General features: G+C 51.6%; 46 protein-coding genes. 11 read left to right on the forward strand and 35 right to left on the reverse strand.

Features of this window, described 5'->3' with window-relative positions:
- Nucleotides 1–40 precede the first annotated feature (40 nt).
- Nucleotides 41–607, reverse strand: a complete 567-nt coding sequence (dcd, locus tag IBX50_RS02440; RefSeq protein WP_292253028.1) for a dCTP deaminase — start codon at nucleotides 605–607, stop codon at nucleotides 41–43.
- Nucleotides 608–753: 146 nt separating this feature from the next.
- Here dcd and xthA point away from each other — a divergent pair, with 146 nt between their 5' ends.
- Nucleotides 754–1,569 (forward strand): exodeoxyribonuclease III, encoded by an 816-nt coding sequence (gene xthA / locus IBX50_RS02445; RefSeq protein ID WP_292253029.1) that lies wholly within the window; start codon nucleotides 754–756, stop codon nucleotides 1,567–1,569.
- A 152-nt stretch (nucleotides 1,570–1,721) separates the two neighbouring features.
- Here xthA and IBX50_RS02450 read toward each other — a convergent pair whose 3' ends face one another.
- The 13 genes from IBX50_RS02450 to IBX50_RS02510 form a co-directional block, all read right to left on the reverse strand.
- Complete coding sequence (locus IBX50_RS02450; RefSeq protein ID WP_292253030.1) at nucleotides 1,722–2,108, reverse strand: response regulator; 387 nt, start codon at nucleotides 2,106–2,108, stop codon at nucleotides 1,722–1,724.
- Nucleotides 2,109–2,143: 35 nt separating this feature from the next.
- Nucleotides 2,144–2,677 carry a histidine phosphatase family protein gene (locus tag IBX50_RS02455; protein ID WP_292253032.1) on the reverse strand — a complete coding sequence of 178 codons (534 nt, stop codon included), beginning with the start codon at nucleotides 2,675–2,677 and terminating at the stop codon, nucleotides 2,144–2,146.
- A complete protein-coding gene (locus IBX50_RS02460) occupies nucleotides 2,668–3,459 on the reverse strand; it encodes an adenosylcobinamide-GDP ribazoletransferase (RefSeq protein ID WP_292253034.1) in 792 nt (263 codons plus the stop codon). Before IBX50_RS02460 ends, IBX50_RS02455 begins: the two co-directional genes overlap by 10 nt.
- Nucleotides 3,456–4,511: a nicotinate-nucleotide--dimethylbenzimidazole phosphoribosyltransferase gene (gene cobT, locus IBX50_RS02465; RefSeq protein WP_292253035.1), complete on the reverse strand. Its 1,056-nt coding sequence runs from the start codon at nucleotides 4,509–4,511 to the stop codon at nucleotides 3,456–3,458. Before cobT ends, IBX50_RS02460 begins: the two co-directional genes overlap by 4 nt.
- Nucleotides 4,486–5,313 (reverse strand): ABC transporter ATP-binding protein, encoded by an 828-nt coding sequence (locus IBX50_RS02470; RefSeq protein ID WP_292253037.1) that lies wholly within the window; start codon nucleotides 5,311–5,313, stop codon nucleotides 4,486–4,488. The genes cobT and IBX50_RS02470 overlap by 26 nt, the downstream gene beginning before the upstream one ends.
- Nucleotides 5,310–6,287: an iron ABC transporter permease gene (locus tag IBX50_RS02475; RefSeq protein ID WP_292253038.1), complete on the reverse strand. Its 978-nt coding sequence runs from the start codon at nucleotides 6,285–6,287 to the stop codon at nucleotides 5,310–5,312. Before IBX50_RS02475 ends, IBX50_RS02470 begins: the two co-directional genes overlap by 4 nt.
- Before the next feature lie 12 nt (nucleotides 6,288–6,299).
- The gene (locus IBX50_RS02480; RefSeq protein WP_292253039.1) at nucleotides 6,300–7,859 is read right to left on the reverse strand and encodes an ATP-binding protein; all 1,560 of its coding nucleotides are present in this window, start codon (nucleotides 7,857–7,859) and stop codon (nucleotides 6,300–6,302) included.
- 75 nt (nucleotides 7,860–7,934) lie between these two features.
- Complete coding sequence (locus IBX50_RS02485; RefSeq protein WP_292253040.1) at nucleotides 7,935–8,834, reverse strand: hypothetical protein; 900 nt, start codon at nucleotides 8,832–8,834, stop codon at nucleotides 7,935–7,937.
- 68 nt (nucleotides 8,835–8,902) lie between these two features.
- On the reverse strand, nucleotides 8,903–9,244 hold the full coding sequence (locus IBX50_RS02490) for a hypothetical protein (protein WP_292253042.1): 342 nt from the start codon (nucleotides 9,242–9,244) through the stop codon (nucleotides 8,903–8,905).
- A 218-nt stretch (nucleotides 9,245–9,462) separates the two neighbouring features.
- Complete coding sequence (locus IBX50_RS02495) at nucleotides 9,463–10,431, reverse strand: hypothetical protein (RefSeq protein WP_292253044.1); 969 nt, start codon at nucleotides 10,429–10,431, stop codon at nucleotides 9,463–9,465.
- Nucleotides 10,409–11,083, reverse strand: a complete 675-nt coding sequence (locus tag IBX50_RS02500; RefSeq protein WP_292253045.1) for a bifunctional 4-hydroxy-2-oxoglutarate aldolase/2-dehydro-3-deoxy-phosphogluconate aldolase — start codon at nucleotides 11,081–11,083, stop codon at nucleotides 10,409–10,411. The genes IBX50_RS02495 and IBX50_RS02500 overlap by 23 nt, the downstream gene beginning before the upstream one ends.
- Before the next feature lie 31 nt (nucleotides 11,084–11,114).
- Nucleotides 11,115–11,891, reverse strand: a complete 777-nt coding sequence (locus tag IBX50_RS02505) for an alpha/beta fold hydrolase (protein WP_292253047.1) — start codon at nucleotides 11,889–11,891, stop codon at nucleotides 11,115–11,117.
- Between the two features lie 206 nt (nucleotides 11,892–12,097).
- On the reverse strand, nucleotides 12,098–13,987 hold the full coding sequence (locus IBX50_RS02510; protein ID WP_292253049.1) for a propionyl-CoA synthetase: 1,890 nt from the start codon (nucleotides 13,985–13,987) through the stop codon (nucleotides 12,098–12,100).
- A gap of 333 nt (nucleotides 13,988–14,320) precedes the next feature.
- On the opposite strand from IBX50_RS02510, the gene IBX50_RS02515 reads away from it, so the two are divergent.
- The 3 genes from IBX50_RS02515 to IBX50_RS02525 all read left to right on the forward strand — a co-directional run bounded on the left by IBX50_RS02515 (nucleotide 14,321) and on the right by IBX50_RS02525 (nucleotide 17,578).
- On the forward strand, nucleotides 14,321–14,653 hold the full coding sequence (locus IBX50_RS02515; protein ID WP_292253051.1) for a metalloregulator ArsR/SmtB family transcription factor: 333 nt from the start codon (nucleotides 14,321–14,323) through the stop codon (nucleotides 14,651–14,653).
- A gap of 164 nt (nucleotides 14,654–14,817) precedes the next feature.
- Complete coding sequence (locus IBX50_RS02520; protein ID WP_292253053.1) at nucleotides 14,818–15,132, forward strand: SCP2 sterol-binding domain-containing protein; 315 nt, start codon at nucleotides 14,818–14,820, stop codon at nucleotides 15,130–15,132.
- Nucleotides 15,133–15,334: 202 nt separating this feature from the next.
- The gene (locus tag IBX50_RS02525; protein ID WP_292253055.1) at nucleotides 15,335–17,578 is read left to right on the forward strand and encodes a PP2C family protein-serine/threonine phosphatase; all 2,244 of its coding nucleotides are present in this window, start codon (nucleotides 15,335–15,337) and stop codon (nucleotides 17,576–17,578) included.
- Between the two features lie 8 nt (nucleotides 17,579–17,586).
- Here IBX50_RS02525 and cheD (IBX50_RS02530) read toward each other — a convergent pair whose 3' ends face one another.
- The 12 genes from cheD (IBX50_RS02530) to IBX50_RS02585 form a co-directional block, all read right to left on the reverse strand.
- Nucleotides 17,587–18,198: a chemoreceptor glutamine deamidase CheD gene (gene cheD / locus IBX50_RS02530; protein ID WP_292253058.1), complete on the reverse strand. Its 612-nt coding sequence runs from the start codon at nucleotides 18,196–18,198 to the stop codon at nucleotides 17,587–17,589.
- A 4-nt stretch (nucleotides 18,199–18,202) separates the two neighbouring features.
- Nucleotides 18,203–19,876: a SpoIIE family protein phosphatase gene (locus IBX50_RS02535; protein WP_292253059.1), complete on the reverse strand. Its 1,674-nt coding sequence runs from the start codon at nucleotides 19,874–19,876 to the stop codon at nucleotides 18,203–18,205.
- On the reverse strand, nucleotides 19,873–20,157 hold the full coding sequence (locus IBX50_RS02540) for an STAS domain-containing protein (RefSeq protein ID WP_292253060.1): 285 nt from the start codon (nucleotides 20,155–20,157) through the stop codon (nucleotides 19,873–19,875). Before IBX50_RS02540 ends, IBX50_RS02535 begins: the two co-directional genes overlap by 4 nt.
- Before the next feature lie 25 nt (nucleotides 20,158–20,182).
- Complete coding sequence (locus IBX50_RS02545; RefSeq protein WP_292253061.1) at nucleotides 20,183–21,358, reverse strand: methyl-accepting chemotaxis protein; 1,176 nt, start codon at nucleotides 21,356–21,358, stop codon at nucleotides 20,183–20,185.
- Between the two features lie 14 nt (nucleotides 21,359–21,372).
- Nucleotides 21,373–22,458: a chemotaxis response regulator protein-glutamate methylesterase gene (locus IBX50_RS02550; RefSeq protein ID WP_292253062.1), complete on the reverse strand. Its 1,086-nt coding sequence runs from the start codon at nucleotides 22,456–22,458 to the stop codon at nucleotides 21,373–21,375.
- A complete protein-coding gene (gene cheD / locus IBX50_RS02555) occupies nucleotides 22,458–23,090 on the reverse strand; it encodes a chemoreceptor glutamine deamidase CheD (RefSeq protein ID WP_292253063.1) in 633 nt (210 codons plus the stop codon). Before cheD (IBX50_RS02555) ends, IBX50_RS02550 begins: the two co-directional genes overlap by 1 nt.
- 3 nt (nucleotides 23,091–23,093) lie before the next feature.
- A complete protein-coding gene (locus tag IBX50_RS02560) occupies nucleotides 23,094–23,942 on the reverse strand; it encodes a CheR family methyltransferase (RefSeq protein WP_292253065.1) in 849 nt (282 codons plus the stop codon).
- 3 nt (nucleotides 23,943–23,945) lie between these two features.
- Nucleotides 23,946–25,736 carry a methyl-accepting chemotaxis protein gene (locus tag IBX50_RS02565; protein ID WP_292253066.1) on the reverse strand — a complete coding sequence of 597 codons (1,791 nt, stop codon included), beginning with the start codon at nucleotides 25,734–25,736 and terminating at the stop codon, nucleotides 23,946–23,948.
- A gap of 15 nt (nucleotides 25,737–25,751) precedes the next feature.
- Entirely contained in the window at nucleotides 25,752–26,249 is a 498-nt protein-coding gene (locus tag IBX50_RS02570) for a chemotaxis protein CheW (protein ID WP_292253067.1), read from the reverse strand.
- Nucleotides 26,242–28,425, reverse strand: a complete 2,184-nt coding sequence (locus tag IBX50_RS02575; RefSeq protein ID WP_292253070.1) for a chemotaxis protein CheW — start codon at nucleotides 28,423–28,425, stop codon at nucleotides 26,242–26,244. Before IBX50_RS02575 ends, IBX50_RS02570 begins: the two co-directional genes overlap by 8 nt.
- Before the next feature lie 36 nt (nucleotides 28,426–28,461).
- Complete coding sequence (locus tag IBX50_RS02580) at nucleotides 28,462–28,827, reverse strand: response regulator (RefSeq protein ID WP_292253072.1); 366 nt, start codon at nucleotides 28,825–28,827, stop codon at nucleotides 28,462–28,464.
- A 127-nt stretch (nucleotides 28,828–28,954) separates the two neighbouring features.
- Nucleotides 28,955–30,679 (reverse strand): methyl-accepting chemotaxis protein, encoded by a 1,725-nt coding sequence (locus tag IBX50_RS02585; RefSeq protein ID WP_292253073.1) that lies wholly within the window; start codon nucleotides 30,677–30,679, stop codon nucleotides 28,955–28,957.
- Nucleotides 30,680–30,876: 197 nt separating this feature from the next.
- Between IBX50_RS02585 and rsxA the strand changes: the two genes are divergently transcribed.
- Genes rsxA through IBX50_RS02615 form a run of 6 tightly spaced genes read left to right on the forward strand, consistent with a single transcriptional unit; the run spans nucleotide 30,877 to nucleotide 36,257 of the window.
- On the forward strand, nucleotides 30,877–31,458 hold the full coding sequence (gene rsxA, locus IBX50_RS02590; protein WP_292253074.1) for an electron transport complex subunit RsxA: 582 nt from the start codon (nucleotides 30,877–30,879) through the stop codon (nucleotides 31,456–31,458).
- Nucleotides 31,452–32,063, forward strand: a complete 612-nt coding sequence (rsxB, locus tag IBX50_RS02595; protein WP_292253093.1) for an electron transport complex subunit RsxB — start codon at nucleotides 31,452–31,454, stop codon at nucleotides 32,061–32,063. Before rsxA ends, rsxB begins: the two co-directional genes overlap by 7 nt.
- Nucleotides 32,064–32,065: 2 nt before the next feature.
- Nucleotides 32,066–33,901 carry an electron transport complex subunit RsxC gene (gene rsxC, locus IBX50_RS02600; protein WP_292253075.1) on the forward strand — a complete coding sequence of 612 codons (1,836 nt, stop codon included), beginning with the start codon at nucleotides 32,066–32,068 and terminating at the stop codon, nucleotides 33,899–33,901.
- Nucleotides 33,892–34,911: an RnfABCDGE type electron transport complex subunit D gene (locus IBX50_RS02605; RefSeq protein ID WP_292253077.1), complete on the forward strand. Its 1,020-nt coding sequence runs from the start codon at nucleotides 33,892–33,894 to the stop codon at nucleotides 34,909–34,911. The genes rsxC and IBX50_RS02605 overlap by 10 nt, the downstream gene beginning before the upstream one ends.
- A complete protein-coding gene (rsxG, locus tag IBX50_RS02610; RefSeq protein ID WP_292253078.1) occupies nucleotides 34,904–35,557 on the forward strand; it encodes an electron transport complex subunit RsxG in 654 nt (217 codons plus the stop codon). Before IBX50_RS02605 ends, rsxG begins: the two co-directional genes overlap by 8 nt.
- Nucleotides 35,544–36,257 (forward strand): electron transport complex subunit E, encoded by a 714-nt coding sequence (locus IBX50_RS02615; RefSeq protein ID WP_292253079.1) that lies wholly within the window; start codon nucleotides 35,544–35,546, stop codon nucleotides 36,255–36,257. The genes rsxG and IBX50_RS02615 overlap by 14 nt, the downstream gene beginning before the upstream one ends.
- A gap of 244 nt (nucleotides 36,258–36,501) precedes the next feature.
- On the opposite strand, the gene IBX50_RS02620 is transcribed toward IBX50_RS02615, so the two are convergent.
- From IBX50_RS02620 to IBX50_RS02650, 7 genes are all read right to left on the reverse strand, one after another.
- Nucleotides 36,502–37,563 (reverse strand): carboxysome shell carbonic anhydrase domain-containg protein, encoded by a 1,062-nt coding sequence (locus IBX50_RS02620; RefSeq protein WP_292253081.1) that lies wholly within the window; start codon nucleotides 37,561–37,563, stop codon nucleotides 36,502–36,504.
- Between the two features lie 86 nt (nucleotides 37,564–37,649).
- Nucleotides 37,650–37,901 carry a hypothetical protein gene (locus IBX50_RS02625; RefSeq protein ID WP_292253082.1) on the reverse strand — a complete coding sequence of 84 codons (252 nt, stop codon included), beginning with the start codon at nucleotides 37,899–37,901 and terminating at the stop codon, nucleotides 37,650–37,652.
- A 48-nt stretch (nucleotides 37,902–37,949) separates the two neighbouring features.
- Nucleotides 37,950–39,350, reverse strand: a complete 1,401-nt coding sequence (rlmD, locus tag IBX50_RS02630) for a 23S rRNA (uracil(1939)-C(5))-methyltransferase RlmD (protein WP_292253084.1) — start codon at nucleotides 39,348–39,350, stop codon at nucleotides 37,950–37,952.
- A gap of 442 nt (nucleotides 39,351–39,792) precedes the next feature.
- On the reverse strand, nucleotides 39,793–40,068 hold the full coding sequence (locus IBX50_RS02635; RefSeq protein WP_292253086.1) for a type II toxin-antitoxin system RelE/ParE family toxin: 276 nt from the start codon (nucleotides 40,066–40,068) through the stop codon (nucleotides 39,793–39,795).
- Nucleotides 40,052–40,297, reverse strand: coding sequence for a hypothetical protein (locus IBX50_RS02640; protein WP_292253087.1), 246 nt, complete (start codon nucleotides 40,295–40,297; stop codon nucleotides 40,052–40,054). The genes IBX50_RS02635 and IBX50_RS02640 overlap by 17 nt, the downstream gene beginning before the upstream one ends.
- A gap of 225 nt (nucleotides 40,298–40,522) precedes the next feature.
- Complete coding sequence (locus IBX50_RS02645; RefSeq protein ID WP_292253088.1) at nucleotides 40,523–41,146, reverse strand: hypothetical protein; 624 nt, start codon at nucleotides 41,144–41,146, stop codon at nucleotides 40,523–40,525.
- A gap of 38 nt (nucleotides 41,147–41,184) precedes the next feature.
- On the reverse strand, nucleotides 41,185–41,790 hold the full coding sequence (locus IBX50_RS02650; RefSeq protein ID WP_292253089.1) for a YigZ family protein: 606 nt from the start codon (nucleotides 41,788–41,790) through the stop codon (nucleotides 41,185–41,187).
- Nucleotides 41,791–41,875: 85 nt separating this feature from the next.
- Between IBX50_RS02650 and IBX50_RS02655 the strand changes: the two genes are divergently transcribed.
- Entirely contained in the window at nucleotides 41,876–42,031 is a 156-nt protein-coding gene (locus tag IBX50_RS02655; protein WP_292253090.1) for a hypothetical protein, read from the forward strand.
- Nucleotides 42,032–42,234: 203 nt separating this feature from the next.
- Here IBX50_RS02655 and ggt read toward each other — a convergent pair whose 3' ends face one another.
- Nucleotides 42,235–44,064 carry a gamma-glutamyltransferase gene (gene ggt, locus IBX50_RS02660; protein WP_292253091.1) on the reverse strand — a complete coding sequence of 610 codons (1,830 nt, stop codon included), beginning with the start codon at nucleotides 44,062–44,064 and terminating at the stop codon, nucleotides 42,235–42,237.
- Between the two features lie 3 nt (nucleotides 44,065–44,067).
- Complete coding sequence (gene rraA, locus IBX50_RS02665; protein ID WP_292253092.1) at nucleotides 44,068–44,556, reverse strand: ribonuclease E activity regulator RraA; 489 nt, start codon at nucleotides 44,554–44,556, stop codon at nucleotides 44,068–44,070.
- Nucleotides 44,557–44,595: the final 39 nt, after the last annotated feature.

Here is a 44,595-nt window from a genome sequence, read left to right on the forward strand (position 1 = left end):
CCCGATTGGGCGAGGGTTTACGCGGATTTTGCTAAACTAATCAGGTACGTGGCAAGGTCACTCCCCGCTGCCCTTGGTATTTACCACCCCGATCCCTATAGGACACATCACACACTTCATCACCACCAAAAAACAGCATCTGCGCCACGCCTTCGTTGGCATAAATCACCGCAGGTAGGGGTGTGGTGTTGGAAAACTCCAGGGTGACGTGCCCTTCCCATTCAGGTTCCAGTGGCGTGACGTTCACAATGATGCCACAACGGGCGTAGGTGCTTTTGCCCAGACACACCACCAGCACATCACGCGGAATACGGAAATACTCTACAGTACGCGCCAGCGCAAAGGAGTTAGGCGGAATAATGCAGCGGTTGCCCTTCACTTCTACAAAACTTTTATCATCAAAGTTTTTTGGATCAACAATGCTGGAGTTGATGTTGGTGAAGATCTTGAATTCATCCGAACAACGTACATCGTAACCATAACTGGATGTACCGTAAGAAATGATCTTGTGGCCATCCGCTTCACGCACCTGACCGGCCTCAAAAGGCTCAATCATTGCTTTTTCCTGCGACAGGCGGCGTATCCAGTGATCCGATTTGATGCTCATGCAGCGTCCTCAGAATTCAGGTCAAAAATCAGGGTTCAGAACTCAGCTCACAAAACCGGCCTAGTTTAACAGATCAAAGGTGTTAAAATCTTCTGCTCCGATGGCCGCAGTGGCTTGTGATTCATTCAACAGAGACCTGTCCAACGATGAAAATCGTCAGTTTCAACATTAACAGCCTACGGGCCCGCCTGCACCAGCTCGAAGCACTGATCAACAAACACCAGCCCGATGTGATTGCACTGCAGGAAACCAAGGTTAACGACCCGGACTTTCCACTGGAGGCTGTGGAATCCCTGGGTTATCACGTCGATTTTCACGGCCAGAAAACCCACTACGGTGTTGCTACCCTATCCAAAGTAGCACCAACAAAGGTGCAGAAGGGTTTTCTCACCGATGATGAAACCACCCAGCGCCGTCTGATCCTGACTGAACACACCTGCTCTGATGGTCAGCCGTTAATTCTGATCAACGGTTATTTTCCGCAGGGTGAAAGCATCAAACACGAAATAAAATTCCCGGCCAAACGCCGCTTTTATGCCGACCTGCAACAACTGCTGGAAACCAGCTACAGCCCGGATCAGCGGGTACTGGTGGTGGGTGACTTCAACATCTCCACCACCGATCTAGATATCGGCATTGGTGAAGCCAACCGTGTACGCTGGTTAAAAACCGGCAAAACCAGCTTCCAGCCGGAAGAACGCGAGTGGATGCAGCGCCTGCTAGACTGGGGACTGATCGACAACTACCGCCAGCAAAACCCCGAAAGCACCGAGTTTTACAGCTGGTTTGATTACCGCAGCAAGGGCTTTGAAGACCAGCCCAAACGCGGGCTGCGCATTGACCTGCTGCTAGCCAGCAAGGCGCTGGCACCCTTGTGTGTGGATACCGGCATCGACTATGACATTCGTGGTATGGATAAACCTTCGGATCATGCCCCGGTGTGGAGCCGTTTCCAGTTCTAATGCTAAATCTGCCCCGGACTGGGTATCCTGCTGGCAACAGCTGGATGCCTGGCGGCATTAACGAGGCCAAGAACCAGGGGCGTAATCGCGTTATGACCAAAATGTAAGTTTCCTAGCCTTTCTACAGGCGGGGGGAGCCGCTATAAGGCTACTTAACCCTGCCGCTTGGCGAGTGCTTTGTTGATGGCAGTGACGATGTGTTGGCTTTTGAAGGGTTTGAGGATGTAGCCATCTGCACCGGTGCGTACTGCCTGTTGTACCGTGCTGGTGTCGCTGTTGGCGGTGACCATAATAACAATGATGTCTTTGCTGATGGTTTTGATGCTAGCCAAGGCATCGAGTCCGCTGACTTCTGGCATGGTGATATCCAGACACACCACGTCAGGCTTGTAGAGGTTGGTTTTGTCGATGGCTTCCTGGCCATTTTTTGCCTGTGCCACCACTTCATAACCCACATCAGTCAGCAGCTCCTTAAGCAGTTCGCGCATCATGGGTTCATCATCAACAATCAGGACGCGAAGTGGCTTGGTGTTTGACATGGTGTTGCCTCAGGAGACGGGTCTTGGTGCGAAGGTCAGAATGCTGTATTTTTACCATAACTGACGCTTAAAGACCAGTCGGACGGTGAGTTGGGAAGGGGCTTGCCTTCATGGATCATCCGTGCAGCGGTGATCCAGCCAGCATGACCCACCACCAGCCGAGGCTGCCCTGAATGAGTGTTTAGCCAGTTTTTGACCCGTGCAAACAGCTGTTGCAGGTTTTCTCCGCCACCGGGTGCAAAGTCGGCAAAGTGGTTACACCAGTGATCCATTTCTGCCCGGTCAATTTTATCCCAGGGCAGACCGTCCCAGTGTCCGAAGTTGAACTCGATTAACTCTGGATCAACATGCAGTGTCCAGCCTTGTTTTGCCAGAGTTTCACCGACCCGGCGTGAGCGTTGTAATGGACTGACATGAATGACACGCGGTAATTGCTGTGCTTTTGCAGTACGTTGAATGCGATCTGCCAATCTGCGAATACGGCGTGGATCAACCGGCAGATCGGTATGTCCAAGGCAGATACCCAGTGCATTGATGGGTTTGGGATGTCGCCAGATTGTCAGAGCCATAAAGCAGCCGCTCCCGTATAAAATGCCAGTTCAGTGAGCTGTTGGGTGGCCCCTAAGCCATCACCGGTAAAACCGCCGAGTTTTTGGTGCAGCAACCGAGCCATGTAGTAACAAGCCAGTAGCATCAGCCCAAACGGCAATAACCAGAAATACACTGGCCATTGCAGCAGCCAGAATCCCAACAAGAGAACGGGCAACAGCGTGAACAGGGCAAAAGTGGCCTGTTGACCACCAAGTTGCTGCGCCAGGGGTTTGGCTTTGGCGTGTTCAACTTCCCCGCCATAAACCATAAAATTCAGCAAAATGATGCTTAAAAAACGTGAAAATCCATGTGCCAGCAGTAGAGCAATCAACGCCCACAGCAGTGGCAGGCTAGCCAGTAATGCAATTTTTAACGCCAGAGCCAGCAGCAGTCCGAGGGTGCCATAGGTGCCCAAGCGGGAATCCTTCATGATTTCCAGCGAGCGTTCGCGGGTGAAACCACCACCCAGGCCATCACAGGTATCGGCCAGTCCATCTTCGTGGAATGCTCCGGTCAGGCGAATGCTGAAAGCGGTGCTGCCGATGGCGGCGACCCAAGGATTAAACAGCCAGAACAGCAGCGCAAAAACGCCGGCTGTCAGGCCGCCCACCACTAACCCGACTAGCGGAAAATAACGGGCACTCTGTTGCAGCCATTCTGGTTGATAGTGCGACAGGACTGGCACGGGCAGGCGGGTCAGAAACTGGGTTGCCACCAGCAACAAACGCAGTTCATGGCCGAGAAGCTGCAAGATTTTCATGCGTTTTGTCCGCTGACTCCGGCATCTGCAAAACTAGCCATTTCGTTCAGAAAAGCCAGCGCTGATTCCAGCAACGGGTAGGCCAGCGCAGCCCCAGTGCCTTCACCCAGACGCAGGTTTAAATCCAGCAACGGACGTGCACCCAGCAGTTTTAACAGCTGCTGATGCCCCGGCTCGACCGAGTTGTGGCTGAATACAGCAAAGTTTTTTACGCCCGGTTGCAGGTGTTCAGCAACCAGCAGGGCACTGCAGGCAATAAAACCATCCATCAGCAGGATGCGCCGTTCACTGGCGGCTTGCAGCAGTGCACCGGTCATCATGGCAATTTCCAGTCCGCCCAGTGTTGCCAGAATTTCCAGCGGGTTTTTGAGCTGGCGGTGTTTGTGCAGCACCTGGCTGAGCACCAGATGTTTATGCTCCAGCCCGGCATCATCCAAGCCGGTACCACGCCCGATACACTGATCCAACGGCAGTTTGCCGAGTTTGCTGAGCAGCAGGCTGGCTGCGGAGGTGTTGCCAATGCCCATTTCACCCACAATCAGCAGGTTACCCGGTGCTTCTCGCACCAGTGCCATGCCACAGATTACCGCTTGCAAGCATTCTTCGGCATTCATCGCGGCAGTGTGCAGGCTGTTGCGGGTGCCACGCATCACTTTTAACGCCAGCAGTTGTGGGTGAGGTTCAAGGTCTCCATCGACACCGGCATCCACCACTTTCAAATCCAGCCCATGCTGACGTGCAAACACATTAATAGCGGCACCACCAGAAAGAAAATTCAGCACCATCTGGCGGGTCACTTCTTTGGGAAAAGCTGAAATGCCTTCTGCTGTGAGGCCATGATCAGCGGCAAATACCCGAATCTGGGGTTTGATGATGTGTGGTGTAGTGGTGTTGAGGATCAAGCCGAGTTGCAGTGCCAGGGATTCCAGCTGACCCAGTGAACCAGCCGGTTTGGTTTTCTGGTCGATGCAGTCCTGCAGCTGTTGCTGCAGAGCTGGGTTGTGGCATTGCGGCAGGCTGGGCAATTCAAGTCGATGGCGAGCTGTAAACATGGTGTTGTCCGATTGTTGAGTGGGGAAAAAACAGGGTTTGACCGTCCACTTCTGTGGTGATCAGAGGTTGCTGGTAGAGTTTTTCCAGTGCTGGGCGCACCAGCATGGTGTTTTTTTCTCCCCAGCAGGCTTGGCCGTCTGGGTAAAGCAGAAAAATATGGCTGCAAAAACGGGCGGCCAGGTTTAGATCATGCAGCGCCATGATGGCACTTTTACCCTGCTGGACTTCGTTATGGATCAACTCCAGTACACTCATCTGATGATGCAGATCAAGATGGTTGGTGGGTTCATCCAGCAGCAGCAGTCTTGGGTTCTGGGTTAAAAGTGTAGCCAGTGCCAGACGCTGACGCTCACCACCGGACAGAGTCTGGATATTGCGGTTTTCCAGCTCCAGCAACCCCATGCGTTGTAATGCCTGGCGAGCCAGTTCAAGGTCAGCCGGACGTTCGTTCTGCCAGAGCTGCAGGTGCGGGTGTCGACCCATCAGGACGGTTTCTTGTACGGTGGCAGGAAACTCATCCTGCTGCTGCTGGAACAGCACCCCCAGTACTTTTGCCCGCTCTTGTGCGGTGTGGCTTTTTAAAGGCTGATTTTGCAGATAAATCTGCCCGCTGCGAGGCAGTTTTAATCCGGCCAGAGTTAATAACAAGGTGGTTTTGCCAGCCCCGTTGGGACCAAGAATCCCCCAGCATTCTCCACTTTGAATCGACCAGTCCAGTGGCCAGCCATCCTTACGACCGGGAATGTTGATTACCAGTTGTTCGGTGCTGAGCAATTGAGGGTTGAGCAGAGCAGCAGTCATGCGCTTTTATTCCGGTAGAGCAGCAGCAGAAAAACCGGCACACCCAGCAGAGCGGTGATCACACCCACGGGTAGTTGCTGGGGGGCGATGATGATCCGTGCCAGAGTATCTGCCAATACCAGCAGGCAACCACCAGCCAGCGCACTGGCAGGCAGCAGGATGCGTTGATCAAAACCGAAGATCATCCGCATCAGGTGCGGCACAATCAAGCCAACAAATCCGATACTGCCGGCCACCGTGACTGCAATGGCGGTGAGTAATGAGGCCAGTCCGTAAATCAGCCATTCCATGCGCTGTACCGAAACACCCAGTGCAGCGGCCTGCAAACTACCCCGAGCCAGCACATTCAGGGTGCGTCCCAGGGGCAACAGCAGCATCAGAATCAACACCAGTGCCAGCCAGGGTAATAATGGGCTGCGGGCGTGAGACATATCACCCATTAACCAGTAAAGCATTCCCGGTAACTCATGGGCGGGGCTGACGGCCAGTAAAAAACTGATCATGGCACCCCAGCCTGCTGCGATCACCACACCAGTTAAAAGCAGGCGAGTGGGTGTCCAGCTGCCGCTACCGTGCGCCAGACCAAACACCAGCAGGGTGGAAAACAGTGCGCCAACAAAAGCGGCGCTGGATACCCATAACAGGCTGAGTCCCGCCAGCATGGTGAGTAAAGCCGCCACTGCCGCACCACCGGACAAACCCAGCACATAAGGGTCTGCCAGCGGATTACGCAGCAATACCTGCATTAAGGCACCAGCCACGGCCAGCAGACCTCCAGTAGCAAAAGCCGCCAGCACACGCGGCAAGCGTAACTCTAGAATCAGCATCTGGTGCAGGGGTGAGCCTTGCCCTGACAGCACCCCCCAGATTTCTGTTGGAGCGACCTGCACACTGCCCAGCATCAAACCCAGCAGCAGGGATACCAGTGAGAAGACCAGCAGTAACAGCAGGTGAGGCAGTCTTTGGCTGATCATTGCTGCCACTTGTTATTCTGATTCGACATCAAACTGCACTATCTGCCGCTGTTCTTTGGAAAACTCCAACCCAATCAAATGAATAGGCTGGCCTGATGCGCGGTATTTATCTGCATAACCCTTGTCGATCAACTGCTGTAAGGCCTTGCCTTCTGGAACCTGCTCCACCACTTTAAATTCAAACAAAAATACTCGCCCAGCAAACTGCACCGTCATATCAATGCGGCCTTTGTTGGTAATGTCTTCCAGGCGAATATCCAACCCCAGCGCTGCAAAAAAGCTGTAAAACACGCTGGCATAGTAGCCTTCATAGTTAGCAATGGGGTTGCTGCGTTGCCAGTCGTAAGGAATGCTGGCAAACAGCGATTTAAGCAGCGGTTGCAAACCGGCCACATCACCTTTGGTCAACAGCCGGTACAGCTTGCCAGTAAACTGGTGCGGCAGTGATGGATTGCCCATCAGCATCTCTAACAAAACACCATTCAAGCTGGCTTGTACTTCCTTGTTGGGGTATTTCAGGGTGTATTCAGTCAGTGCACCCATACGAAAGCTTTCGCCAATGGTGAGGTAGCCGGTCTGAAACATCAGCGCTTCGGTGGGCATGTCGTCCACATCAAAGCGCGAGATCAGGGTTTCCATGGTGACCAGCTGAGACAGTTCTGGGGTGAAGGTTTGGCGTTTCTGTAACAGGTCGATCAGAAAGGTAGGAGTGCCGGTTTCAAACCAGAAGGCACGGAACTCGCGCTTCTGGAACAGCAGCAGCAAGTCAAAGGGATTATAAACCGACTCACCCAGCCAGTTATAGCCGTTGTACCACTCTCGCACCTGATTCCGATCCAGCCCTTCAAGTTCGGGTGCAAACACTTGATCTAAATCGGCATCGGTGTAACCGCAGATGGCGGAATAACGGGCATCCAGGGTGATGTCGTTCAGGTTGTTCAAACCAGAAAACAAGCTGACTTTGCTGAATTTGGATACGCCGGTGAGAAAGACAAAACGCAGCAGTGCATCTTGTCCTTTAATGACCGAGTAAAAGTTACGCAGCTCATCTCGGATCGCTCTGGCTTGATCGGAGTGGGTCAGATTGTCCAGTATAGGTTTATCGTACTCGTCAATCAGGATGACGACTTTTTGTCCAGTCTGCTGGTGGCATTGGCGGATTAATTCGATGAAACGTCCAACAATCGAGTCGGTTTTGTAGCTCAATCTGTTAGTTTTTGCCTCATCATCCAGAATCTCCAGAATACGATTTTGCAGTGCTGCAACAGAGTGAAGCACCCCCTCAGCAAAGCTGATGCGTATGACTGGATGTTTTTTTGACCAATCCCATTCTTCCTCTGCGGCCAATCCCTTAAAGAGTGGCTCGTTACCTTCAAAGAGCTCTTTTAAAGTATCCAGAAACAGGCTTTTACCAAAACGGCGCGGGCGGGAGAGAAAATAGTATTTGCCTTCCTGTGCCAGCTGGCAGGCAATGGCGGTTTTATCGACATAGTAATACCCTCCTTCGCGCATTTCACGGAAGGTCTGAATCCCGATGGGAAGTTTTTGTCGAAGTTTTTGCTGAGTTGCCATACTGTGCCTCGCAGAGTGATCCATGCCGCCTTTCATTTTGAGCCATCAGGCTCAACATCGCCAGCAATGGCCGTGTTAACTCTGAACTGCCTGTTGCAGCTCGGTCAGCTCGATCCCTTTCTCCTGCATGAGCTGAATTAGCTGCTGGATGTCTTCCTGGTGCTTTTGCTCCAAAGCGACTTTTGAATCCTCGATCAGTAATGCTAGATGATTCTTTGGCAGCGTTTTGAGTAGGCGAATACGCTTGGGGCCTTTTTCTTTCATTAAATCGGCCAGCACAAAAGGGGACGAAACCGAACCGACTGCCTCCTCGTCCAGGCTGGCTGCTTTTTTGTTTTCTACTGCTGCGTTGGCTTGCTCTATCACCGCTTGCTCTATCACCGCTTGTGCTGGAAGTCTTGGCTCAGGAGTTGCTTGCTCTGAATCCTGGTTGGGCCGCTGCTTGCTGATGTGCTGTTTAAGCTGTTCGTGATAATAGGCCGGCGTCGGCAACATAAAATCCAAGTGCTCCATCACCTGGTCCTTGCCTTTTTTTATTGCCGCCTTGGTAAAGTAGTCCGTGTCCTTTTTGTTTTTCATCGCTTTAGCGAACTCACTTTCAACAAAATCAGCGCGAAACTGTGCAATCTGGGCGGCATCGGGCGTTTCTTGCTCAAAAAACATGTTGTACTCCCTGTCTTTAATGCGATCAAAGTTCATTCGAATCGATTTAATAATCGTTTGTGCCATCCGCTGAATCTGCACCTCCTGGCCGGGTTCTTGCCCTGGCTGCAAGGTGCTCGGTGGACTTTCTATCACGTCAGTCGCAGTTCTGGTCTCCAACTCCTGCTGCTCAAGCCTGTGCAGCTCGGCTTTCACATCACCGATAAAATTCAACAGACTTTTATAATCGGAGGGTGTCGAACCAGTATGAAAAACTCGCTCAACGCCCTGTATCTTGACCTGTAAATGATTACTGCCCGTTTTTTCATACAAAAAAGGCCGATCACCCAGCAGCCGGGTTAAATCCTTAATCGCGTTTTTTTGATAGGTGCTGAACTTCTTTAAATGGTGTGGCATGGGATCGTCCTGATAGGTAAGGTGATGGAGGTTGGCGAGGCGCTGATGCGCGCTTTGATCGGTTCCATCTTTGGGATTTTGATCCAGTTTTCACCTGCACTTACGCTCGTACAGTGGTCAATAGACTGCTTGCCGTGCTTTCTTTTGAATTTTTGGTAACGAGCAGGCTGCTTGGGATCAAGGAAGTTGTTGAACGCCTTATCAAGATTGATGCAGGCTTGCTGCAATGCAATCGAGTCGAAATTCTCAAGCCAATGGTACTTGCGAGATTTCGATGAACTGTTATTCATACAAATCAATTTATCAGCATTCAGTGTGACCAGCAATACTAGACATCTGTCGATGCAGGGCAATTGGGCTTAATTCTGCTTGCAAAATACGTTGCTTTACTGTAGTAAAAAGGCACCTCAACTCTTCCGGTGCTCCCTCGTGTCTATCCCCCTATCAGAAAACACCACCAAAACCTCTATTTTTAAACACTTTTCCAGCATTAAAGACCCACGCGTCAATCGCCAGAAAAAACATCAATTTGAAGATAAGCAAATCAGTTTTTGTTAGTCAGCAGCAGGTTGCGGGGGGCTTCGGCCAGTGAACGGAAGGTGACCCGCACACCCTGCTCATCCACCCAGGCAGTGATCAGGCGTGCAGGCACCAGATCAAAATAGACATTGCGCACCTGCACCATGGACATGGATTCCAGTTGCAGTTCTTCATCCGGCATTTCTTCCAGACTGACATCTTGCGGCAACACCAGTGAGTGTTTAAAGCTCTCGGCTAGCACCCAGAAAGGAATCCCTGAATCTTTTGCTGCCAGCGCCAGCAGATGACTACCACTTTTGCTGATTAGTGAGCCATCCCGCAGCAGACTGTCTGCACCCACAATCACCTTGTCAGCTTGCACTACAAACTGTGCCATCTGAGCTTCGGTGATGAACTGGGTGGGTATACTGAGTTTGTTCAGCAATCTTGCCAATTTACGGCCTTCCATACCGGGTCTGGATTCGGTGATGATTGCCTGAATTTTAATACCAGTCTGAAAACAGGCATTAAACAAAGCCACCACATTGGAGCTGACACTGTGGGTCATGATGGTCATACCCGATGACAACTCTTGCAGACAGGCCTGGATGGCTTCTGACTGAGCTTGCTGCAGCTCTTCGATGATCTCTTCGGCATGGGCTGCAGCACACCCTCTGGCACGATCCAGCTGCTCCGGTAGTTCGGGCAGAGTGTTTTGCCAGTAGTTCAGCAGGTTAGCCACCACCACCCGGCTGGGTCGCGCCTGACTCAGCTGCTGCACCAGATCCTGCAGCTCCACCAGCAATCCGGCAGTATCTTCAACCACACAACATTCAGCGTAATCTATGATGTCTTCCAGGGCTTTATGTGCCAGCACGGAAGCTCCGCTGTTGAGGTCATCCTTGACGGCTCTGAGCCTTCTTGCTTTAAAATCAGCATTGTCTTTAGCGTAAATCAAACCGACATCCTCGTTATTTCCCTGTTGTATCCGCATCCCGCTGCTGACGTAACTCTCTGGCAGCTGTCAGCGATCGACTCGCCAGATGCTCCAGAATACTCCAGTCTTTACGCAGCACCAACTCTTTGGGCAACATCCAGCTGCCACCCAGCGCCACCACACCGGGCAAGGCAAACCACTGCGCCATACTGGATTCATCAATACCACCAGTTGGCACAAAGTCCAGCTCTGGCAAGGGTGCTCGTATGGCTCGCAGCCAGGAGGGTCCACCTAAAGCCATCGCAGGGAAGAGCTTGACCTGCCGATAACCCATCAGGCTGGCCTGCATGGCCTCACCCGGTGTTGCTACCCCCGGCAATAAACGTATCCCCATGGCTTTTGCCTGCTCACACAAAGCAGGGCACCAGCCGGGAGTCACTGCCAGGGTGATACCAATTTCTTGTAAGCGTTTTAACTGATCCGGGTGGCGCACACTCCCCGCTACCAAAGCCAGATCAGAAGACCTGAGGCGTTCGAGCACCGACCAGGCACCCTCTTCTCTCAAGGTGACTTCCAGCACACCATAACCAGCTTGCAGCAGAATATTGGCAAGTTGTTCTGCTGCATCGGGGACAACCGAAGCCCAGACCGGAATCAAGGGTTGTTCTGCCAGCAGTGATGCCCAGTCAAAAGGGGAGACATGAGACATGGCGAACTCCTTATACAGAGGGGTGATGGATTCAGTCCAGCTTCATGAACTGACTGACCTGCTGGTAAAAACCTTCTGCCTGCTCGGCATGTAACCAGTGTCCGGCATCCAGGCTTTGCAGTTGCAGTTGTGGGAAAGCCCGTTTGAATTCCGGCAGCATAAAGTCCTGAACGTAATCCGAACGACTGCCCTTAATAGCCAGTGTAGCACCTTCAAAAACCCGGTTTTCAGCCATGGCTGGTGGTGCATCAATAATGGCCTGATAGTCACGGGCAATTTCTTCAATGGCCACACGCAGGCACAAACCTGTTTCAGTTCGCACCAGATTGGTCAGCAGAAACAGGCGGGTCTGCACATCATCCACAAACTCGGCCAGTTGATGATCAGCCTCGCGGCGCTCATGCCAGGGCTCTTTGGCCTTCAGGGTTCTAAGCCCCTGAATAATCGCTGAGTGGGTATGCTCATAACCTACTGGAGCAATATCAGCAACAATGAGTTTTTCTACACGGGAGGGATAACGCAGGGCAAATTCCATCGCCAGTTTGCCACCCATGGAATGTCCAAGCAGACTGACCTTATCCAGGTCTTCGCTGTCCATCCAGTAGAGCAGGTCTTCAGCCTGAGCGGTGTAGTTCATGCCTTCACAGTGGAAACTGCGACCGTGATTACGCAGATCCAGGCTCCACACCGAAAAATCATCACTCCAGCGGCGTGCCAGTCCCCGCCAGTTATCCGCACTGCCAAACAAACCGTGCATCACCACCAGAGGCTGCCCCTGCCCATTGCGCTGATGTGCAAGAATACTCATGAAAGACTCCTCAAATCGGAAAAACTTTCAGGGATTATGCCAACAACCTAGGGGCAAAGGCTAATGAAAAAGCGGTTTTCACCACCAAAGCATCAGATTTGCTCGTGATTCCAGCGACCGCCCACTTTTAACAGGCGATGTTGTAAAAAGCCCCTGCAGCTGGACTGCAAGGGCCTTGTCCTACTGTACCGAGATAATATCTAACCTTAACTGACCAGACCCTGCCCTTTCATGGCCTGTTCAATCTCAACCAGGCTGGCTGGATCATCAATGGTGGATGGCACTTGATACTCTTTGCCATCCGCAATGCTGCGCAGGATTTTACGCAGGATTTTACCGGAGCGGGTTTTGGGCAGGCGATCCACGACCAGAGTCTGGCGGTAGCAGGCAATCGCACCAATTTCTTTGCGAACCATCGCAGCCAGTTCAGCTTCCAGTGTTGCCGCATCACCCGTCCAGCCATCTTTGGTGATGACCAGACCAACAGGCAACTGGCCTTTTAACTCATCTGCCACACCAATAACGGCACATTCGGCCACACTGGGGTGAGAGGCCACAATTTCTTCCATCTCACCAGTGGACAGACGGTGCCCGGCCACGTTGATCACGTCATCAGTACGACCCATGATGAACAGGTAACCCTCTTCATCAAACTTGCCACCATCACCGGTCAGGTAATAACCGGGATAAGCCGCCATGTAGGAGCTGTCATAACGCTTGTGGTCACCCCAGACAGTGGTCAGACATCCGGGTGGCATCGGCAACTTGATGCAAACACTGCCTTCTTCTTCCGCTGGTGCCTGGTTACCGTGGCTGTCCAGAATCTGCACATCAAAACCGGGGGTAGGGAAGGTAGCAGAGCCAGCCTTGGGTTGTGCTGGATCCAGACCCATCATATTGCCGGCAATGGCCCAGCCGGTTTCGGTTTGCCACCAATGGTCAATCACCGGTACCGGCAACATTTCGTTCAACCAGTGATAGGTGGGTGGATCTAAGCGCTCACCGGCCAGAAACAGGGTTTTCATGCTGCTGATATCGTAGTGTGCCAGCAGTTTTCCTTCTGGATCTTCTTTTTTGACGGCACGGAAAGCCGTCGGAGCTGTGAAGAACGCCTTGATTTTGTATTCATCAATTAAACGCCAGAAAGCACCGGCATCCGGGGTTTTCACCGGCTTGCCTTCATAAACAATGGTGGTACAACCGGCCAGCAGCGGGGCATAAACGATGTAAGAGTGACCCACAACCCAGCCTACATCGGAGGCGGCCATGAAGACTTCACCGGGATCCACGCCATAAACAGTTTTCATGCTGTATTTGAGTGCCACAGCATGACCACCGTTATCCCGCACTACACCCTTGGGTTTACCAGTGGTGCCGGAGGTATAAAGGATATACAGCGGGTCAGTGGCCTTAACCGGTACCGGATCAGCCGGTTCGGCATCTTTCATCAGGCTTTCCCACTCCACATCACGACCAGCAATCAGCTCACAGATCTGCTGTGGGCGCTGCAGGATCACACAATGGGACGGTTTGTGACTGGCCTGGCTGATGGCATCATCCAGCAGGCCTTTGTATGCAATCACCTTGCTGACTTCGATACCGCAAGAAGCCGATACAATCACCTTGGGTGTGGCATCATCAATACGCACCGCCAGTTCGTGCGGGGCAAAACCACCAAACACCACGGAATGTACAGCACCCAGACGGGCACAGGCATACATGGCAATCAGAGCTTCCGGCACCATGGGCATATAAATAACCACACGATCACCCTTCTCCACACCCAGCTTGCGCAGACCACCGGCAAATTTTGCCACCTGATCCCGCATCTGACGATAAGTCAGCTTTGATTTGGTGTTGGTCACGGGTGAGTCAAAAATCACCGCAGTCTGGTCAGCACGACCATTTTCAACGTGGTAGTCCAGTGCACAGTAACTGGTGTTTAACTCACCATCCACAAACCAACGCCAGGCGCCCTGCTCATCCTTACCCAGAATCTGGGTTGGTTTTTTATACCAGGGCAGTTGTTCCGCCTGCTCACGCCAGAAATCTTCCGGCTGGTTGATGGAACGCTCAAATTCAGCTTTATAGGTCATCGCAGCACGCCTCTGTGGGTCTTATTGTCCGGTCTTCACTTGATTTTTGTTACGAGTGTCGACACTTTTGCAAATTCTCAGTGCCAACTCTAAAGCAAGATGGGCATCTTGAAACTAATACAAAAGGCGCAAAGACTGCAAAACCTAATGCAGCAGCAGCTCCGCATAGCAACGCAATAAAGAATCAAAGCTACGGATTGCTGACAATTTACCCTGAATCAACACGCTGACCACTGCAATGAGGGGGAGAGCAAAAAAATCGGGAGGTGCCAACAAGCGCATAAAAAAAGGTAATATACGCAGAATGATAAAAAACTTGGATACTTCACTATCATGGCAACAGCACCCGAGCAAACCTCAACAGATCAGCTTTTGATTGAAGATCTACGCAAGAATGCCAAGCAGGCCACCAATCTGTTAAAAGCACTGGCCAATGAAAACCGCCTAATGATTCTCTGTTACCTGGATGGGCAGGAGTTATCGGTCAGTGAGCTGAACAGCCACCTGGATTTAAGTCAGTCTGCTCTCTCTCAGCATCTTTCCGTGTTACGGCGGGATAATCTGGTGAAAACCCGTCGCGAGTCACAAACCATCTTTTATTCGCTGAATGGTGAAGAAGCCAAAAACGTCATTCGCACCCTGCACAGCATGTACTGCGCGACCTGATCAGCGCCGGGTAAAACTGGTTTGCAACCTTGGCCATCAGGCCAGCAAACGCTTTTCCAGTGCCCGGCTGGTTTGACCGGCCAGTTTTTCAGCTAGGGGACTTGATTAAAACATACGTTTGAAATAAGCTTCAGTCATCCAATGCAAAACAAGAGGACAACGCCATGGCTGATATTAACGCAATTATCGAAGGCTTGAAGGACAGGTTCAATGCTGATGCCGCTGCAGGCATGGACGATGTTTTTCAGTTCAGCATCGAAGACAGTGACAACTACTATGTTGCCATCAAGGACGGTCAGTGTGAAATTGCCCAGGGTGATCACGATGATCCTTCCGTGACTCTGGTGATGAACAAAGAAACCTTAAAAGGTGTGCTGACCGGTGAAGAAGACGGCATGCAGGCTTTTATGTCCGGTAAGCTACGTGCAGAAGGTGACATGATGCTGGCCACCAAGCTAACCGCACTGTTCCCGGTTTAAGTTCGGGTTCAGCTACTGCACCACGATCTAGCATTCCAGTTGTTTTTGTTCCCTCTTCGGCAGCCCCTCTAGGCTGCCCTTTTTCTGTAAAAAATTAACACAGAGCAAGCTGACCTTCTGCATGGAATTGGACAAGTGCATTATTCCAAAGGATAATGACGGAGTACTTACACTTGTTAACGCATTGAAACAGGGGCTTCTGTTGATCCGCTACCTCACCCAAAAACTGCGTTCTCTGCGCAGCTTCATATTTCTGGCGGTGTTTTTCAGCTCCCTGATTGTTTTTATTGGTGTTTCCGGCATTTCATCCCTGCTGTATGAGAACCTGATGGCGGATCAGACTCAGCATCTTGCTGAACAACTGGCCGAACAACAACCCGAGCCAGCAATACAGCTGGATTTACCCAGCGTCACCAGTGAAGTACGGATTACCTACATCCTTACTTTTATCTTTTTTTCCTGTTTTTTTCTGCTGGCAGCAGTGGTTTTTTCCCACTTCGCCATCCGTCGCATTAACCAGTCGCTGGAGATGTTCAATAACCAGATCCGCCATATTCAGTCCAGCAGTGACTTAAAACGCTTTAATCCAGGTGAACTGAACTTTGTTTTTAACGAACTGAACCAGGCTTTTGCCAGTGTTAACAGCCTGGCCAGACAACTGGAAGCAGTACTGGTGGATAAAAGTGCGCTGGAGGTCAAGGCCGACCTTTTGAGCAAGCTGATCATCAATAACTCCGAGATGCACGACTGGAATGCCTATGTGAGGGAAGTGTTTGCTGATATCAGCCAGGTGCTGCCTTTTGATTATGTCACCGTGGTTTTTGCAGAAGAGCAGCAAGTGGAATTAAACACCTTCTGGCTGAAAGAGCCGGATCAGCAGACCGAAAAAAAGGCCATGGATTTGCTGGATAAACATCTGAAGCTGCATCAGTCCAAAGCCATGGAGAATCTACCACCCCGGCTGTGCCACTACCTGCTACCCGGCAGCTCGGTGACCGACATTCAACCGGATGATCAACACCTGGCGCAGTTACTGCTGCAAAAGCCCCAGGTCGGCGGCATTCTGGGGTTGTTCATTCATTCAACGGTGATGGATGACCCCAATCTACGACCGTGCATGGACAGCATCCTGATCGTATTACTGAACCTGCTGGGCGCCTCTCGTGCCATCAGCGGTTACACCCAGCAGCTGGTGCAGGCCATCAGCCAGTCGGATCAGGAAAACGCCATGGCCGCTGATATTCTTTATGGGCACATGCTGGTAAAAAATGCCGATCGGCTGCCCGGTATTAATCATCAGATACGCTCCTCCAACCGTTTTAGTGGTGACATTGTACTGATCAAGCGTTCACCCTCCGGCAGCATCTTTATACTGCTGGCTGATGCCACCGGGCATGGTCTGTCTGCCACCATCACTATCATGCCTGTGATCACAGTATTTGAAGCCATGGTACAAAAAGGGCATCAGCTGCCTTTTATTCTCAGTGAGATGAATAAACGCCTGTTAAAAGACCTGCCGGATGACCGTTTTGTTGCCGCCATCCTGATCGAAGTTGATCCGATCCGCGGCGAAATCAGTATCTGGAATGGCGCCATGCCACCGGCACTCTGGATCAATAATAAGGGTAAAGTCACCCATGAATCCCGCTCCAGAAACATGGCACTGGGTATTCTGGATGAAGCTCTGTTTGATGGCACACCGGAACGTCACCCACTACCGGAATCTGGTTACCTGCTAAGCTGCAGTGATGGCCTGCTGGAACAGACCGACAGCAAAGGACACCTGTTTGGTATGGAGCAAGTGCTGAGGTATTTATCTGAATTGACAGCACAAGAGTGTATACCGGAGCTGATTCGTCGTGTGGAGTCTCACGCCGGACAGCCTGATCCTGACGATGATGCATCACTGTGCCAGATAGACTTTACCCAGCTTGAACGCCACGCAAATCAGGAAACACCTCTGGAGCTCCTGCGTAAAGGGCTGACTTCACCCTTTGAGTGGCAAATGAAAATCTACGGAGAGCAGCTGACTCGACAAGCCCTACCTACCCTCTGCCATGAGTTTATGCAAACTCTGGGACTGGACATGCAGTTACGCCGCCGGGTATTTGCCATCACCCATGAACTCACACAAAAGATGCTGGATCTGAACCTGTTAAAACTGCCGGTTGATCCGCTGCAAATGCCAACCACCAATCATCGCCTGAGTGATTATTATCAGATGAAACGCCAGGCGCTGGAGCAGCTCAACAAGGATATGTACCTGCAATTAAGCCTGCGTGCCATCATGCAGGAACCTGCACCCTACCTGGTGATTGAAGTCAGTGATAATGCTACAGGTGTCAGTCGACTGACCGAACAGGATAACCTTCGCGCCCTGATCACCCTGTCTGATCAACTGGAGTGCCTGCAGCAAGGTCATCATATAAGAGTTCGACTGGGCTGAGTTGAACCTCAGAACAGATCCACCTCGCCCACTTCCGGCTTGTGTTCCACCTGCTTGAGATAACCCTTTTCCCGCTCAATCAGCGTGCTGTTATGCAGGCTGTTGATCTTTTTCAGCATCACCCGACCACTATTGGGAAAAAAATGCACCTTGCGCGGATAGGTGTTTAACACATCCTTAGCCACCACCGGAATCCCCTCGTTATGCAGATGCTTTAAAACAAACTGCACATTGCGCTCACCCACATTGGCAAAGGTAAAGTCCTTGATGACCTGGCCACCACCAAATACCTTGGCTTCCAGGCGACGGCGCTGAGCACCCAGTTTTAACAGATGGTTAACCAGCAGCTCCATGGCATAGGTACCATAACGAGCGGACTCCGTCAGCAGAGATGATTCCCCGGAGCGATCATGCGGCAGCAAGAAATGATTCAAACCACCCACACCGGAATAATTATCACGCAGGCATACCGAAACACAGGAACCCAGCACCGTAACAATCATTTCTTCGGTATCCGTGGCGTAATACTCACCCGGCAGCACCTTCACTGCCGGTGTATCAAAATGCCGGTCATAATAATGGGATAACGAAAAGTGCTTATCAATTTCAATAGACTTCATATCCCTACTCCAGAGTCACCAGAGCCAAACGACCACCATCCTGAAACTCCAGTGAAGTTGACAGGCGTTTGACCAGCAGCAAGCCTCGACCAGACAGCTCTGATGCTGGCTGGGTGAGTACACGATCCGCATCAAAACCCGTACCAGTCTGCTGAATCTGTATGGTCAGGCAAGGTATATTCTGTTCATTGGGCTGCCATGCCAGACTGATACTCAACACATCATCAGCAGTCAGGTTTCTCATGCCCTGCTCACGCTGTATGTAATATTCTGCAAAACCGTCAGTGACCGTTTTTAAGCTGGATGACAGCCCCAGAATACCGTGATCAATGGCGTTATTGCTCAACTCACTGATCACAGTGAACACCCGCTGACAAAATGGCTGGGGCAAACCCATGTTCTGCAGCAACTCATTACACTGGGATGCCACATCCTGCTCTCCAATTTGTCGTCCTTTTAATATCAGCTCCCAGCGGAAAGGATCAATATCCCTCAGCCTTCGGGCGGACTCACTGGTTTGCTGTTGATTCAGAAAAACACTCAACTCACCAAAATGCAGGTAATAAAGTGACACATCATCATCAAAATGTGGCAGACCGGAATACTCCTTCAGTGCAGCAGTCAGGCTGCTCATCAGTGAATGGCGCGAACTCTCTTGCAACAACTGCACCAGTCGCTCAGCTCCAAAACTTTCACCAGCCGCGTTCACCTGATCAATCAAGCCATCACTACAGCCAAAAATCCCACCATCATCGGGCAGCGGAAAACGGGTTACACCAGAATTAAAACTGGCATTATCCAGAATACCCAATGCCATGTGGGTAGACTTAAAAGACCGCACCACCTGACCTGTGGCATCCAGCAGGTAAATAGGTGGCATACCACCATTCCAGATATTCACCTGTTCATGCAGCAGATCCACCTCCACCAGTGAGGCTGCCACAAAACGATCCGGAGGGAGTTTAAAATTAAGCTTGCGGTTCATCTCCCGCACAATCATCGGCAGCGCATAACCCTTGGCTACCATGCTGTGAAAAATATCCGTCACCGGTAAAAGAGTCACTGTTGCTGACAAACCATGCCCCATGGCATCCACATGCAGCACAAAAATACTGCCGGAAGGGGAATAACGTGCCAGCGTCAAATCACCACAAAAATCAGAGTTGGAATTAAGATAACGATTAAAGCCACGGATACTGTCAGTGATCTGATCCAGCAAATTATTGTAAAAAATATAGGAAGCCATCTCGGCTTCACTGCGTGCAGCATCCACATGCTGTGCCAGATCGCGATTTTGCTGCTGCAACAGATGGCTCAATTCCACCCGTTTAAGAAAAGCCCGGACTTTCAGACTCAAGGACAGGCTGCTGACTGGTTTGGGCAGAAAATCCTCCACCCCCAGATCAAACAAAAACTGCAAGGTGATTTCATCCACCTCCTGACCCAACAGAATCACCGGCAGCGACCAGCCAGCTTCCAGATGAGTGACTAGATCCAGATCAAAAATCAGCAGATCAAAAGGCTGCGCTGCAAGCCGTTCATCAACTTGCAGCGGATCATCACACAGCTCAACCTCCAGCCAATCGCTGTTGAGAGCAGCTGCCAGTGAACGGCCCTCCTGAAGATCAGTAACCAGCAGCAGCCGACAGGTTTGCAGCCCACGCGCGGCTGGCATCATCTGATCTCTATGATTTTGTTGATATTGGCAACGTTAAGAATATCCTGTGCCACACCGGAGGCATTGGTGATTTGAACTTTTTTGTTCACAGAAGCCGACTTTTTATGTAGATAAACCACCATACCCAACGCAGCACTATCCAGATAGTCAACCTGAGAAAAGTCCAGCTGAATCAGGCTGACCTGTGCATTTTTAAGCGCCATCTCGGTGTCTTCATTAAATTTTTTGTGGCAGGAAAAATCAAAACGCTCAGGGATGCGAATGGTTGAAACATTAGACATAATAAAACTCCTTTAGATGGCTGAATCAGAACAGGTCGATATCGCCACTGTCCATTGAGTTACTGGAAACCGGGTTGGATTTACGTTCTGAACGAGCAGTTCTGAACTCCTCCACCCGATGACGCAAGGCTTCATGGAAGGTGTGTGGGTCATCAGCACCCGCTTTTAATGCTTCCACCAGCAGCAACAGGTGTTTCTGTTCCGATGCCGTATGCTGGATGGTCTGGCTGCTCATATCCTCAAACTGCATGGCACGCATGGCATCAAACAAGGCAGTAGAAAGATCGTCCGAGAGCACCTCCAGCTGCTGGGTTACCAACTGATCACTGGCCGACTTTTCCATCAGCAACTCAATGGCACCTTCCACTTCTTTTTTAGCTCGCAGGATAAAACTCATATCCTGCGAGGCAATTTTACTGACATCGGTCACCAGACGCTCAATGCGTTTGTTCATACCATGAAGGTTACGCTGTATGGTACGACTGAACTCCGCTGAGCGTGATGACAATGCCCGTACTTCATCCGCCACCACCGCAAAACCTCGTCCATGATCACCGGCACGAGCCGCTTCAATGGCCGCATTCAAAGCCAGCAAGTTGGTCTGATCGGCAATATTGTCGATGTCTTTTAACGCACCCATCAGCTCTGGCATGCCTTCTGAAAGCTCAGAAACCCGCTCCAACATTTCCATCAAATCAGCACTGGTCTGCACTGAGGTTTCAACAAAGTTGTTCAGGGTTTTTAAGGTATCTTCAGCAAAACTGCTCATGTGTTTATGTGAGTCTGATGACTGATCCAATTGATCACTGTAAAGCAGTGAGCGCACCAGATCCTGCTGTTGATCCAGGTCGGCCTTCAGGCGATTAAAAGCGACCGCCAAGGTTCCCAGTGCATCGTTCTGCATATTTTTTAATGAATCCAGATCCTTTAAGGACTCACTGACTACATCAGAAATGCTTTCACCCACCTGAAGGTAGTCCTGCTGCAGATCCACTTCTGAGATACCTTCCACATAAATATCCGGAGTGTTCTTGCCGCCGCCAGTCGATTGTGCACCAGAGCGCAGCACGCCAGCCAACCCCAGTGCAAAACCGAACACTGCTGCCAGTAAACCGGTCAGCCAGGGTGGAATAAAACCGCTGATCAATACACTGGCCAGCATCAATACTGCCAGGGCAATCCAGGTAAAATAGTTATTCATCGATTCGTTTTTCCTTACACACGATTAATCCTCTGACCCAGATGTTCGATGACACGTGAAGGTAACTGCGTCAAGGGCAGTACTTCATCCACTCCACCCACAGCAATAGCTTCTTTTGGCATCCCGAATACCACACAACTGGCTTCATCCTGTGCCAGAGTATAGGCACCGGCACGTTTCATTTCTAATAAACCAGCAGCACCATCCTTGCCCATACCGGTCAGGATGACACCCACAGCATTGGCACCTGCGACCCTGGCTGCAGAATAAAACAGCACATCCACCGATGGCCGATGGCGGTTAACCGGTTCACCTTCATGCAGAAAAGTCATGTAGTTGGCACCACTGCGAGTCACTTCCAAATGCAGGTTGCCGGGTGCGATATACACATGACCAGGCAATATCCGCTGGTTGTGCACGGCTTCAGAAACGCGCAAAGTACAAAGCTTATCCAGCCGCTCAGCAAAGGTGCGGGTGAAGTTCTCTGGCATGTGCTGGGTAATCAGAATCGCGGGCATGTCTGCCGGTAAATCAATCAGAAAATCCTTGATTGCCTCTGTGCCACCGGTGGATGCACCGACAAAAATAATTTTTTCGGTTGTGCTGTAACTGGTTCTTTTACGGGATGCAGCCACCGCCTGTGCACGCAGCTGAGCCTGATCACTGGCTTTATGGCCAGCTCGACTGGCAACCCTGGCCTGGGAGCAGGCGCGGATTTTTTCAGCTATCAGCTCTGCATAACCCTGCAGTCCACTGGCAATATCCACCTTGGGTTTAGCAATATAATCCACTGCTCCCAGCTCCAACGCCCGCAGGGTGACTTCAGATCCTTTATCCGTCAGAGATGAAACCATCAACACTGGCATCGGACGCAGCCGCATTAGCCGCTCCAGAAAGTCCAAGCCATCCATACGTGGCATTTCAACGTCCAGTGTTAATACATCCGGGTTATGCAGCTTGATCAACTCACGCGCCACCAATGGATCTGGTGCAGTGGCAACCACCTGCATATCACTCTCGGCATTGATGATTTCAGTCAGCAAACGACGAATCAGCGCTGAATCATCCACTACCAGCACACTTATCTTGTTTGATTTCATCAGCCAAATAACTCTATGTTGCCCGCAACCTCAATATTCAGAAGCTTTTCAAAGTAGCGGGCTTCCCGATCAAAAATGGTGGTGTTGTTGAGACGTTTCAGTTTTTTGACCAGCACCCGTCCGGTTGCCGGAAAAAAATAAACCTTCTGCGGCCAGTCACCCAGCAAACTCTGACTGATCACTGGAATCTTTTCAGCTTCCAGATAACTCAGCAGAAAAGCCGCATTACGCTCACCGATCAGGTAACTGTCCGGTGCAGCCAGTACATTACCACCACCAAAAACCTTGGCTTCCAGCTGATCCTTGATGGCACCCAGCTTTAACAACTGGTTAATCAGCATTTCCAGTGCATGGCTGCCATAACGTATGGAACTGTCAATCAGCTCTGTTTCGTCCAGACCAAAAGGCAGCATAAAATGACTGATGCCACCGATACCCTGTACCTTGTCATGAATACAGGCTGCAACACAACTACCTAACACAGTAACAATTAACTTATCCTGCCGAGTCACGTAATACTCACCCGGCAGGATTTTTACAGCTTCAATTTCAAAGTAGGAATCAAAGTAGGTGTTGGCACCCCATGCCTCGGCATGGGTCTCCTCACCATCCTGAAATCCTTCAGTCTCCACAAATCAACTCTTTTTGTTAGGCGTGTTGTGCACCGGAGCAAAAACGGTTTTGCCTCTAAGCCGGAACAGATCAGCAGCATGCTGAAAACTTTCTGAGTGACCGGCATAGAGCAATCCTTCTTCTGTCAGCAAGGGATGAAACCGCGCCAGCACCTTGTACTGTGTTGGTTTATCAAAATAAATCATCACATTACGACAGAAAATGGCATCAAAAGGCCCTTTTACCGGCCAGTTGGGTGCCAGCAGATTCAAGGAATTAAAGTGGATCAGATCCTGAACCTGAGGCCGGATTTTCACCATACCGGCATGGCTGCCCTTGCCTTTGACAAAAAAATTGCTGACACGCTCTGAGTCCATTTTGCTGATGCGATCGGAAGCATAAACCCCACGGCGGCCTTGCTGCAGCACGTTGGTATCCACATCCGTTGCCAGAATCCGCACCGGCGGTGTCCAACTGCCGAAAGTTTCAATGGCAGTCATTGCCAGTGAGTAGGCCTCTTCACCGGTGGAGCAGGCACTGGACCAGATTTTGATCGGACCTGAGCGTCTGTCAGCCAGGTTTAATAATTGTTCGGACAACAACTCAAAGTGATGCGCTTCACGAAAGAAAGACGTCAGATTGGTGGTCAGAGCGTTGATAAAATCCTGAGCCTCATCGGCATTTTCTTTCAGATGCAGCAGATAATCCTGAAAGGTGTCCAGACCCAGGGTACGCAACCGGCGCGCGATACGGCTGTACACCATATCGCGCTTTTTAGGGCTTAGGAAAATACCGGCACGCTCATGAGCCAGATCACGAATCTTCTGAAAATCCCTGTCCGTAAAATCAAATTCGCGCTCTTTCACACTCACGGATTAAAACTCCTCCCACTCATCATCACTCTGACGTTTGGGTGCAGGTAAGGGAGCAGTACGTTTGGCAGCTGGGGCAGCGGAACTACGCGCTGGCTGAGCTGAACGTGCTGCCGGTTTACTGGCTGAACGGGCAGCAGGTTTACTGGCTGGACGGGCGGCAGGTTTGCTGGCAGCAGCCAGTCGTGGTGGCTTTGCCACTTTTCTGGCTGCAGCTCCACCCACTTCATCCACACGGAAGATGGATACTGAATCACTCAAGCCTTGTGCCTGCTCCTGCATGGCCTCAGCCGCTGCGGCTGCTTCTTCCACCAGGGCCGCGTTCTGTTGGGTGACATCATCCATCTGAACTACAGCCTGGTTGACCTGCTCAATACCCTGGCTCTGTTCATCCGAGGCTGCAGAAATTTCACCCATGATGTCAGTGACACGTTTGACTGAGTTCACAATTTCTTCAATGGTTGCGCCGGTTTCACGCACCAGCTTGGTGCCCATATCCACGGTATCCACCGAGTCAGTGATCAGCTCTTTGATCTCTTTGGCAGCAGCAGCTGAGCGCTGCGCCAGTGAACGAACCTCTCCGGCCACCACGGCAAATCCGCGTCCCTGCTCACCGGCACGAGCGGCTTCCACCGCAGCGTTTAATGCCAGAATATTGGTCTGGAAGGCAATACCATCAATCAGCGTGGTGATATCGGCAATCTTGTTGGAGCTCTCACTGATCTGCTCCATGGTCGCCACCACCTGACGCGATTTTTCACCACCGGTCGAGGCTGTTTCACTGGCACTCTGCGCCAGTTGGTTGGCCTGACGGGCATTATCCGCGTTCTGTTTAACAGTGGAGGTCAATTCTTCCAGGCTGGATGCCGTCTCTTCCAGGCTGGAGGCCTGTTCCTCAGTACGCTGGGAAAGGTCGGTATTACCGGCAGCAATTTCCTGGGATGCGGTAGTAATCGCATCCACAGAGGCTTTAATGTCAGTGACCAGTTCACGCAGCTTGGTCTGCATCGCCTGCAAGGCCACCATCACCTTGCCAATTTCATCATCGTTGTCAATAACAATCTTGTTATTCAGGTTGCCGGCTGAAATCTCATCAAAATAGCCCACCGCACGGTTCAGTGGATTCACGATGGCACGGATCAGCAACCAACCCACCAGACTGGCCAACAAGACACCCAGAATGATAACTACAATGGCAATCATACGGGTGCGCTCATAAGCTGCCTCCGCTACAGCAAACTCCTGGGCACCCAGTTCCAACTGCAGATCCAATAGTTCACTGGCCACAGCAAAAGCACGGTTAAATGCGGGAATCACAACACGGATCATGTGCATGTTGCCATCCATATACTGACCCGCCTCGTACAAATCCACTGCAGGTAACAAACCCTGCTGTACAAACTCTACCCTCAGACGAGTAAAATCTGCAGCCAGACGTGCTTCATGATCAGTCTGGTTCGTTTGCATATACTCATCCCAGAGCTCCGTGATTCTTTTGATATTGGCTCGAACCTGATCGGTATGCAGCTGAATGGAGTGGTCATGCAGTACATGTTCATCCAGGCGCAGATCATGCATCCCAGCCAAGTTCAGCTGGATGATATTGGCCTGCATCAGGTATTCAATATCAGCAATCTCTTGTGAAGGGATCAGGCGATCATAATAGGCCGACTCCAGACGCCGGTTGCCATCTGCCATACCATTCACACCCAAGACACCAATAATGATCAGCAGCAGAGATAAAAAACCAATGACAAAGATCAGCTTGGCCTTGACGCTTATTTTATTGAACATGTGTGACTCCTCCAATCAGTGAGCTAAAGCAACGGCATCAATCAGACCCATTTCATTACTGGTCATCAGCTTTTCGATATCCACCACAATGGCCATGCGGTCTTCTATGCTAGCCAGCCCCTGGATGTACTGGGTATCCATGGCGGCACCAAACTCCGGTGCAGTGCGGATTTCGTCCGGACTCAACGCCACCACATCGGATACACTATCCACCACCATACCCACTACACGCTCACCCAGATTCAGGATGATCATGACTGTAAACTGATCATAAACGGCTTCACCGACATTAAATTTAAGGCGCATATCCACTACAGGTACAATCACACCACGCATGTTGATTACCCCTTTAATGTAACTGGGGGTGTTGGCAATACGGGTGACAGCATCATAACCACGGATTTCCTGAACTTTCAGAATATCAATGGCATACTCCTCTTCACCCAGCGTAAAGGTCAGAAACTCCTGATGCCCTGCAATAGCCAGCGCATGTTCTGCTGCCGCTTCACTCATGGGTATTACCTCCGGATATAAACTGCTGTTCTTCAACAGTATTCATTTTGGCAATCTGTTCAATATCTATAATCAGTGCAACCCGACCATCACCCATGATTGTAGCACCGGAAACCCCCGGCACTTTGCGGTAGTGGGCTTCCAGACTCTTGATCACCACCTGGTTCTGGGCAATCAACTCATCTACAAACAGTGCCAGTTTGCCTTCGGCACTTTCCACCACCACCAGGATGCCTTCTTCAGGCCGCTTGATACGTGGCTCCAGACCAAACACCTTGTAGAGCGGCAGTAGCGGCAGGTATTCACCGCGAATATGCACCACACGCCCCTTGCCTGAAACCGTTTTTAACTGAGATGTTTCCGGTTGCATGGATTCAATGATCCGCGTCAAAGGAAGGATGAATACTTCATCACCAATCCGCAGCGACATACCATCCAGAATCGCCAGAGTCAGCGGCAGGCGCAAACCGATCCGAGTGCCCTGACCCTGTACCGAATCAATTTCTATCTGTCCTTTCATCTCGGTGATATTACGCATCACCACATCCATACCCACACCACGCCCGGAAACATCAGTCACTTCCTTGGCAGTGGAAAAGCCGGCTGCAAAAATCAGTTGCCAGACTTCTTTATCAGTCGGATTATCACTTAAGGGAATGTTCTTTTCCTGAGCCTTGGCAATCAGCTTATCACGGCTGAGACCGGCACCATCATCCACCACTTCGACCAGAATACTGCCACCTTGATGGCTGGCACTCAGGGTAATGGTGCCCTGCTCGGATTTACCCGCAGCCAGACGCTGCTCAGGGGTTTCGATGCCGTGATCAATGGAGTTACGCACCAGATGGGTCAACGGATCAGCCAGCTTTTCGATCAATCCCTTGTCCAGTTCGGTGTCTTCACCCACTAGTTTTAGAGCCACTTTTTTATGCATTTTGCCAGACAGGTCACGCACCACGCGTGGAAAACGGCCAAAAACAAAGTTGATCGGCAGCATACGGATGGACATTACCGCTTCTTGCAGATCACGGGAGTTACGCTCCAGATTCGCCAAGCCATCATGAATGGCTTCGTATTCCATCGGGTCGAGTGCGGAAACCGACTGTGCCAGCATGGAGCGGGTAATCACCAACTCACCCACCAGGTTGATCAGTTGATCCACCTTCTCCACCCCAACACGGATGGAGGTTTCAGCTGGAGCTGCCTTGGACGGTGCAGCAGAGGTTTTACCAACCGGTGCGGAAGTTTCAGCAGGTTTGGCACTCGATTCAGGTTCCGTTACTGCTGCTGGGGCTGGAGCCATAGGTAATTCTTTTTCATCCACAAAAAAGCCAAAGCCCTGTTCACTTTCTTGTTGTGCCTGATGCTGCTTCTGCTGAGCAGGCAGTTCACTTTCATCAATAAAAAAGCCAAAACCATCCGCCGCTTCGTGGCTGGATTGAAGTTCCTTCTCATCCACAAAAAAGCCGTAACCCAGATCATCATCTTTTGATGAAGCAGCAGCCTGTTCAAGTGTGCAGGTCACTTCTTCCGGCTGGCAGACAAAAGAAAAAATCTCATTCAGCTGTTCTTTTGTAACTTCTGCATGCAGACGCCAGTCGACCTTGCCCTGATCACCCAGGTTAAGCACTTCCACAGCACCCAGTGCTTTAAGGTCTTCAGTGATGGCATCCAGCGAGGCACCTTCGGCAAAAATATTGCGTACCGGGTGCAGCTGAATCAACCAGGAGCCAGTCGATGCAGCTGATTCACTGACAGCAGCTGCCATTACAGCGGCTGGTGTATCAGTATCCTCGGCCAGACGCACCAGCTCAGCACGAATACGGCTGATTCTTTGCTGATCCACTTCACCACCATTCTGATGAGTATCCAGCATGGTGCCCAGCAGATCACAACACTGCAGGAATGCCTCAATCATGGCATCAATCAGTTGTAACTCTTCTTTGCGCAGTCGATCCAGCAAGGTTTCCAGTGCGTGGGTCAGTTCGGCAATATCGGTGAAACCGAAAGTACCCGCCCCCCCCTTGATGGAGTGGGCAGCACGGAAAATGGCATTCAGGTCATCCAGGCTGGGGGCGTCCAGATCAAGAGCCAGAAGTAGTCTTTCCATGGTTGCCAGGTGTTCATAGGCCTCATCAATAAAAACCTGATGGAACTGGCTGAGATCTACACTCATGTTCAAAGCCTCTCGACAGCTGAATTTAAATCCGGATTAACCAATGACTTTTTTTACCACATCAATCAGCTTCTGCGGATCAAAGGGTTTAACCAGCCAACCGGTGGCACCGGCTGCCTTGCCTTGCTGTTTCATGCTGTCACCGGCTTCTGTGGTCAATACCAGAATGGGTGTACGAGCATAAGCAGGCAGGGCACGCAGGCTTTTGATCAGAGTCAAACCATCCATATTCGGCATGTTCTGATCAGTCAGCACCAGATCAAAACGACCGGCTTTGGCTTTATCCAGTCCCTGCTTGCCATCATTGGCTTCAACCACGGTGTAACCGGCACCCTTCAGGGTAAAAGAAACCATCTGACGTATGGATGCAGAGTCATCCACTGTTAAAATTGTTTTTGCCATAACCAGTTGTTCTCCAGACCTATATTAAACAAAATTATCAAGAGCAAAGCCAACCTACCCAAGTATCAATGCCTTTTCAGCTCAAATCCCTAGGCTGTCAGCAGCAGTACCGGGGGCAAACGCTGCATCAAAACTCTTCCCACTCATCGTCTGATTGGCGTTTGGGTGGCGGTGCCAGCTTACGTGCCGGAGCTGCCGGGTGCGCCTGGCTTGATTTCTGTGTTGGTGTAGCCGCTTTTCTGGCCGCTGGCTGAGCTGTTTTTGTGACCGCTTTTGCCGGTGCTTTTTTAGTCTCCAGATCACTGCTGATTCGGAAGACCGATACCGCTTCGCTGAGCGCCTGAGACTGTTCTTCCAGCGACTCTGCAGCAGCAGCGGCTTCTTCCACCAATGCCGCATTTTGCTGGGTCACATCATCCATCTGGATCACAGCCTGATTAACCTGCTCAATACCCTGGCTTTGTTCATCCGAAGCAGCAGAAATTTCACCCATCAGATCAGTGACCCGTTTAACGGAGCTGACAATCTGTTCAATGGTTTCTCCGGTTTCACGCACCAGCGTACTGCCCTGACGCACGGTGTCCACGGATTCACCAATCAATTCCTTGATCTCCTTCGCAGCGGTTGCAGAACGCTGCGCCAGCACTCGTACTTCACTGGCAACTACAGCAAAACCCCTTCCTTGCTCACCGGCACGAGCCGCCTCCACCGCCGCATTCAAAGCCAGGATGTTGGTCTGAAAAGCAATACTGTCGATCATGGTGGTGATATCTGCAATCTTGCTGGAGCTTTCACTGATCTGCTCCATGGTTGTCACCACCAGACGGGCACGATCACCACCCTCAGCAGCAACCTTGCTGGCATCCTGAGACAACTGGTTGGCCTGACGAGCGTTATCGGCATTCTGGCGCACAGTGGAGGTTAACTCTTCCAGGCTGGAGGCGGTTTCTTCCAGGCTGGACGCCTGCTCTTCAGTACGCTGGGACAGATCCGAGTTACCGGCAGCAATTTCCTGTGCGGCGGTATTGATTGAACCCACGGACTGCTTGATATCTCCCACCAGGTCTTCAATCTTGGTCACAAACACGTTGAAGTGGGAGGTCAGCTCGGTCATCTCATCCTTGCCTTCCGTGCTCAGGCGTACGGTTAAATCACCATCACCGGAGCTGATGTCTTTCATGGCATCTGCGGTTTCCTTGATCGGGCGAATAATGGAGCGGCCGATGAGCATGGCTACCAGCAGCATGGCCACCAAGATCGCCAGGGCAATCAAAACCAGCGCCACCAGGCTTTCCATAAAAACCTGATCCAGATCATCGACATACACACCGGTGGCAATAATCCAATCCCACTCGGGATTCAGTCGAGCATAAGAAAGCTTCTGTACCTGCTCCTCACTGCCAGGACGGTTCCAGAAATAAGGCACAATGGTGGAACCTTCACGCACAGCCCCTTCAATCATGTCTCGCACCAGGCGCACACCATTTACATCCTGCAGGTGCATCATGTTGTTGCCACGCAGTGCCTCACTGGGATGCGCCAGCGTCAAACCATCACGGGCAAAAATGAAAAAATAGTCCTTGTCCGGGCCGTAAATCATAGAGCTAACCCTGGCAGCAGCTTGTTCTTTGGCCTCGACCTCATTCATTTCACCGGCTGCCACCATGGCTTGGTACCCTTTTATCAGCCCCTCCGCAGAGTCCACCTGGTTTTGAATTTCCTGTAGCGTCATGGCTTCCATATCTGCATATTGCCGATTCAAGGCAACCAACAGAATCGCCAGCATTCCTGCCACTGCCAGAAAATTGATAATCCAGATGCGCTGATTGATTTTCAGATTACGTAGTAGCATTGATCCATACGTCCATAAGGTTGAAAGTAAAAAGAGAAAGTCGACCTAGTGAGTCCTTTTATCACGTTTATACCATGAAATATCCATGCCATATAGGGTTAAGATACACATTCATGGGAAAATCCAAGTGAGATCCATCTGCACCAACAAAACAAATAAGTTAAAATGCCACTTTATTGCTTTGATATTGCGAAAAAATGACTGAATACCTTTTATTGTTGCTCAGCACCATCCTGGTCAATAACTTTGTGCTGGTACAGTTTCTCGGACTCTGCCCCTTCATGGGGGTATCCAACAAGCTGGACTCCGCCCTGGGTATGGCACTGGCAACCACCTTTGTACTCACCCTCTCCTCCGCACTCAGCCATCTGGTTTATCACGGCCTGCTGGTGCCGATGGAGGTTGAATACCTGCGCACCATCAGCTTTATCATCATGATTGCCGCCGTGGTGCAGTTCACCGAGATGGTGGTACACAAAACCTCCCCTTTACTCTATCAGGTACTGGGGATTTTTCTGCCGCTGATCACCACCAACTGCGCGGTTTTAGGTGTGGCGTTGTTATCCATCAACCATGATCAATCCTTTGTTGAGGCCATCCTTTACGGGTTAGGTGCCGGGCTGGGTTTTGCACTGGTGCTGGTCTGTTTTGCGGCCATGCGGGAACGTCTGGCACTGGCGGATGTACCCGCACCCTTTAAAGGTGCTGCGGTTGCCATGATGACCGCAGGGCTAATGTCTCTTGCCTTTATGGGCTTTACCGGCATGGTGCAATTGTGACTATGCTGACCGCCATACTTGCCCTGACCTTGTTGTCATTGCTCATAGGATTACTGCTGGGATTTGCACAGGTGCGTTTCCACGTTGAAGGTGACCCACTGGTCGAAAAAATTGACCAGTTGTTGCCGCAAACCCAGTGCGGCCAGTGTGGGCATCCCGGCTGCCGCCCTTATGCAGCAGCGATAGCTGCCGGGGAAGACATCAACAAATGCCCACCCGGCGGTGCTGATACCATTCAGGCACTGGCGGATCTGCTGGGTCGTGACCCGCTGCCACTGGATGCTGAAGAAGACAGCAGCGGTTCAGCAAAGCGAGTGGCCTACATCCGCGAAGATGAATGCATCGGCTGCACCAAATGCATTCAGGCCTGCCCGGTGGATGCCATCCTGGGTGCCGCCAAACTGATGCACACGGTGATCGTGGACGAATGCACCGGCTGTGATCTTTGTGTTGAACCTTGCCCAGTGGATTGTATTGATATGCTGCCGATCAAAGCTGATCTGGCACACTGGCAATGGCCCATGCCCGCCGGTCCGATGCAACCTGCAGAAAGCCGCATCATCATCACTGACCGTTCCGCAACCACACCACGGGAGCCGGTTTAATCGTGAGCATTCAAACCATCACCCGTCAATTCCACGGCGGCATTCATCCCCCGGAACACAAGCACTGGTCATCCACCGCACCACTGCGAGACGCGGATTTGCCAGATGAAGTGATCCTGCCACTGACACAACATGCCGGTCGGATTGCCGAACCACTGGTTCAGGTGGGTGATCGGGTCAAAACCGGCCAGCGGATTGCTGCCTGTCGTCAGGGTACGGGAGCCTGTATTCATGCCAGCATCAGCGGTGAAGTGATTGCCATTGAGCCGCGTCCGGTGCCTCATGCCTCCGGCCTGACACTGCCCGCCGTTGTGATTCGCAGTGATGGCCTGGATACCCCCGGTTTTGAGCCACCCGGCTTTTTACCACCCGGCATTGACTGGCGCACGGCGACTGCCGAAACACTGCTGCCTCTGATCCGTCAGGCCGGACTGGTTGGACTCGGTGGTGCCACCTTCCCCACCGCCATCAAGGTGGAAGGTGCAGTACACCAGGGGGTGCGCACCTTGATCATCAACGCTGCTGAATGTGAACCCTACATCACCGCTGATGATTTATTGATTCGCCATCACAGCCATGAATTACTGGAAGGCATCAGCATCCTGCAACACCTGTTACAAGCTGAACAACTGCTGCTGGGCATTGAAGACAACAAACCCGAAGCCCTTGAGTCATTAAAAAATGCGCTAGAACACCATCCGCTCAAGGATCAGTTACAGATTTGTATATTACCCACTCGTTACCCTTCCGGTGGTGAAAAACAACTGATCCAGCTGCTGACTGGCATGGAAGTCCCCAGTGGTCAGCTACCCATGCATGTGGGTGTGCTTTGTCACAATGTCGGCACCCTTGTTGCGTTACATGATGCACTGGTGCTGGGTAAACCCCTGATTGAGCGGATAGTCACGGTGACCGGACAGGCGGTTCAACAACCCGGCAACTATCGGGTTAGACTCGGAACCCCAATCAGCCAGCTGTTACAGCAGGCGCAGGTCAACCCACAAACAGTGGATCGGCTGATTATTGGCGGGCCGATGATGGGTTACACCCTGGACTCGGATGCCTACCCCATCACCAAGGGTATTAACTGCCTGCTGCTGCCCACCGCCAGTGAACTGCCGCTGCCGGGCATCGAGCAACCCTGCATTCGTTGCAGTCGCTGTGAAGAAGTCTGCCCGGCACAACTGCTGCCACAACAGCTGTACTTTTATGCGGCGCACCAGTCCTGGGATAAAGCCGAAGAACAACAGCTGTTTGATTGCATCGAATGTGGTGCCTGCGCCTGGGTTTGTCCCAGCGAAATTCCGCTGGTACAGTATTACCGCCACGCCAAGGACAAACTGCTGCAAAAACGGGCAGAAACCCGCAAGGCGGATCTGGCCAAATTACGCTTTGAAGCCCGCAAGGCGCGTTTTGAGCGTGAAGAGCAGGAGAAAGAAGCCAAGCGTCGTGCTCGTGCCGAAGCCGCAGCCCGTATGGCCGCAGCCAAAAGAGAGAGTGAGAGAGACAGCGAGAAGGAGGCTGAACTGGCAAACCCACCCGCCTCACCGCCTGTAACCACTCAGGCAACTCTAACAGCTGCACAACCGGCAACCGCAACCCCCGCAGCAGCTGCCGGTGTGGATGAAAAACAACTCAAGCAGTTAAAAATTGCCAAAGCCGCCGCCACCGTTGCCGTAAAAAAAGCTGAAAAAACACTCAGCAACCTGCACACCTCACCGGATGCCACGCCTGAGCAAATCAGTGAACAAGAACAACGCCTGAGCGCTGCCCAAGAACAGCTGGCAAAAGCTGAAGCAAAACTGGCTGCAGTCGAGGAATCCAGCCCATGTCCATGATCCGCCTGTCCTCACCCCATGCCCACAGTCAGGTCAGCACTGCGGGTATCATGCGTCAGGTACTGCTGGCCTGCCTGCCCGGCATCCTGACCCTCAGCTGGTTTTTTGGCATTGGTATTCTGCTGAATTTGTTTCTGGCCTGCCTTAGCGCCCTGGCTGCTGAAGCACTGGTGATGAAACTCAGAAACCGCCCGCTAACGTCACTGACGGATTATTCAGCACTGGTGACGGGTGTACTACTGGGTGTCTGCCTGCCTGCTACTGCACCCTGGTGGATTCCTGTTGTTGGTGGTTTTTTTGCACTATTGGTAGGTAAGCAGCTTTTTGGTGGACTGGGTCAAAACCCATTTAATCCAGCCATGGCTGCATATGCTTTTCTGTTGATCAGCTTTCCGGTGCAGATGAGCATCTGGCCGCTGCCCATCTCGGCCACAGATGTAAGCTGGCTGAACAGCGGCTCTGCAGATGCACTAACCGGTGCCACTGCTCTGGATGCCTGGCGCAACAAAGGGCTACTGATGGCTGATGAGTTCTGGCAGGATAACCAGCGCCTTAATCCAGCCATGTTACAAGCCACCAGCAGTATTGCTCTAGCCTGGCTGCTCGGTGGGCTTTACCTGATTGCACGGCGTATCATCCAATGGCAATTACCTGCCGCTTTTATCGGAACCCTGCTGATTTATGGTGCCTTTGTCTGGGGGTTGGATACCAGCCATTACGCCCCACCCTGGTTGCATCTGGCGGCTGGCTCTGCTGTTTTTGCGGCCTTTTTTATTCTGACAGACCCGGTCAGTGGTGCCACCAGCATGAAGGGCAAAATATTGTTTGGTATCGGTGCTGGGCTGCTGGTGATCAGCATCCGCACCTGGGGCAGTTACCCGGATGGTGTGGCTTTTTCCATCCTGCTGATGAACTTTGCTGCTCCGGCACTGGATTATTTCACCCGCCCGCGAGTGTATGGGCACACCAAGGCTCGCAGTGGCATGAAAACCGGGAAGAACCATGACTGACGTGACCAGCCTCAGAAAAAGCCTGACTCGCAGTGTCACAGGGTTGGTGCTGTTTGCCCTGGTCACGGCAGGGGCAGTCAGCTTCACCCGACTGATGACCAGTGAGCGGATAGAAGAAAATCGCTACCAGGCTGCGGCAAGGTTGCTTTACTCCCTGGCTCCTCGAACGCAATACCAGCTGGACATACGCCAGCCGGTGCAACTGCCTGCGGCTCCCGAGCTGGGACACCAGCAGCCCTTTGCGGCTCATCTGGCCTGGCAGGATGATCAACTGTCCATGATCCTGCTGCCAATCACTGCACCGGATGGTTACACCGGACGCATTGAACTGCTGGTGGCCTTACACCTCAACGGGCAGATTCAGGGTGTACGCGTGCTGGATCACCGTGAAACACCGGGGCTGGGTGACAAGATTGAAGAACGAAAATCCGACTGGATTCACCGCTTTGATGGTCTCAGCCTGAGCAACCCTGAGCTTTCCGGCTGGGCAGTCAAAAAAGACGGTGGTGAGTTTGATCAGTTCACCGGAGCCACTATCACTCCCAGAGCCGTGGTGAACAGTGTTAAACGCAGCCTGTTGTGGCTGCAAACTCCGGAAATCCAGCAACTGTTATCTCAGATGGAGCAACCCAATGAGCAGCAGTGAACAACACACCAACTACTCCAAAATTGCACTGGATGGACTCTGGCACAATAACCCGGCACTGGTACAACTGCTGGGGCTTTGTCCGCTGCTGGCGGTGACTGGCACAGTGGTGAATGCACTGGGACTGGCGGCAGCCACCCTGCTGGTATTACTCGGCTCCAGCTTTTCTGTCTCCATCATTCGTCATCATGTACCTGCCAGTGTACGGCTGCCTGCTTTTGTGATGATCATTGCCTCTTTTGTGACCTGTGCAGAACTGCTGATGCAGGCTTTCACCTTTGAGCTGTACCAGATTCTCGGCATTTTTATCCCGCTGATTGTCACCAACTGCGCCATTCTTGGTCGTGCTGATGCCTTTGCCTCCAAAAATCCACCCCTATCAGCACTGCTGGATGCCTTGATGGTGGGTCTAGGATTTGCCGCAGTACTGGTGCTGCTGGGTGCTTTCCGGGAAGTTCTCGGGCAAGGCACGCTGTTCAGTGGCATGGAGCTGTTATTCGGCGCTGCCGCCGCCAACTGGAAAATCACCTTCTTTACCGACTTTCAGGTACTGATTCTGCTGCTGCCACCGGGTGCTTTTTTTGGCATGGGGCTCATCATTGCCATCAAAAACCTGATTGACCAGCAGCTAAAAAAACGCACCCAACCCCAGTCGAGGAAGGTGGCAAAGGTGGTCATACACAAAACTCCGACACACTGATATTTATACAGTATCGACTAGGCTTGCCGTAGAAGGGGGGGAGGCGCGGCAGTTTTGGTTATGAACAGGAACACCTGGCTTTGTCTCAGGCCATGGCTGAACAAACCTTACTGCCCAGCCTGAGAGCACAACCCCAAGCCAGTGTGATTGTTAATGGTTTTTCTTGCCGCCAGCAAATCTGCAGCGGTTCGGAACACCGGCCACTGCATTTGGCGCAAAGTTTGCGGAATCGTTTAAAAATGGACTAGTCCACTACATCCAGCCGACGGGTTGGCCAGTGCAGCGTAGCGGTGCGAATTAACATCTTTTGTGCCAGTTCTGGTTGGGTTTTGCGGATCACCTCTGCCGCAAATTCTGCCATAAAGTTGGCTTTTAACTCTGCACGGGCGTGATCAGGGCCAGCCTCCTGAAAAGGAGCCGAGGACAAGAGCAAAAAACCATCATCGGGAATGCGCCCTTTTTCCATATTGGCACGAATGATCCCGGCGGCTTTGGTGATCGGGTCGGACAAATCCGGGCTGTAAGGCCCAATAATCAGCGCCACATTGGGCACATGCAAAAAATCAAACCCCCGACCGACACAAATCATCCATTCGCGGTGTTCAATGTCCGGCTCCCGGTGGCTCTGGCGGATTTCAGCGATGTGACGAATATTCCCTTCCACCAGCGGCAACAAATCATGACGCATTTGTGAAGGCATATCCGGCAGCAGGCTTTGCAAACGGGGAATCAGCGTAGGGATATCAACATCCGACAGGGTGGAAAGATCCAGCTGTACATCTTCAGCACCATGAAGAATCAACGCATCTTCATCGGTTTCAAAACCACACACCAGCGGATAAACCGTCTGATGATCGTGACCAAAAATTGCCTCTACCTGCAGGCGAATATCCTGAGCATGCTCCATGGCGGCATGATGATCACAGTCAAAACCGGCACAACCGCGTGAACGATCACCTTTTGAATAGTGGTAGGTGATAATAATCAACACCCGACGACCGGCATTAATCGCCTCCAGCACACTACTTTCCAGCAGGTCACCCATATAAGGCCAGCCAAGATCAAAAATACCGCCCAGATTACGAAACGGGCGAATAATACCCAGCGGAGTTTGAGTGGCATAAGGCAAATGCAGGCGGCCATCCATGCATTTAAGTGCAATGATGTGGGTGGGATGCTCAGCAAGATAACGCTGACGAGCGAGGTAATTTTCTGGATCACAGAACTGAGCAGAATGAGTGCGGCTCAGCTCCATCAACCAGTCAATGCGTTGCTGGATGGGTTGAGAATGAATTGCAGACGGCATTATTGTTGTCCTCCTTTCGTGTCTGTTAATGGCCATTTATTCTGACCGGAGTATAACCCTAAAGCCGTTGCTGCGAACACCCGCAACTACTCACTATCACCAAACAACAAATCATCAATTTCCCGCATGATAAATCCATGATCAGTGATATTGTGCGCCAGATGTCGCGCTTCTTCTTCGGTGTAGTGCAGCAGGTTAAAACTGATCTCACCGGCAGGTTCACCGTCATAAATCAGCTTGACCTGCAACAGCCAGCTTTCAGCCTCTGCTGCAGGTTGTAATTCCATCACTGCCCGCAGATTGCCTTCCAGATGACTGATCAGATGATAAGTGCCCATACTGCCTCCCCTTAAAATGGCGGAGGCCATGCAAAAAATGCGCCCGAATCAACTGCGCACAAACAATGCCATGCTTTCAACGTGGGCGGTCTGCGGGAACATATCCATAATACCCAGCCGATCCAGCCGATAACCCTGCTGCTCCAGACTGGTTTTATCCCGCGCCAGCGTGGCAGGATTGCAGGAGACATACAAAATACGCCCGGCACCCAGCTCACCAAGCTGGTCACAAATACCCTCCGCACCGGCACGCGGCGGGTCGAGCAGAATCACATCCCAGCCACTGGCCGCTTCATTCCAAGCCTGCTGCTGCAAGGGACGGTTTAAATCGGCTGTGGTAAAACGCACATTGTTACAGGCATTGTGAGTCGCATTCATGCCACCCCGCTGCACCTGAGACTCCAGCACTTCCACACCCAGCACCTCTGCGGCCTGCTGCGCCAGTGGTAGGGTAAAATTGCCAAAACCACAAAACAGATCCAGCACCCGCTCTGTGCCTTTTAACTTCAGCCAATCCAGCGCCTGTGCCACCATCTGTTGATTCACACCGGCATTCACCTGCACAAAATCACCGGCAGCAAAAAACAGCGTCTGATTCTGCAGCTGATAACTGAACAAGGGAGCGGGTTCGTCACTGCCAAAGGGATGAAGCCCTGTCTCATCCTGAAACTGCAACACAACACCCTGAGCACCAGCCCAATCGCGCCACAAGCGTTGATCCTGACTACTCATCCGCAGCAGTGAACGCAACAAACGCACCAGCACACCCCGCTGGTTTTCACTCTGAATCAGCTCGATATGCCCCAGATGTTTTTTGCCATCCAGCTGCGGCAACAATTCATGCAAGGTAGGCAACAAGGCTTGCAGCTCCGGCACCAGAACCGGACATTCTGTGACATTGGTAATAAAAGCCGAGTTTTTCTCACGAAAACCCAGCAACAAACGACCATCCTTGCGCCACTTCACCCCCAGCCGTGCCTTGCGGCGATAAGCAAAAGGCGGTGAACTCAACGGCGGTTGTAACTGTTCCTGCGGATAATCCAGCAACTCCGCCACCAGTGACTGTTTAAAAGCCAACTGTCCCTGAGCATCCAGATGCTGCAAATTACAACCACCACAAGCGGCATAATGTGAACAGGCCGGGACTGTACGCCGAGGGGAAGGCACCAGCACCTGATCCACCACCGCCTCGTCATACCGGCTGCGGGTAAAACGCACCTTGCAGCTCACCCGCTCATCGGGCAAGGCACCTTCCACAAACACCGTTTTACCCTCAGCATTACGCGCTACACCCCGCCCCTCATGACTAAGGCGCAGAATCTGCAAGTGATGATCAGGGGAATCTGAGGCAGCAGCAGCCAGAGACTCGGCTTCTGCCGTGCGTGCTGCCGCAGCCTTATCGGCCTTGGCAACAGCATTCTTGCGGGGTTTAGTGAAAAGGCGGCTCATTGTGTTACACCGGTCAACAAAAGGAACCGCATACTAGGGTAAGCATCAATCAGGTTCAACCTTCTTTCCACGGATTGACAACAGCAACCCCGGCAGCCTCAAAAGGACTGGTATCGCGTGTAGCAACCGTAAAACCTCTCACAGCAGCATATGAGTGCTCTGCCGAAAAGTTGCTGGAGCTGTACCGTAAAAGAGGCAGGGCCGAAGCCCATATGGGCGAGTTGAAAACCACTAATGAGGTTGCCCAGTGCGAGAGCTATGTTCTTTTCTGACCCCTGCCCCGGTGTTTTTCGAATTCGCCGGTAATCCAGCTGCTGTTCAGTATCGAAATACGAAAGACTTCAGCGTTTTTGTCATTTCGTTCAGAAAAAATTTGGTGCTGACAAGCGGGTGTTTGCCCAGGTGCGGGTTGTTGATGTCATCAACGTGAACTGGTCAGCGATCAAAAAGGGTTCTTTTCATAAATATTCTTGCGATGACCAAAGCGCTCAACAGAAATAATATTCTCCTGATCAAGAATCCTGACGATGATTCGATAATCACCAACCCTGTAACGCCACCGGCCACGCGGAGCACCTTGCATGGCTTTGCCCGTTGAGCGAGCATCATCCATCTTTTCAAGGTCATCCAAAAAATCAGAAAGCCGCTGAATTTCAGTGGGTGTGCTTTTCTTGAGATCCTTCAGCGCCTGCCTGGCAAACTCAATCGTCCAGGTCATTCAAAATGCCCTGCAGGCTACGGCCATTTTTTGGAATATAATTTTCTATCTTGCGACTACCGTCAGGGTTGGTGTTCTCAACAATTCGCTGTTCAGCAATATAAAGATCCTCGTAGTCATCAAGGAAACGCTGCAGAGCCTCTTTAAGATAAAAGGTCTTATTACGGCCAGTGACCACGGCCAGATTACTGAGACGTGTTTCAAGCTCTGGTGAACGAAAAGTAATCATGTGCTGATCCTCCCTCATGGATTGTAGTACAAGTATAACGTGTAATACATTTTCTGCAAGAGGTGTCGACAAAGTGACGACCGCATAGAGTCAATAGTTCAGACAGTTTCATGATGCAATAGCCCCGCAGTTGCAAAGCTCCTCAAAACCTGGCCTGGATTTTATGCAATTGAAGTCCAGACCCAAGTACGAAGAAAAGCGCTTCAGCAGGTTTAAGGCTGTCATTCAAGATTTTGGTGAGTGAGGCTGGCAGGCTGGAGCGGAATGACCATCACGGATCAGGTTACTGATGTAGGATTCTGCCGGTGCTTCAGGGGCTTCGCCTATATGAATACCCAACCAGTGACCACGGGCATTACTACGTGCCTCTTGTAATGCCTCGGCAGCATCCTGACGATAAATATTCACCTGATCCTGATGATCATGATGATAAACATCCGGCCAAGCATAACCACTGCGGATCAACGCAAGATTACCATTGATCTCTTCACGGACATCATAAACTGTACCCAGCCAGATGGAGTCATAAAGCACAGCATCCAGCTGTACCCGTACCTCACTGCGCAAGCGTCCCTGTGAAAGGTCAATCAGCCCCAACACTGAGCGGCGGTAACCCGGCTGATGTTTCAGTGGTGTATTCACACCATTCAGGACAAAACACACATTTTTTCCATCCGGCATACGCAGCAGCAAAGTCTGGCCATCTACTATCTCTTGCACCGCAGCAGGTAAGGGTCGACCTACACCCTTGATCAACACCAGGCTGGCAGTGATTGCCGGCAGAGTGTAGATCAGCAAAGCCAGGCTGGTGCCAGCAAACAGGATGATCAGCCAACGATTGATACGCATCCTTTCTCCCGATTCTGTTCATCTTTCATTTCTAGCATTCAAAGCGGTTTATTTCTAGCCTGATCAGAAAATAACTGCAGCTGCCCCCGCACCTGCTCGGAAAAGACTTTTAAAAAGTGATCCAGAGCCGTCTGCTCACCTTCCAGACTGGCCACCACACCTTCACTGTAATCAATTTGTACACGCAACCCAGCCTGATCGGCCAACCGCCGCAACAAGGATTCATGCTCAAAAGCCGTTGTCAGGTGTAAAAGGGCAAAAGTTTTTAACTCAACATAAACAGCCGATTGCAGGGGTTCACTGATTGCCTGACTGTAGGCACGCACCAACCCACCGGCACCCAGTTTTATACCCCCAAAATAACGCACCACCGTAGCCAGTACCTGATCCAGGTGTTTGTGCTGCAATACATTCAACATTGGTGCTGCCGCAGTACCGGAAGGTTCACCATCATCCGACTGGCGCACCTGCCCGTTAACCAGCAGGCAGAAACAGACATGAGTGGCATCCGGGTGCTGCTGTCGCAAAGTCTGCACCCGCTCCAGTCCCTGCTCCATACTGGTCACCGGTTCAACACAACCGATAAAACGTGATTTTTTGATTTCCAGCAGGCTATTCACCGGCTCTGGCAAGGTCTGGCGCATCAACTGTCATTTCCATGTTTTTTGTTTCAGATCAGAGGCGTAAGATTAGCACATTCGGTCAGATGACTCAGGAAGGACAAGCATTTTGCTCAGACATTATTACACCGGCAGGGATGTAACCTGCGCCCAGAACATTGATGAATTACGCAGCATGGCGGCAAAATGCCTGCCAAACTTCTGCATGGAGTATCTGGAAGGCGGTTCAGATGATGAATACACTGTGACTGCAACTGGTGCGTGACCAGATTGACGCTTGCCTCCAGCGGGGATGCTGACCCCAGCACCGGAAAATTTCCACGCACTTTGGTTTCAAACCACTGCTGCATGTCGGCTTCACTGCGGGGCTGGTATTCGTAGAGTGCGGTGGAGTTCAGGATCACCTGATTAAAAATTGCCTGAATGGTTTTGCCTTGTTGTGCTTGTGTGCACTCGATCAGTCGCAGTTCACTCACCAACCACCCAGCCTTCACGCCGTGGATCAGCACCACCCAGAATACCCTGAGGGGTCAGCAACAGCATCTGGATACCACTGGTCAGATCCTGTTCGCGCAGTTCATGCCCACGAGCCTCTAGGCTGTGTTTGACATGATCTGAAAAGCCACCCTTTTCCAGCAGCGTAACCCTGCTATTGAAGTTAGCCAAATTCGGCAGCTCAATAGCCTGCTGGGGTGCCAACTTCCAACCCAGAGAACCCAGCAGGGTTTTGGTGGTGAAATGAATGATGGCTGCACCACCGGGAGAACCCAGGCTAGCTACCAGTTCACGTGATTGAGGATCAAACACTAAAGTTGGACTCATGCTGGAGCGCGGGCGTTTGCCCGGTTCAACACGATTAGCTACAGGTTTGCCCTGTGAGTCGGCAGGAAGGAAAGAAAAATCTGTCAGCTGGTTGTTGAGTAAAAAACCACCCGGTAATCCGGTGCCGCCGTCAGTCAGTATTCGAGCACCAAACGCCTGTTCAATGCTGGTGGTCATCGCCACACCCCGCCCTTCAGCATCCATGACACTGATGTGGGTGGTGCCGTATTCCGGTTGTGGCCACTGGCTGGCATAAGCTGACTCAAGTCCACCCGGTTGGCCGGGTGAAGCCACCCCCTGACTGACCGGCTGGATTTCCTGTGCTCTTTTAAGCAGGTATTCAGGATCAATCAGGCTCATCCAGTCACCCGCAGGTGCTGTAACAAAATCCGGATCCGCCAGATACAGCGCGCGATCGGCAAAAGCCCGTTTGCTGGCTTCAATATACTGATGCATGCCTTCAGGGGTATAAAAGCTCTCTTCACTCTGGCTTTCCGGGCTGTTCTGCACGCTGGATAACTGCTCCAGAATACCCAGCATTTGCATCAGGGCGATCTGCCCGGAAGACGGTGGTGGAAAACCACAGACCAGATAATCCAGCCAGCCACCACAAAAAGCTTCCCGCGCTACGGGTTGATAAGTCTGCAGGTCTTCAGGGGTTAATAAACCACCCTGTTGTTGTACAGTTTTACTGATTGTTTGTGCCAAAATACCGGTATAAAAAGCATCACTGCCTTGTTCCGCCACCTGACGCAGAATGAGTGCCATGGCAGGATTTTTCAGCAGATGCCCCACCGGTAAAGGGGAACCGTCCGGCAGGTAAAAATAATTCCGTGCTGCGGGATTATTGGACAGTGCGGGATCATTAACCAGCAGTTGATGCAGACGTGGGCTGACTTCAAAACCCTTTTCAGCCAGTTGGATGGCTGGTTCAAACAGCTGTTGCCAGGGTAAATGTCCCTGTTGCTGATGGGCTGCTTCCAGCATTTTCAATAATCCCGGCACACCTACAGCCCGACCACTGGTCACTGCTTCCATAAAAGGCAAAGGCTGGCCTCCAGCATCCAGAAACAGCGTTGGTGTTGCTGCTGCCGGTGCGGTTTCACGACCATCCCAGGCAATCAGCTGATCTCCATCCCAACTGAGCAGAAAACCACCACCCCCTATACCACTGGACTGGGGTTCGACCAGATTGAGTACCAGTTGTGCGGCAATAGCAGCATCCACAGCATTGCCACCAGCCACCAGCATTTTATGACCTGCTTCTGCCGCCAGCGGATTAGCAGCCGCCACCGCCTGATGTTCAAATTGCCAGCCAGGGCGTTGCTGCAGGCCACTGGCCACTTCCGGCTGCAGGGCTTCAACAGGAAGCACCTTTTGATTGTCCATTTTCCCTGCTTCAGGAGCAGGTTTACAGCCCAGCAGCAACAGGGCAGCAGCTAATGGCAACAATACCAGCCGGGTGGCAAATGGCATGGTTTATTCCGGCATGGTCAAAGGTTCGGGAGAAACAATGATGCCGTTGTTATCGGCATACAGATAATCACCAGGTACAAAGGTCACACCACCAAAAGACACAGCCACCTGATACTCACCCACACCCTTTTTCTCGGACTTTTTCGGGTGGGTACCCAGCGCCTGCACACCCAGATCCAGCTCATTGATGATGTCCACATCACGGATGCAGCCGTACATGATTACCCCTTCCCAACCGTTCTTCACCGCCTTCTCGGCCAGCATGTCACCCAGCATGGCACAACGGAAAGAACCACCAGCATCCACCACCATCACTTTACCGGCACCGGGCTTTTCCACTTCTTCTTTAACCAGTGAATTGTCTTCAAAACACTTGATGGTCACTATCTCACCACCAAAGGACTCACGGCCACCCAGGTTGTTGAACATGGGTTCAACCACTTCGATCAGATCAGGATAGGCATCACACAGGTCGGGGGTTACGTATTGCATCTTTTGCTCCAGGTTAGGTTTTGGAATATATCACTAGAA

The organism is Marinospirillum sp. (genome assembly GCF_014859565.1).

Excerpts from the sequence above, each read along its gene's own strand:
- dcd (WP_292253028.1), bottom strand. The coding sequence starts at position 607 with ATGAGCATCAAATCGGATCACTGGATACGCCGCCTGTCGCAGGAAAAA.
- xthA (WP_292253029.1), top strand. The coding sequence starts at position 754 with ATGAAAATCGTCAGTTTCAACATTAACAGCCTACGGGCCCGCCTGCAC.
- IBX50_RS02450 (WP_292253030.1), bottom strand. The coding sequence starts at position 2,108 with ATGTCAAACACCAAGCCACTTCGCGTCCTGATTGTTGATGATGAACCC.
- IBX50_RS02455 (WP_292253032.1), bottom strand. The coding sequence starts at position 2,677 with ATGGCTCTGACAATCTGGCGACATCCCAAACCCATCAATGCACTGGGT.
- IBX50_RS02460 (WP_292253034.1), bottom strand. The coding sequence starts at position 3,459 with ATGAAAATCTTGCAGCTTCTCGGCCATGAACTGCGTTTGTTGCTGGTG.
- cobT (WP_292253035.1), bottom strand. The coding sequence starts at position 4,511 with ATGTTTACAGCTCGCCATCGACTTGAATTGCCCAGCCTGCCGCAATGC.
- IBX50_RS02470 (WP_292253037.1), bottom strand. The coding sequence starts at position 5,313 with ATGACTGCTGCTCTGCTCAACCCTCAATTGCTCAGCACCGAACAACTG.
- IBX50_RS02475 (WP_292253038.1), bottom strand. The coding sequence starts at position 6,287 with ATGATCAGCCAAAGACTGCCTCACCTGCTGTTACTGCTGGTCTTCTCA.
- IBX50_RS02480 (WP_292253039.1), bottom strand. The coding sequence starts at position 7,859 with ATGGCAACTCAGCAAAAACTTCGACAAAAACTTCCCATCGGGATTCAG.
- IBX50_RS02495 (WP_292253044.1), bottom strand. The coding sequence starts at position 10,431 with ATGCGGATACAACAGGGAAATAACGAGGATGTCGGTTTGATTTACGCT.
- IBX50_RS02500 (WP_292253045.1), bottom strand. The coding sequence starts at position 11,083 with ATGTCTCATGTCTCCCCTTTTGACTGGGCATCACTGCTGGCAGAACAA.
- IBX50_RS02505 (WP_292253047.1), bottom strand. The coding sequence starts at position 11,891 with ATGAGTATTCTTGCACATCAGCGCAATGGGCAGGGGCAGCCTCTGGTG.
- IBX50_RS02510 (WP_292253049.1), bottom strand. The coding sequence starts at position 13,987 with ATGACCTATAAAGCTGAATTTGAGCGTTCCATCAACCAGCCGGAAGAT.
- IBX50_RS02515 (WP_292253051.1), top strand. The coding sequence starts at position 14,321 with ATGGCAACAGCACCCGAGCAAACCTCAACAGATCAGCTTTTGATTGAA.
- IBX50_RS02520 (WP_292253053.1), top strand. The coding sequence starts at position 14,818 with ATGGCTGATATTAACGCAATTATCGAAGGCTTGAAGGACAGGTTCAAT.
- cheD (WP_292253058.1), bottom strand. The coding sequence starts at position 18,198 with ATGAAGTCTATTGAAATTGATAAGCACTTTTCGTTATCCCATTATTAT.
- IBX50_RS02535 (WP_292253059.1), bottom strand. The coding sequence starts at position 19,876 with ATGATGCCAGCCGCGCGTGGGCTGCAAACCTGTCGGCTGCTGCTGGTT.
- IBX50_RS02540 (WP_292253060.1), bottom strand. The coding sequence starts at position 20,157 with ATGTCTAATGTTTCAACCATTCGCATCCCTGAGCGTTTTGATTTTTCC.
- IBX50_RS02545 (WP_292253061.1), bottom strand. The coding sequence starts at position 21,358 with ATGAATAACTATTTTACCTGGATTGCCCTGGCAGTATTGATGCTGGCC.
- IBX50_RS02550 (WP_292253062.1), bottom strand. The coding sequence starts at position 22,458 with ATGAAATCAAACAAGATAAGTGTGCTGGTAGTGGATGATTCAGCGCTG.
- IBX50_RS02565 (WP_292253066.1), bottom strand. The coding sequence starts at position 25,736 with ATGTTCAATAAAATAAGCGTCAAGGCCAAGCTGATCTTTGTCATTGGT.
- IBX50_RS02570 (WP_292253067.1), bottom strand. The coding sequence starts at position 26,249 with ATGAGTGAAGCGGCAGCAGAACATGCGCTGGCTATTGCAGGGCATCAG.
- IBX50_RS02575 (WP_292253070.1), bottom strand. The coding sequence starts at position 28,425 with ATGAGTGTAGATCTCAGCCAGTTCCATCAGGTTTTTATTGATGAGGCC.
- IBX50_RS02580 (WP_292253072.1), bottom strand. The coding sequence starts at position 28,827 with ATGGCAAAAACAATTTTAACAGTGGATGACTCTGCATCCATACGTCAG.
- IBX50_RS02585 (WP_292253073.1), bottom strand. The coding sequence starts at position 30,679 with ATGCTACTACGTAATCTGAAAATCAATCAGCGCATCTGGATTATCAAT.
- rsxA (WP_292253074.1), top strand. The coding sequence starts at position 30,877 with ATGACTGAATACCTTTTATTGTTGCTCAGCACCATCCTGGTCAATAAC.
- IBX50_RS02605 (WP_292253077.1), top strand. The coding sequence starts at position 33,892 with ATGTCCATGATCCGCCTGTCCTCACCCCATGCCCACAGTCAGGTCAGC.
- rsxG (WP_292253078.1), top strand. The coding sequence starts at position 34,904 with ATGACTGACGTGACCAGCCTCAGAAAAAGCCTGACTCGCAGTGTCACA.
- IBX50_RS02615 (WP_292253079.1), top strand. The coding sequence starts at position 35,544 with ATGAGCAGCAGTGAACAACACACCAACTACTCCAAAATTGCACTGGAT.
- IBX50_RS02620 (WP_292253081.1), bottom strand. The coding sequence starts at position 37,563 with ATGCCGTCTGCAATTCATTCTCAACCCATCCAGCAACGCATTGACTGG.
- IBX50_RS02625 (WP_292253082.1), bottom strand. The coding sequence starts at position 37,901 with ATGGGCACTTATCATCTGATCAGTCATCTGGAAGGCAATCTGCGGGCA.
- rlmD (WP_292253084.1), bottom strand. The coding sequence starts at position 39,350 with ATGAGCCGCCTTTTCACTAAACCCCGCAAGAATGCTGTTGCCAAGGCC.
- IBX50_RS02635 (WP_292253086.1), bottom strand. The coding sequence starts at position 40,068 with ATGACCTGGACGATTGAGTTTGCCAGGCAGGCGCTGAAGGATCTCAAG.
- IBX50_RS02640 (WP_292253087.1), bottom strand. The coding sequence starts at position 40,297 with ATGATTACTTTTCGTTCACCAGAGCTTGAAACACGTCTCAGTAATCTG.
- IBX50_RS02645 (WP_292253088.1), bottom strand. The coding sequence starts at position 41,146 with ATGCGTATCAATCGTTGGCTGATCATCCTGTTTGCTGGCACCAGCCTG.
- IBX50_RS02650 (WP_292253089.1), bottom strand. The coding sequence starts at position 41,790 with ATGCGCCAGACCTTGCCAGAGCCGGTGAATAGCCTGCTGGAAATCAAA.
- ggt (WP_292253091.1), bottom strand. The coding sequence starts at position 44,064 with ATGCCATTTGCCACCCGGCTGGTATTGTTGCCATTAGCTGCTGCCCTG.
- rraA (WP_292253092.1), bottom strand. The coding sequence starts at position 44,556 with ATGCAATACGTAACCCCCGACCTGTGTGATGCCTATCCTGATCTGATC.